General features: G+C 66.1%; 38 protein-coding genes and 3 pseudogenes. 23 read left to right on the top strand and 18 right to left on the bottom strand.

The window, feature by feature from the left end; genetic code table 11:
- Both AAIL68_RS13485 and AAIL68_RS13480 read left to right on the top strand, forming a co-directional pair.
- On the top strand, window positions 1–133 hold a 133-nt coding region (locus AAIL68_RS13485), incomplete at its 5' end, for an ATP-binding protein (RefSeq protein WP_347140305.1).
- 134 nt (window positions 134–267) lie between these two features.
- Window positions 268–1,127: pseudogene (locus AAIL68_RS13480) on the top strand (IS256 family transposase); the annotation flags it as partial.
- Between the two features lie 206 nt (window positions 1,128–1,333).
- Here the strand turns inward: AAIL68_RS13480 and AAIL68_RS13475 are convergent.
- The 3 genes from AAIL68_RS13475 to AAIL68_RS13465 form a co-directional block, all read right to left on the bottom strand.
- Window positions 1,334–1,459, bottom strand: coding sequence for a hypothetical protein (locus tag AAIL68_RS13475; RefSeq protein WP_347140301.1), 126 nt, complete (start codon window positions 1,457–1,459; stop codon window positions 1,334–1,336).
- Window positions 1,460–1,558: 99 nt separating this feature from the next.
- The gene (locus AAIL68_RS13470) at window positions 1,559–1,699 is read right to left on the bottom strand and encodes a hypothetical protein (protein ID WP_347140300.1); all 141 of its coding nucleotides are present in this window, start codon (window positions 1,697–1,699) and stop codon (window positions 1,559–1,561) included.
- A 190-nt stretch (window positions 1,700–1,889) separates the two neighbouring features.
- Window positions 1,890–2,213, bottom strand: coding sequence for a transposase (locus tag AAIL68_RS13465; protein ID WP_347140299.1), 324 nt, complete (start codon window positions 2,211–2,213; stop codon window positions 1,890–1,892).
- Window positions 2,214–2,980: 767 nt separating this feature from the next.
- Between AAIL68_RS13465 and AAIL68_RS13460 the strand changes: the two are divergent.
- Window positions 2,981–4,077 (top strand): annotated as a pseudogene (locus AAIL68_RS13460) (hydantoinase B/oxoprolinase family protein).
- A gap of 51 nt (window positions 4,078–4,128) precedes the next feature.
- Here the strand turns inward: AAIL68_RS13460 and AAIL68_RS13455 are convergent.
- Complete coding sequence (locus tag AAIL68_RS13455; RefSeq protein ID WP_347140298.1) at window positions 4,129–4,497, bottom strand: MarR family transcriptional regulator; 369 nt, start codon at window positions 4,495–4,497, stop codon at window positions 4,129–4,131.
- A gap of 356 nt (window positions 4,498–4,853) precedes the next feature.
- Here AAIL68_RS13455 and AAIL68_RS13450 point away from each other — a divergent pair, with 356 nt between their 5' ends.
- The 6 genes from AAIL68_RS13450 to AAIL68_RS13425 all read left to right on the top strand — a co-directional run bounded on the left by AAIL68_RS13450 (window position 4,854) and on the right by AAIL68_RS13425 (window position 7,278).
- Complete coding sequence (locus AAIL68_RS13450; protein ID WP_347140297.1) at window positions 4,854–5,267, top strand: CoA transferase; 414 nt, start codon at window positions 4,854–4,856, stop codon at window positions 5,265–5,267.
- The gene (locus AAIL68_RS13445) at window positions 5,249–5,536 is read left to right on the top strand and encodes a hypothetical protein (protein WP_347140296.1); all 288 of its coding nucleotides are present in this window, start codon (window positions 5,249–5,251) and stop codon (window positions 5,534–5,536) included. The genes AAIL68_RS13450 and AAIL68_RS13445 overlap by 19 nt, the downstream gene beginning before the upstream one ends.
- Before the next feature lie 48 nt (window positions 5,537–5,584).
- Window positions 5,585–5,911: a hypothetical protein gene (locus tag AAIL68_RS13440; protein ID WP_347140295.1), complete on the top strand. Its 327-nt coding sequence runs from the start codon at window positions 5,585–5,587 to the stop codon at window positions 5,909–5,911.
- Between the two features lie 16 nt (window positions 5,912–5,927).
- Window positions 5,928–6,089: a hypothetical protein gene (locus AAIL68_RS13435; RefSeq protein ID WP_347140294.1), complete on the top strand. Its 162-nt coding sequence runs from the start codon at window positions 5,928–5,930 to the stop codon at window positions 6,087–6,089.
- Between the two features lie 299 nt (window positions 6,090–6,388).
- Window positions 6,389–6,925: an ABC transporter substrate-binding protein gene (locus tag AAIL68_RS13430; protein ID WP_347140304.1), complete on the top strand. Its 537-nt coding sequence runs from the start codon at window positions 6,389–6,391 to the stop codon at window positions 6,923–6,925.
- Window positions 6,835–7,278, top strand: a complete 444-nt coding sequence (locus AAIL68_RS13425; protein ID WP_347140303.1) for an ABC transporter substrate-binding protein — start codon at window positions 6,835–6,837, stop codon at window positions 7,276–7,278. Before AAIL68_RS13430 ends, AAIL68_RS13425 begins: the two co-directional genes overlap by 91 nt.
- A gap of 120 nt (window positions 7,279–7,398) precedes the next feature.
- On the opposite strand, the gene AAIL68_RS13420 is transcribed toward AAIL68_RS13425, so the two are convergent.
- Window positions 7,399–7,845 (bottom strand): hotdog domain-containing protein, encoded by a 447-nt coding sequence (locus AAIL68_RS13420; protein ID WP_347140293.1) that lies wholly within the window; start codon window positions 7,843–7,845, stop codon window positions 7,399–7,401.
- A gap of 7 nt (window positions 7,846–7,852) precedes the next feature.
- Between AAIL68_RS13420 and AAIL68_RS13415 the strand changes: the two genes are divergently transcribed.
- On the top strand, window positions 7,853–8,650 hold the full coding sequence (locus tag AAIL68_RS13415) for a hypothetical protein (protein WP_347140292.1): 798 nt from the start codon (window positions 7,853–7,855) through the stop codon (window positions 8,648–8,650).
- 88 nt (window positions 8,651–8,738) lie between these two features.
- On the opposite strand, the gene dld is transcribed toward AAIL68_RS13415, so the two are convergent.
- The 7 genes from dld to AAIL68_RS13380 form a co-directional block, all read right to left on the bottom strand.
- Window positions 8,739–10,469, bottom strand: a complete 1,731-nt coding sequence (dld, locus tag AAIL68_RS13410; RefSeq protein WP_347140291.1) for a D-lactate dehydrogenase — start codon at window positions 10,467–10,469, stop codon at window positions 8,739–8,741.
- Window positions 10,466–11,647 (bottom strand): FMN-dependent L-lactate dehydrogenase LldD, encoded by a 1,182-nt coding sequence (lldD, locus tag AAIL68_RS13405; RefSeq protein ID WP_347140290.1) that lies wholly within the window; start codon window positions 11,645–11,647, stop codon window positions 10,466–10,468. The genes dld and lldD overlap by 4 nt, the downstream gene beginning before the upstream one ends.
- On the bottom strand, window positions 11,644–12,411 hold the full coding sequence (gene lldR, locus AAIL68_RS13400) for a transcriptional regulator LldR (protein ID WP_347140289.1): 768 nt from the start codon (window positions 12,409–12,411) through the stop codon (window positions 11,644–11,646). The genes lldD and lldR overlap by 4 nt, the downstream gene beginning before the upstream one ends.
- Window positions 12,412–12,555: 144 nt before the next feature.
- Window positions 12,556–14,226 carry an L-lactate permease gene (gene lldP, locus AAIL68_RS13395; RefSeq protein WP_347140288.1) on the bottom strand — a complete coding sequence of 557 codons (1,671 nt, stop codon included), beginning with the start codon at window positions 14,224–14,226 and terminating at the stop codon, window positions 12,556–12,558.
- A gap of 758 nt (window positions 14,227–14,984) precedes the next feature.
- Window positions 14,985–15,695 (bottom strand): sulfite exporter TauE/SafE family protein, encoded by a 711-nt coding sequence (locus AAIL68_RS13390; RefSeq protein ID WP_347140287.1) that lies wholly within the window; start codon window positions 15,693–15,695, stop codon window positions 14,985–14,987.
- Window positions 15,692–17,089, bottom strand: coding sequence for an amidohydrolase family protein (locus AAIL68_RS13385; protein ID WP_347140286.1), 1,398 nt, complete (start codon window positions 17,087–17,089; stop codon window positions 15,692–15,694). The genes AAIL68_RS13390 and AAIL68_RS13385 overlap by 4 nt, the downstream gene beginning before the upstream one ends.
- Window positions 17,086–18,429 (bottom strand): uracil-xanthine permease family protein, encoded by a 1,344-nt coding sequence (locus tag AAIL68_RS13380; protein WP_347140285.1) that lies wholly within the window; start codon window positions 18,427–18,429, stop codon window positions 17,086–17,088. Before AAIL68_RS13380 ends, AAIL68_RS13385 begins: the two co-directional genes overlap by 4 nt.
- A 153-nt stretch (window positions 18,430–18,582) precedes the next feature.
- Between AAIL68_RS13380 and AAIL68_RS13375 the strand changes: the two genes are divergently transcribed.
- Window positions 18,583–19,587 carry a substrate-binding domain-containing protein gene (locus AAIL68_RS13375; protein ID WP_347140284.1) on the top strand — a complete coding sequence of 335 codons (1,005 nt, stop codon included), beginning with the start codon at window positions 18,583–18,585 and terminating at the stop codon, window positions 19,585–19,587.
- A gap of 397 nt (window positions 19,588–19,984) precedes the next feature.
- On the opposite strand, the gene AAIL68_RS13370 is transcribed toward AAIL68_RS13375, so the two are convergent.
- From AAIL68_RS13370 to AAIL68_RS13355, 4 genes are all read right to left on the bottom strand, one after another.
- The gene (locus tag AAIL68_RS13370) at window positions 19,985–20,452 is read right to left on the bottom strand and encodes a DUF2076 family protein (protein WP_347140302.1); all 468 of its coding nucleotides are present in this window, start codon (window positions 20,450–20,452) and stop codon (window positions 19,985–19,987) included.
- Between the two features lie 136 nt (window positions 20,453–20,588).
- Complete coding sequence (locus AAIL68_RS13365; RefSeq protein WP_347140283.1) at window positions 20,589–21,305, bottom strand: Bax inhibitor-1/YccA family protein; 717 nt, start codon at window positions 21,303–21,305, stop codon at window positions 20,589–20,591.
- Between the two features lie 22 nt (window positions 21,306–21,327).
- The gene (locus AAIL68_RS13360; protein WP_347140282.1) at window positions 21,328–22,098 is read right to left on the bottom strand and encodes an anti-sigma factor; all 771 of its coding nucleotides are present in this window, start codon (window positions 22,096–22,098) and stop codon (window positions 21,328–21,330) included.
- On the bottom strand, window positions 22,085–22,612 hold the full coding sequence (locus AAIL68_RS13355) for a sigma-70 family RNA polymerase sigma factor (RefSeq protein ID WP_347140280.1): 528 nt from the start codon (window positions 22,610–22,612) through the stop codon (window positions 22,085–22,087). The genes AAIL68_RS13360 and AAIL68_RS13355 overlap by 14 nt, the downstream gene beginning before the upstream one ends.
- A 769-nt stretch (window positions 22,613–23,381) precedes the next feature.
- On the opposite strand from AAIL68_RS13355, the gene AAIL68_RS13350 reads away from it, so the two are divergent.
- The 6 genes and pseudogenes from AAIL68_RS13350 (at window position 23,382) to AAIL68_RS13325 (ending at window position 32,390) form a co-directional block, all read left to right on the top strand.
- Window positions 23,382–23,471 carry a potassium-transporting ATPase subunit F gene (locus AAIL68_RS13350; protein ID WP_347140278.1) on the top strand — a complete coding sequence of 30 codons (90 nt, stop codon included), beginning with the start codon at window positions 23,382–23,384 and terminating at the stop codon, window positions 23,469–23,471.
- A 19-nt stretch (window positions 23,472–23,490) separates the two neighbouring features.
- The gene (gene kdpA / locus AAIL68_RS13345) at window positions 23,491–25,182 is read left to right on the top strand and encodes a potassium-transporting ATPase subunit KdpA (protein ID WP_347140277.1); all 1,692 of its coding nucleotides are present in this window, start codon (window positions 23,491–23,493) and stop codon (window positions 25,180–25,182) included.
- Between the two features lie 17 nt (window positions 25,183–25,199).
- Window positions 25,200–27,250, top strand: a pseudogene (kdpB, locus tag AAIL68_RS13340) (potassium-transporting ATPase subunit KdpB).
- A gap of 9 nt (window positions 27,251–27,259) precedes the next feature.
- Complete coding sequence (gene kdpC, locus AAIL68_RS13335; protein WP_347140276.1) at window positions 27,260–27,742, top strand: potassium-transporting ATPase subunit KdpC; 483 nt, start codon at window positions 27,260–27,262, stop codon at window positions 27,740–27,742.
- A 336-nt stretch (window positions 27,743–28,078) separates the two neighbouring features.
- Window positions 28,079–31,123 carry a Hint domain-containing protein gene (locus AAIL68_RS13330; RefSeq protein WP_347140275.1) on the top strand — a complete coding sequence of 1,015 codons (3,045 nt, stop codon included), beginning with the start codon at window positions 28,079–28,081 and terminating at the stop codon, window positions 31,121–31,123.
- A 217-nt stretch (window positions 31,124–31,340) separates the two neighbouring features.
- Window positions 31,341–32,390, top strand: coding sequence for a P1 family peptidase (locus AAIL68_RS13325; RefSeq protein ID WP_347140274.1), 1,050 nt, complete (start codon window positions 31,341–31,343; stop codon window positions 32,388–32,390).
- Between the two features lie 135 nt (window positions 32,391–32,525).
- Here AAIL68_RS13325 and AAIL68_RS13320 read toward each other — a convergent pair whose 3' ends face one another.
- Complete coding sequence (locus AAIL68_RS13320) at window positions 32,526–33,323, bottom strand: M55 family metallopeptidase (RefSeq protein ID WP_347140273.1); 798 nt, start codon at window positions 33,321–33,323, stop codon at window positions 32,526–32,528.
- A 134-nt stretch (window positions 33,324–33,457) separates the two neighbouring features.
- Here AAIL68_RS13320 and AAIL68_RS13315 point away from each other — a divergent pair, with 134 nt between their 5' ends.
- The 6 genes from AAIL68_RS13315 to AAIL68_RS13290 all read left to right on the top strand — a co-directional run bounded on the left by AAIL68_RS13315 (window position 33,458) and on the right by AAIL68_RS13290 (window position 40,438).
- On the top strand, window positions 33,458–35,083 hold the full coding sequence (locus AAIL68_RS13315) for an amidohydrolase (protein ID WP_347140272.1): 1,626 nt from the start codon (window positions 33,458–33,460) through the stop codon (window positions 35,081–35,083).
- Between the two features lie 34 nt (window positions 35,084–35,117).
- Window positions 35,118–36,725, top strand: coding sequence for an ABC transporter substrate-binding protein (locus AAIL68_RS13310; RefSeq protein ID WP_347140271.1), 1,608 nt, complete (start codon window positions 35,118–35,120; stop codon window positions 36,723–36,725).
- 67 nt (window positions 36,726–36,792) lie between these two features.
- On the top strand, window positions 36,793–37,728 hold the full coding sequence (locus AAIL68_RS13305) for an ABC transporter permease (RefSeq protein ID WP_347140270.1): 936 nt from the start codon (window positions 36,793–36,795) through the stop codon (window positions 37,726–37,728).
- A gap of 9 nt (window positions 37,729–37,737) precedes the next feature.
- Window positions 37,738–38,562, top strand: coding sequence for an ABC transporter permease (locus AAIL68_RS13300; RefSeq protein ID WP_347140269.1), 825 nt, complete (start codon window positions 37,738–37,740; stop codon window positions 38,560–38,562).
- On the top strand, window positions 38,559–39,461 hold the full coding sequence (locus tag AAIL68_RS13295) for an ABC transporter ATP-binding protein (RefSeq protein ID WP_347140268.1): 903 nt from the start codon (window positions 38,559–38,561) through the stop codon (window positions 39,459–39,461). Before AAIL68_RS13300 ends, AAIL68_RS13295 begins: the two co-directional genes overlap by 4 nt.
- On the top strand, window positions 39,458–40,438 hold the full coding sequence (locus tag AAIL68_RS13290; RefSeq protein WP_347140267.1) for an ATP-binding cassette domain-containing protein: 981 nt from the start codon (window positions 39,458–39,460) through the stop codon (window positions 40,436–40,438). Before AAIL68_RS13295 ends, AAIL68_RS13290 begins: the two co-directional genes overlap by 4 nt.
- Before the next feature lie 24 nt (window positions 40,439–40,462).
- Here AAIL68_RS13290 and AAIL68_RS13285 read toward each other — a convergent pair.
- The coding region (locus tag AAIL68_RS13285) for a hypothetical protein (protein ID WP_347140266.1) at window positions 40,463–40,656 on the bottom strand (194 nt) is incomplete at its 5' end.

The raw sequence follows: 40,656 nt of genomic DNA, 5'->3' as shown, positions 1-40,656 counted from the left end.
GGCCACTGCACTCCTCGACCGGCTCACCCACCAGTGCCATATCCTTGAGACAGGAAACGACAGCTTCCGTTTTAAGGCCAATTCAGCCGCAGTTGCCACGAGAAGGAGGGCAGTGTCCCCGCACATGGTGTAGAAGGCCGCGCGGAGCCCTTGGCGCAGCGCGAGCCGCGCGCCTGTTTTGACGCTGGCGGTCATCGCCGATCTTCGGAGTAGGCTTAGGTTTCGAGACCTCGAACCTGGACGGAGACAACGAGGACCGAGGATAGAATGGCGCTGATCGAGCTGTTGAGAAGCAGGCTGATGGCAACCTCGTGCGCGAGATGCTGGCGTTTGCGGCCGAGCGGATCATGGGATTCGAGCGTGAGGCGATCGATTCAGTGGATTGATCGTAGCGAAGAATGAGGTTGAGACGCGGACAGGGGCTGCCACGGGTGCGCGAACGCCGATGCGGGAGGTTCAGCGAAACGGATATCGCGATCACTATTGGGATACCCCTGCCGGGCGGATCACGCGGGAGATCCCGAAACTCCGGAAGGGAAGCTACTTCCCCAGTTTCTTGGAGCCGCGCCGCACAGCCGAGAAGGCCTTGGTGGCGTTGAACCAAGAAGCGTATGTTTACGGCGTCTCGACCTCGTCAGTGCACGACCTGGTCAAGGTCGGGGGCGTGGGCGGCATGTCCAAGAGCCAGGTCAGCCGCCTATGCGCCGAGATCGATGAGCAGGTGAGCGCCTTCTTATGCCCGCCTTTAGAGGGCATGGCCCAACCTGTGGCTAGACGTGACCTGTCTAAAGGTGCGGGAAGGTAGGCGGATTGTAAACCCCGCCATGATAATTTACCTCGCCGTAAACAAGGATGACAAGCGTGAAGTGCTGGGGGTCGGCACCGGCGCCTCCGAGGCCGAGACATTCTGGACCGAGTTCCTGCGCAGCCTTGCCGATCATGGCCTGCGTGGCGTGAAGCTGGTGATAGCCGACGACCACAAGGGGTTGCGGGCCGCCGCGCGCCGGGTCTTCAACCCGACCCACCAAAGGTGCCGCATTCACTGGATCAGGAACGCCTTGGCGCATGCTCCGGTCAAGAGCCGCACCGCCGTGGCAGTGATGCTGAAGACGATCTTCACCCAAGAGATCATGTCCAGGGACTCGATCTCGGCGAGTTCTTGGTAATGCTTGTCGATAACATCGGCTGCCCGAAACAGCAGCCGCTGGCGATCATAGGGGGGACCATGCGCTCCATGGCCTCTCGAAGGCGCGGCGTGCTGCCGCCACGGCCTCGTCGATGTCGGCCGCGGTCCCGGCGCGAAGGTTTGCCAGAACCTCTCCGGTCGAGGGGTTCAGGCTGGGTGATAGGCCGCATCCGGCGCGTGGCGGATCTTGCGGTCTATCACATGGCCGAAATGCGTTCTGGCCAGGAAATCCCGTGTTTCCACCGAGATGCTGTCTTGCAGGTCTTTAGGCATGGAACTGTTCTTTCAATGGAATATATGCGCGGTCAGAAGACGAAGACGCCCTTGCCCATTTTCTTGCTGAGAAACAGGTCATAGACCGCCCGCGCATCCTCAAGCTTGAACTCGGACCAGATCGGGATCGGCCGCATTCAGCAGGACATCCGCACCGAACCCACTGGCAAGTTCCAGCCGGGCTTGGTCGATGTCGATGGCGATCACCCTGGGGTCCATGGTCGTGTCCGATGATGCCATGCCGGGCAGTTCCGCATTCCAATCATGCCCTGTGGTGGGTTCATGCAGAGCGTCTGCTGCAAACGCTGATGCCGAAAACACCCGAACAGACGCACAAGCTGGACAAGGTCCGAAACCAGATCTGGGGTTTCTACCGCGATCTGAAGCTCTGGACGCAAATGCCGTCCGCGAGGGACGGGCCCGTTCTCGCCTACGCTTTGACGAGCGGCAAATGTCGCCCTAGCCCATCTTCGATGGTGCGGCCCACCTGGTCCTTGCCGCTGCTGGAATGTTGTCGCGGCGTGAGGCAGACCCAGGCAGCAAAGTCCCGGCCTTTGGAGAAGGTCTCAATCGGCGGCGCAAAGGTGGCGATCGCCGCTGCGGTCACAGCGCCCAGGATTGTCGTCAGCCGCCGCATTGTATCGTCAGAGGTCGCGCGCTTGCGACACTCGGCATCAAGACCCGCGATCTTCTCGGCCAGACCGGCGATCTGGTCCAGCAGAAGACGTGCCAGGTCGCGGAGGGCCGCAGGCAACAGGCGCTTATCACCCTCGATGAACGCCTCAAGGCACCGACATGCGCAGCGCCGGTGGGCGCCACGAGACCCTGCTCGGCAAGATGGCCACACAGGGCATTGATCGTCTGTGTGCGTTGTCGAACCAGACGGTCCCAGGTCCGGCAAGCCATCGCGGATGCCTGCTGGGCCTCGCTCTTCACAGCCGTAAACCGCATTGTTGGTCGCGATGCCGCTTCCGCAATCGCCTCGGCATCTTGCCCGGCCCCAGTGATGCGCACTGGCGCAAGCGTCCATGGCCACCATGGACGCTCCCCTCCGTAGCGGCGCTTCAACACCCGCCACCATGGCACATCGAAGCCGCCGGAGGGGCGTCTGCCCATTCGTTACCTCCTGCCATTGCCAGGTTGAAGATGCACGGTCTCCATCGGCCAGGGGACCGCATGGCTTCAGACAGAAGAATGGAATGCAACTGCTGGACAGGAGCGGCAAAGGACCAAAAATTTATTCTATATGAAACAAAAATACGTTTGAAATAAAACAAAATGCATGCGGTATATGGTGCTGCGCGGCACGAAGGATGTGCGCCTGATCCCGTGACGGACGGCTTGGATGGGGATGTCCGCAATGAACAAGATGATCGACCGGCATGATCCCCGCGTTCGGGATACCTGTGCCGCTGGCGATTTCTCGACGGAGGTCGCGGCCCGGAATTTTGCCCTGCATACGGGCGTGACCGGCTGTTCACCCGCTATGGCAAAGACACCATCGAGGCGGCCTGGAACGAGTTGCTGGACTATTCCGAACGCCGGATGCGCAAGGGACTGGCCGATCTTCCGGCGGGAACCTGCGAGGCCGATGATTACATCGACGACGACGGCGTGAACGACCGTCCGATCCGCGTCAAGGTCAAGCTGACGATCAAGCCGGACGAGGCAATCGTCGATCTGACCGAATGCGATCCGCGGGCCGAGGGCAATACAAACTCGACCATCGTCAATACCCATGCCCCGATCTATTATTCGATGAGCGCGGTGGTCGATCCGCACGCGCCGCCAAATTCGGGCTGCTATCGCCCGATCAAGGTCATCACCAAGAAAGGCACCGTGGCCGATCCGCTGCCGCCCGGCGCCGTGGCCTCGCGCACCAATGCCTCGACCAAGATTTGCGAGGCGATGTTCTAGGCCTTGGTGCAGGCGGTGCCAGAACGGGTATGCGCGGGCAGCCAGGGTCAGATCACCACCTGCGGCTTTGCCGGCAAGGATCCGCAGACCGGCGAGACCTTCATCTTCACCGACATTCAGGGCGGCGGCAATGGCGGGCGCCCGCGGGCCGATGGCGCGGACGGCCAGGACAGCCACCTTCCCGCTTCATGAACACGCCGGTCGAAGCCATCGAGAACCGCTTTCCGATCCGCGTCGAATGCTATGAGTTCATCCCGAATACCGGCGGGGCGGGCAAGTTCCGCGGCAGCCTTGCGCTGCGCCGCGATCTGCGCTTCCTGACCGGCCCGATCAGCTTCGCGCGCTATTCCGACCGCCACAAGGTGCCGCCACGCGGTCTTTTCGGCGGCCATGACGGGGCTTGCGGGCAGATCAGCGTCAACCCCGGCATGACCGGCGCCAAGGTGATGAAATCGAAGGGTCTTGATAATCTGGCTTCGGGCGATGTGGCCCGGCTGGAACTGCCCGGCTATGGCCACCCGCGCGAACGTGACCCGGCCCTGATCGAGCGTGACCTGCGTGACGGCAAGATCACGCCGGAAGCCGCGCAGACCGCCTATGAGGTCGTGCTGGATGCCAGCGGGTTGAAGATCGACCGGAAGGCGACCATGGCCCTGCGCGAAGGGGCCGAGGCTCGGGAACCAATGACCGCCGACGCCTGATCCGGCAGAAAGACTGACAGGCCTGCGTCCCTTCGGGCGCGGGCCTTGTCGTCACTCGCCTAGCAGCTGATGCAGATCGCGCAGCAATTCGACCAACCGTTCATACTTGCGATTGCCCAGCTTGGCGCGGGTCATTGCCTCGACATTATCGACCTCGGGCATGAGGCTCTCGCAGGCCCTTTCGCCCTCAGGGGTCAGCGTCAAGCGGTTGGCACGGCGGTCTTCCATATCGCCGGTCCGCTTGATCCAGCCGTTCTGCTCCAGCTTTTTCAAGATCGGCACCAGGGAAGAGCGTTGCAGCCCGACCGCCTTGGCGATCGCGCTCTGTGTGGCCTCGGGGTTGAGGCGGATGATGGCCAGCACCGGGAAATGACCCAGAGGCATGTCGGTGCCGGTCAGGTTCTTGCGCGCATTTTCCATTGCCACCGTGGCCAGCCGCAGATGGAAGCCGACATTGTGGTCGAAGGGGCCCAGGTTGACCCCGCCATTGCGCGATCCGGCTTCGGTTGTATCGGTGTCAGACAGGGTACTTCCTCCAAAAATTGTTTGCTTTCGAACGTTTTTCTAGCATAGTCCGACGCTCTGGTGCAAAGTGCAATCATCAGGCTGCCAGGGAATCGCCTTGTCCGGCAGCCATTTAAGGGCCGGACAGCAGGTTTCCCGTTCCCCCGGAAAAGCTGCCATTATCCGTAATCCCTGCGGAGGTTGAAGTGAAGACAAAGACCGTTCTGTCGATGGAACAGGCATTGTCGCTGCCCTATGCGACGCTTTGATTCGTGCATCTCGGCTCGCGGGTCATCAAGCTGGAAGCCGTCACCGGCAATGCCCAGCCCGGCGACCCGAACCGCTATATCGGCAGGCCTGTCGAGGGGATGGAGCCGCATTCCTATTTCCTGGCGCAGAATATCGGCAAGGAATCCATTGCCATCGACCTCAAGACGGCCGAGGGGCAGGCAACCCTGCACCGGCTGATCCGCGAGCTTGATGTGGATGTCTTTTGCTGCAACACCGTGCCCAGCCGCTATGAACAGCTGCGCAAGGCGAAACCCCATCTGATCTTGGCCATGGGGCCGGATTACCCCGAGGTCGCGGGCTATGATCCGATCATCCAGGCGCAATGCGGCTACATGGAGGTCACCGGCCAGCAGGACGGGCAGCCGATGATGGCCGGGTGCCGCTGGTCGATCTGAAAGCCGGGGATGAACTTTATGCCAATGTCTTGCTGGCCCTGGCCGAAGGCGCGGATCGTGCGGGCGGGAGGCGTATTGATGTTTCCATGATGCAGGCGGCGGCTTCGTGGCTGATTACCCTGCTGCCGTTGATCGACCTTGATTGCGGCCCGGAGGAAATCACCCGTTGGGGAATGCCCATCGCAAATTCATTCCGACAAATTTTTATCCGACATCGGACGGCTATATTTTCATCGCGATCGGCAGCAATGGCCAATGGCAGCGCCTGACCTCGATCCCGCGTTTCGCTCCGCTTGCGGAAATGACGGCATGGAAGCATGCAATCGGGACGTTACGAGGTGCGTCAATATGTCTATCAGGCGGTCGGGGAAATCACCAGATTGGCAAGTCTAAAGGATCTTTCCGCCGAACTTAATGATCTGAAAATACCGAATGCGGCGATCAACGATATCCGGCAGGCCCATGCCCTTCCGGCGATTCGATCGAAAATGACGAAGCTGGATCTGCCGAATGAAAAGACATTGCGAATGCAACCCCGCGCCGTCGATTTGCCGGGAAAACCGCAGGAATTCCAATTGCCCCGACCTTTGGCGCCAACACCGTGCAACTGCTTTCCGAGGTCGGATTCAATTCAGGGGAAATAGATCTCTTGAGAAATGAATGGCATATATTGACAACGCCGCCTGCAGGCTGATCGAATATCTGGACTCCCTGTTGCCGGCGATTGGTCAAATCGCCGGCGTTTTTTTCGTCCAGGATGACAAGGCAAGATTTGGCTTCAAGTTGCGGCATGATGCGCAGGCGACATCAGTGCCATGTTGATCAGGTGGATTTCCCTTTCCAAGTGCATCATGTAAATTCATGCCCTGCATTACAATAATGAATTTATTTAAGTGCCGATTTCATGCTTTGATGGATATTGCTCATCGGGCCTTATGCCTCAATGCAGTGTTTTCATGCCGTCAATGGACACGGCGTTTCGGTCACGCGCCCCATAAGAAACCACGGATCAACCAGGGCCGCAGAAACCAGAAACCAACAGCAGGGTAAGACATGAACCATTCTTCCATTTCCCGACGGGGCTTTATGGCTGCAGGAACCGGGCTTGCTGCAATGGCGCTCTGGTCGGGAGGGGCGGGCGCAGTCCGGGCCGCCGCCGCGCCATTGCGCCTCGGGGTCGGGATCGATCCGGTTTACACGGCTGCTTTTATGTCGCCGCACATGAGGGACTTTTCTCGGCCGAGGGTCTCGACATATCGCTTGAACTCTATACGGATGGCGGAGAGAGCATGAATGCTCTCGTGGCGCAGCAGGTCGATGTCAGCGCCGGCTCCGAGCCCACAAACCTTTTGCGCATGGCGCGCGCCCCTTTGCGGCCCTTGACGGTGATTTATGAAGGGCGGAATTATATCAAGCTTTCGGCGCGTGCGGATCTGGGCTCGGCCAAGGATATCAAGACCTTTGGCGTGATCCCCGGCACGGTGTCTCAATATTGCGCCGGGCTGACGATCCAGCAGCTGGGCCTTGATCCGGCGGCGATCACCATTGTCAATTCCGGTCCGCCCGAATTGCCGGCCTTCTGGCGCGTGGTGATATCGACGGATTTTTTGCATGGGAGCCCTGGCCTACGAAGGCGGTGGCCGAAGGCGCGAAAGTGATGATGAGCAGCGCCGATGTCGGCTATCGCGACACGATATTGGTCACGGCGGCAGACTCGGTGTTGCAATCGCGCCCCGATGATTTGCGGGCAATGCTGCGCGCGATGAGCGAGGCCAGCCGCATCGCGCGCGAGGAGCCGGCTCGGGCGGCGGCGGTCAAGGAAATTGCCAAGATCCCTGAAGAACTCACCCTGAAGATCTTCGAGGATATCACGCTGAGAGTGCGCGATTTCAGCGAGGCTAATTTTGAAAGCTATGACCGGATCGCAAGGTTTCTTGTCGATCAGAAAGTGCTGGAACAGCCGATCGCCTATCGCCCGATGCTGCAGAACGGCTTTTTCAAGGCGAGTTGAGCGGATTGCCAGGGGCGCCGGTGACGGCGTCCCATTCCTCATTCCGCGATGGGCATTTCCGCCATGATGCGCTGGCGCAAATCTTCGGGCCATGGGGTGGACGTTTGTCCTTCGCCCCGATCAGCACCAGGGTCTGCACGAAGCTTGCCCGAAGCTCGTCCCTGCGAATAACTGATAGCCCAATCTGCAACTGCTCTTTCCCAGATGCTGCGGCGTGACCCGCCAGGTCAACTCCTCCCCCAGGCGGCAGGGCTTTTGAAATTCGGCAGAAATGCTCAGCGTCGGGGCCAGAAGGCCGGAACGGGTGGCCATTTCCGACAGCCGCAGCCCCGGAACGGCCAGCAGCCATTCCTCGCAGCAGATGGTCAGCATCTCGAAATAGCGCGGATAGAACACACCGCCCGCCGGGTCGCAGCGGTGGACGCGCACGGTTTGGTCGAACTGGAAGGGCATCGGAACCTCAGGGATCGGTGCGTAGGCATGAATTTTCCAAACACCCGCGAAGAAAAGGAAAAAACACTGGCGCAGGATCAGGCATATTGCGGAATATTGTTTTATGTAGAACAATTATCGAGTGCTGTCCAGACGTTGGACACCTTGGGAAGCAGCCAAGAGGGAAAGGTATGCGCGACACGGATCACTGGACCAAGATCGGGCTGATGGTGTGCCCTCATCGAATTGTTCGGTGGAGATTGATTTTCGGCGTGTGGCCCGGCCGGATTTGTCGCTTCATGCGGCACGGATGTGGTTGAGGGGCAGTGACGCCACCGTGCTGGCGCGGATGAACCACGACATCGAGACAGCAACGGCCCATCTGCATTCGGCGGGGGTGGATCTGCTGGTCTATGCCTGCACCGGCGGCAGCATGATAAACGGGCCGGGCCATGATCTGGCGCTGGCGGCCCGGATCTCGGAACAGGCGGGCGGGATCCCCACGATCACCACCACCACGGCAATTCTGGCAGGCCTGCATCGGTTGGGACTGGAGCGGCTGGTGGTGTTAGCCCCGTACCAACCGGACATGACCGAAATCCTCGGCGCGTTTCTGGCCAGCCCAGGGTTTGAGGTCCGTCATCTGGCGGGCCGCAACCACACCAGCAATCGCGAGATCGGCGCGGACCGGATCGAGGATATTGTGGCATTCGCCGTTGAAAACGACCGGGCAGAAGCCGACGGTTTCTTCATGTCCTGCACCAACTGGCGGGCCATGGCGGCGGCGGCGAAGATCGAATGGCTGACCGGCAAGCCAGTGGTCACGGCCAATCAGGCGACGATCTGGCTTGCCTGGCAGAAGCTTGGTCTGGATGCGACGGTTCCGGGATACGGCCGGCTGCTGGAGAACTGCAATCCTGCCAATTCCGCGCATCTTTGACGTATCATTTACCGTGTCCTGCACTAAGGGTTTCCCACTCTGCCTGCCGTGCCGGAGGGGAGACTCTTCTGCCTTCCGCTGTCCGCAATCAGGGTGCCGAAGGCGGTCCATCGGGCTCTTCACCCCTTTGTCCCCACCGGAACAGCTTCGAGGTATGACCGATGCCGGGGTTGAAGACGTTGCAGGGATCCAGGTCGCGATAGAAGTCCTTCAGGACCGGCTTGGCATGGTACAGGTGGCCGACATTGTGTTCGGCCGGGTATTCCGCGCCCCGCTTGTCCAGCAGGTGCCACATCTCATGCTCGATGGCGATGGGGTCGTGGCCCTTCTTCACGATATAGTCCTGGTGGAAGACGTGGCAGAAGAAATGCCCGTAATACAGCTTTCCCGCCAGCTTGCGCTCGATGCTGTCGGGCAGGGTTTCGAACCAGTCGTCGTCGTTGCGGCGCAGGGCGATGTCCAGGGCGACGATGTCCTGGACCGATCCGCGATGCGTCTCGCGATAGCGGATGGCGGCGCTTGCCACCGCGAAACGGTGCAGGAAGGCGCGGCGCCCCTCGTCCGCGTCGCATTCAAAGAAATCGCCTTCGTTCGTGGCAAAGAACGCCTTCAGAAACGCCCGCGTCTCGTCCACGCTGTCCACGCCCACCCGGACCAGCAGGTGGTGTTCGAAGCGGCGGCGGAAATCCTTGATGCGCGGCGGCAGGTGGCCCGGCAGCAGCGACACCGCCGCCTGCAACAGCCTGTCGGTCAGTCCGCGCAGGCCGATGCTTTCGAAGACCGCGTCGAAGCGGCTCTTGATCGCGAAGGCCCGGGGCACGCGTTCCGTGCCCAGCCGGTCGATCAGCAGGAACACGTCCTTGCCGTATGTCTCGCCGATGTCGAAGGCGTCGCGATGGATGTATTCGCCTGCGATGGGAAGCTGGTCGAAGGCGGTCAGCATGTGGCGGCGCACGGCGGTCAGGCTGGCCGTGTCGTTCGAGCCGATATAGAAGACCTGGCTCTGCTCGGCCGGGAAGGTGTCCAGGCGCACCGCGAACAGGACCAGCTTGCCGGCCGATCCCGACGCCTCGAACAGCCGGCCCGGATCGGCGTTGAAGCGCGCGGGCGTATCGGCATCGACTTGGCGCACATGCGCGCCGTAATTCTGGTCCGAGGCCGCGCGGTCCCCGTCGTGAAGGATGTCGCCGGGCCCATAGGCGCCGCGTTCCAGGCGGTCGAGGATCTCCTCGGGGTCGTTGCCCAGCCGGACGCCCAGATGGTTCACCAGTTGCAACTCGCCGGAGGCGTCCACCTGACCGTAAAGCGCCAGTTGCGTGAAGGCAGGCCCGCGCCGCACCAGGGCACCGCCCGAATTGTTGCACACCCCGCCCAGGACGGATGCGCCGATGCAGGACGATCCGATCACCGAATGGGGTTCGCGTCCCAGCGGTTTCAGCGCCTTTTCCAGCGTGTCCAGCGTGGCGCCGGGAAGGCAGATCACCTGCCGCCCCTCGTCGATCACCTGGATGCCGCGCAGCCGGGTGGTGCTGATGAGCACGATGTCGCGGTCGTAATCGTTGCCGTCGGGGGTGGATCCGCCGGTCAGGCCGGTGTTGGCCGCCTGCATCAGCACGATCTTGCCCGCCGCGACCGCGGCCCGCACGACGCGCCATTGTTCGACCAGGCTGCCCGGCTGGACAACGGCCAGAACCTCGCCCTCGCCAAAGCGATAGCCCTTGCGGAAGCGGCGGGTCTTTCTGGCGTCGGTCAGGACGTGGCGGGCGCCGACAATGCTGCGGAAGCTGTCCAGCAGCGCGGTGTTCGCCTGTCCGGTCATGACGCGATCCCCTCATCCGCCGCCGCAGGGGCGGCATGGACCGGATCGACCACAAGGGACTCGCGCGTCAGTTCGGACAGGGATTTCGCCCCGCACAGCGTCATGGCCACGCGCAGTTCCTTTTCGAACAGGTCCAGCAGGTTCTCGACGCCCGCCTGGCCCCCCGCCGCCAGGGCATAGACGAAGGCACGCCCGATCATCACCGCGTCCGCGCCAAGCGCGATCATCCGCGCCACGTCGAGGCCCGTGCGGACGCCGCCGTCCACCAGCACCTTCATGTCGCCCTTGACCGCATCGGCAATCGCGGGCAGCGCTCGGGCCGAGGACAGCACCCCGTCAAGCTGCCGCCCGCCATGGTTGCTGACGATGATGCCGTCGGCGCCAAAGGCCACCGCGTCGCGCGCGTCCTGCGGGTCCAGGATCCCCTTGATGACGATCGGCCCCTTCCAGAAATCGCGGATCCATTCCAGATCGCTCCACGAGATCGAGGGATCGAAGTTCGCCCCCAGCCAGCCGATGTAATCCTTGAGCCCCGTGGCCTTGCCCAGGTAACGCGACACGTTGCCCAGGTCGTGCGGCTTGCCCATCAGGCCCACGTCCCAGGCCCAGCGGGGATGGGTCATGGCCTGCAGCACGCGGCGGATTTCGGCGTTCGGCCCGCTCATCCCCGAATGGGCGTCGCGATAGCGCGCGCCGGGCACCGGCATGTCCACGGTGAAGACCAGCGTCCGCACCCCCGCCGCCTGCGCCCGTTCCAGTGCGTTGCGCATGAAGCCCCGGTCGCGCAGGACGTAAAGCTGGAACCAGATCGGGCGAGGGGTGGCCGGGGCCACCTCCTCGATCGGGCAGACCGAGACGGTCGAAAGCGTCAGGGGAACGCCCTTGCGCGCCGCCGCGCGGGCGGCCTGCACCTCGCCCCGGCGGGCATACATGCCGGTCAGGCCGACCGGGGCCAGCACCACCGGCAGGTCCAGCTTCTCGCCCCACAGCTCGGTGCCCAGCGACAGGTCGGACATGTTGCGCAGCACCCGCTGGCGCAGCGCGATGTCGGCCAGGTCCGACACGTTGCGCCGCAGCGTGTGTTCGGCATAGGCGCCGCCGTCGATGTAGTGGAACAGGAAGGGCGGCAGCCTGCGGCGGGCCGCCTCGCGATAGTCGGTCGAGGCTGAGATGATCATGGCGTCTGGGCTTTTTCCGATGGCAGACGGAACGCGCGCGCCTTGCGGGCCTCGTCCTCGTCAATGGTTTTCAGGGATGTGTGAACGAAGTCGATATGGACATGGGCGGCCTGCCGGGCGCGTCCGGCATCGCCCGCGACGATGGCATCCAGCAGTTCGCGGTGCTGGGCCGACAGCGGCTCGAAGACCCTGGGCAGGGTATAGAGCTTTTCGAGGTTCTGCGAGATGTTGACCTGCATCAGGTCGAACAGCGCGCGCGTGACCTGCAGCAGCACCAGGTTGTGCGAGGCTTCGGCGATGGCCAGGTGAAAGGCCGCGTCGGCCCGCGCCTCGTCCATCGGATCGTCGCTGCCGTGCATGGCGATCATGTGCTCGAAGCTTTCGCGCAGGCGGTCCTTGTCCTCGGGGCGGGCGCGCATCGCCGCGTGCCAGGCGGCCGCGCCGTCAAGCGCGTGGCGGATTTCCAGCACGTCGAAGCGGTATTCGGGATCGCCCAGCATCAGCGATTCCAGCGGGGCGAAGATCGCGCCGGTGGACCATCCCGGCGAGGGTTCGGCGACAAAGGTGCCGCCCCCCACCCGGCTGACCAGGACGCCCCGGCTTGCCAGCCTCTGGATCCCTTCGCGCAGGGATGATCGCGACACCTGCAATTCCTCGGCCAGCCTGCGTTCGGCGGGCAGGCGGTCGCCCGGCCGCAGCCGGCGTGCCGCGATGATCTGTTCAAGCCTGTCGGCGATCCGGTCGGGAAGTCGTGGGGTTGGCATCAAGGCTGGCTCGCATGGGCCAGGACCGACAGGACTGGCGTGCGGGGCCTGGCGTGGGACAGAGATGACCGACATGGTAGCATGGCTTCCGCAGGAAAGGGAAAGGTCCGGCGGCCCGCAGGCCGCCGGAACCGAAGGTCAGGTTCAGGGGATCATCCAGAACAGCAGATAGGCCTGCAGGGTGGTGATGATGCCGATCATTGTGGTGAAGGCCAAGCTGTGCTTCAGCGTGAAGCGGAACAGGTCGGATTCGCGACCCGCCAGCCCCACTGCCGCGCAGGCGATGGCGATGGACTGGGGCGAGATCATCTTGCCCGTCACGCCCCCCGTGGTGTTGGCCGCGACCAGCAGCACGTCCGACACGCCGATCTGCTGCGCAGTCGTTGCCTGGAGCGCCCCGAACAGCGCGTTGGACGAGGTGTCGGATCCGGTCAGGAACACCCCGAGCCAGCCCAGGAAGGGCGAGAAGAAGGTGAAGGCCCCGCCGGTATGGGACAGCGCCAGCGCCAGCGTCGCCGACAGGCCCGAATAGTTGGCGACAAAGGCGAAGCCCAGCACCATGCCGATGGAATAGATCGGCAGCTTCAGTTCGTTCAGGGTCTCGCCAAAGGTTCTGACGGCCTCGCCCGGACGCATCCGCAGGAACAGCACCGTGATGATCGCCGCGATCAGGATCGCCGTGCCCGTGGCCGAGAACCAGTTGAACTGGTAGACGGCCTCATAGGGCGTGGGTTCCGGCACGATGGGCTGGACCTTCTGGACCAGCTTGTGCAGCAGCGGAACCTCGATCTTGACGACCCAGCTTGCCAGCGGGCCATCGGCGGCGAACAGGCGCTTGAAGGGCGCGATGCTCCAGATCGTGACCATGACCGTCAGGATCAGGAAGGGCGACCAGGCCTTGACGATCTGCCCGGGCGTATAGCTGCGGCGCGTGTCGGCAAGATCGGCGTCGGCGACCTTGGCGGCCTCGTCCGCGTCAAGCGCGAAGCGGAAGATATGCGCGGGTTTCCAGACCCGCAGGAACAGCGTCAGCGCGACAAGGGCCGCGATGGCCGAGGTGATGTCGGGCAGTTCCGGGCCGACGAAGTTCGAGGTCAGGAACTGCGACGTGGCGAAGGCGCCGCCGCCGACCAGGACCGCAGGCCAGGTTTCCCGGACGCCGCGCCAGCCATCCATGATCGCCATGATCCAGAACAGCACGATGATGGTCAGGAAGGGCAGCTGCCGCCCGGCCATCTGGCCGATCTCGAAGGGATCGAGGTTCGTCACCTGGCCCGCCACGATGATCGGGATGCCCATGGCGCCGAAGGCCACCGGCGCGGTATTGGCGATCAGGCACAGCCCCGCCGCGTAGAGCGGCTTGAAGCCAAGGCCCACCAGAAGCGCGGCGGTGATGGCGACCGGCGCGCCGAAGCCCGCGGCACCCTCCAGGAAGGCGCCGAAGGCAAAGCCCACCAGGATCATCTGCAGCCGCTGATCCTCGGTCACCGACAGGATCGAGGACCGGATGATCTCGAACTGGCCGGTCTTGACCGAGACCTTGTAGAGAAACACCGCGCCGACGATGATCCAGGCGATCGGCCACAGCCCGTAGAAGAAGCCGTAAACGCCCGAGGCGAGCGCCATGTCCACGGGCATCCCATAGAACAGGATCGCGACCAGCAGCGCCAGGATGACGGTGATGGTCCCGGCGACATAGCCTTTCAGCCGGAACACGGCGAGCGCTAGGAAGAAAAAGGCGATGGGGATCAGGGCGATCAGGCTGGACAGCCAGATGTTCCCCGCAGGATCGTAATTCTGTGCCCAAACATCCATGTTTGAGAGCCTCCGCTTGGTGAGAGGGTTTCGGACAGGCGCCAAACTCCCACCTGCGCGCAGCCTGGTCGGTTGACGGGTTTCGGATCGTTTCGTTCAAAGGGAAGGGCCGGGGCACGCCGGTGCCCGGATGCCTGACGCGGTCGATGCACCGGCTAATCGGCCTTGCAGAACGGCATCGGGCCGCGCAGTCATGCCGACGGCATCAAGGGCTTTTCAGTCTGATCGTGCCATACCGGTTCAACCTCCCCGTTGTCTCGGAATGAGCAGGCAGTCAAATTGGTCAGACCAGATACCTGCTGCTCTGGCGCGGAAAATGCCAACAAATGCCCTCCAGTCAAGCAAATTTTATCAAATCGGCTCAGCTTCTGGGAAAATTGGTCCTACCACTATAGGCAAGCCACAACACCATTGGCTGTCCCGGTCAGCGTAAACCCCTGAATTGTGGATATTTGCGATGGGCCGATCGCGGAGGGCCGCAGCACCCCGAAAGTTGCGGGAACAACCGCTTCCCAAAGGTTCGTCATGGCGCATCCGGGCAAGGCACCGGCGGGAGTCGCGGTCTTTTTGTTCCCTGCCTGAGCCATCGCGAACAACGATTCCCGTCCAGGGCCGACTGCAATGCACAAGGCACCAAGACGCCGCTGGTCCCGAACCAGCGGCGTCGGAGGTCGCGGCGCTGAAGGTGCCGCCGTTCACCGGATGCGGCTCCGAAGCCCGGCGGAACGCCCGGTCTGCCAGGCAGTTCTGGACCGCGCCTATCCTTTCAAGATCAATGCCGCTCCGCTGACGATCGAGAAGATCAAGACGGCCAGCCGCAGCGCGGGGCCATTGATATGGGCATGGACCACCCGCGACAGGGCGGTTCCGATCAGGACGGCCGGCACCAGGAAAAGGGCCGCTGTCGTCTGGCCTTGGGTGATGCGGCCCGAGACGAGCAGGATGACGAGCGAGATCACCTCGCCCACCAGGAAGCAGGTCGCGACGGTCGAACGCAGGGTCGGCCCCTGCGCGTGCTGGTAAAGAAGCGCAAGGGGCGGGCCGCCGATGCCGGTCGCGGTCTCTGTGACGCCGGTGAACAGGCCCACACCGACCGAGGCCGGCGGGGTGGCGCGGAACGGCGGCGACATCAGCGCGACGCCCGCGGCAAGGATGGTCAGAAGGCCGACCGCGATCTCCAGCTGGCGGACCGACAGCGCGATCAACACCGCCATGCCCAGGAAGGTGCCGAAGAAGCGGCCGGCGGTGATCCATCCTGCCCCCTGCCGGTCGATCGCGTGCCGCTCTCTCCAGGCCACCAGGGCGTTGAGCGGCAGCATCAGGATCAGCAGCGTGACCGGCAGGTAGGTCGCATCGACGAAGCCGAAGACGGGGGCCATGATCAGCGCAAAGCCGATGCCGACGGCGCCCTGGATGAAGGCGGCGCCGCCGACCAGCAGCGACAGGGTCAGGAAGATCGTCAGGGTCACGCGATCCTCGTGGCGCTCAGGCTGTCGGCGGTCGGATGGATGCGCTGGATCGGCGCGGTGGCGATGGCGGGACCGGCCCGGTCCCGGATCTCGGCCAGCAGGGCACGGGCGTCCCAGCCGACGGGCCAGCCCTGCACCATCCGCAACCGGCCATTGGTGAAGACCGCGTCGATCTGGTCGCGGTTGCCATAGCGGACCAGTTCCCAGGTCAGGTCGTGCGAGGGGGTGAATTCGGGCCGGTCGATGTCCACCAGCAGGAAATCGGCGGCAAGGCCCGGCGCGATGCGCCCCGTGAGCGCGGCAAGGCCGCTGGCCTCGGCCGCCATGCCGGTGGCCGCGTCCAGCCACAGCCAGCCCGCGCCGCAGGAACTGTCGCCCGAGGCAAGGCCATAGGCGACACGCTGCAGGCTTTCGGCGGCGTCCACCAGCCGGAAGCCGTCCGCGCGGGTGCCGTCCGTGCCCAGCCCGAAGCGGATGCCAAGCGCCTGCATCTGCAGCGCGGGCGCCACGGCATTGCCCTTCCAGACCGAGGCCACCGGGTTGTAGGCCACCGCCGTGCCGGTATCGCGCAGGATGTTCAGTTCGGACGGCGTGATCAGCGTGGAATGGGCGATCAGCGTCTGGGGCCCAAGCGCGCCGACATGGGCCAGGTGCTCCAGCGGGCGGCGGCCATGGGCGACCAGCGACCGCTCGACCGCGACCAGATGCTCGTTCACATGCGTCTGGAAGATGGCCCCCGCCCCCGCCGCCATGGCCGAGACATCGCGCAGCATCCCGTCGCTGGCGGCTTCCGGGATCGAGATCGCCAGCGACGGATGGATCAGCGGATCGCCGTCGTATCGGGCCAGATGCGCCTCGGCCGTGCGCAGGATCGTGTCGCGGTCGGCAATCCCGGCCGAGCCGCCAAGATCGTTGCAGATCCGGGCGATGACGACCCGCAGGCCGGTTTCGCGCGCCGCATCGCCCAGCCGTCCGACATGCCCGGCCGAGCGGGTACCGGCATCGACCGCGGTGGTGAAGCCGCCGCGCAGGCATTCAAGCGCGGCCAGCTTGGCGGACAGATAGACCATGTCCTCGTCCAGGCTGCCTTCCAGCGGCACCCAGATGCGGCGAAAGATCTCGGACGGCTCGCCGAAGACCAGAGACTTGCCCAGCGACTGCGTCAGGTGGGTATGGGTGTCGATAAAGCCCGGCATCATCAGGTGATCGGGCAGTTCGGCCAGCCGCGCGCCGGGGTGACGGGCGCGCAGCTCCGCCGCCTCGGCGATCTCGGCGAAGCGGCCGGCCTTCAGCAGGACCGCCATTCCGGCGCGGGGGCCCGAGGCCAGCAGAAGCTGGCCCGGCGCCACGATCAGGTTCTCGGTTGACGCGAAGGTCTGGCGAAGGTCTGTCAATGGACGTTCTCCACGGTTTCATGATGCCTGGGGGCGTTGAACTGGAACATGGCGTTGACCAGGGCGGCGGTGATCGTGCCCATCGCCAGGCCGTTGCCCAGGATCATCTGCGACCATTGCGGGAACTGGCTGTAGACCCCCGGCACTAGGATCGGCATCAGCCCCATCGCCAGGCCCGAGGCCAGGGTGAACATCGCGCCGTGGTCCCGCAGATCGACGCGCGACAGCACATGGATGCCGATCACGCCGATGATGGAAAAGACGATGACCGCCGTGCCGCCGACGACCGGGCCGGGCAACACGCTGGCCAGCCGGGACACCGGCGCGATCAGGGCGATGACGACCAGGATCACGCCCGCCATCGCCGTGACGTAACGCGAACGGACGCCGGTGGCGCGCACGATGCCCACATTCTCGCCCGAGGTGATGATGAGCGAGGTGCCGAACATGCTCCCCATGATCGAGGCCACGGCGTCGCCCCGGATGGTGCGCGGCACGATGGCATGGGCATCGCCCTTGCGGTCCACGATCTCGGCCGTGGCGATGGTCTGGCCGGTCGCCTCGGCCATCGAGATGATCGAGAAGATGACCAGCGGCAGGGATGCGATGATGTCGAATTTCGGCATCCCGAAGGGGAAAAGCTGCGGCACGGCGATCAGCGAACCCTGCATCACGCCCGACGCGTCAAGCCGTCCCAGGGCTGCCGCCAGAAGCGTGCCCGCGATCAGCCCCAGCATGACCGAGATGCGTTGCAGCGTCCCCGTGAACACGCGCGAGAAGATCACCGTCAATCCGATGGTCGCAAGCGCCAGCCCGATATTGACCGGATCGGCGAAGGTCTCGCTGCCCGGCTTGCCGGTGATGGTGCCGCCATAGATCTTGACCAGATTGACCGCCACCAGCAGCAGCATCGTTCCCACCACGATCGGCGGGAAGAACCGCAGCAGGCGCCGGAAGACAGGAAGCGCGAGGAAGTAGAAGACCCCCGTCATCAGCACCGCGCCGACGGCTGTCTGAACGTCGGTCTGCGTGGCGATGGCCAGGAAGATCGCGATCGGCGCACCCCCCGGCACCATGATGAAGGGAAGCCGGGCACCGAGGCCTGCGGGTCCGAAGCTTTGCAGGATCGACCCCAGCCCGCAGACCAGGAAGGTCGCGCTGATGATCGAGACCGTCAGCGCGGGATCGAATCCCAGCGTCTGCGCCACCAGGAAGACCGCCGTGATGGGCGAGGCGGCCATGACCAGCACATGCTGGAAACCGTAGAGGACAAGATCCTTGAGCGGCAGCCGCTCGTCCACCGGATCGATTGTGGAGCGATGGTCCAACACCGTCGGCATATGCGTTTCTCCCTGTCAAATGGCGTTCGTCTGCTTTTGCAAATCGTTTTGCTATCCGACTGCCTATCACGCCCGCCGATTCGCGCAAATCGTTTTGTTGCCATGCCGTCGCACGGCCGCTACACAGGACCGGGCAAGGGGCGCGAGGACCGGGTGAGAAAGCCAACCATCTCCGATCTGGCCAAGGCGGCGGGCGTGTCGGTGACCACGGTGTCGCACGCCTTCAGCGGCCGCCGCCATGTCGATCCGCAAACCCGCGAGCGGATCCAGCGGCTGGCCGATCAGTTGGGCTATCACCCCAGCAGCATGGCGCGTGCGCTGCGCAGCGGGCGCAGCGGGGTCATCGCGCTGGCATCCTCGATGCCCTTTGCGGTCGCCGCCGGTCCTTCGCGGCTGGGCTTTCTGATGGAGATCGCGGCCTCGGCGGCAATGTCGGCGCTGACGCGCGATCTGGCGCTGTGTCTGATCCCGCCCCATCCCTCGGCCCAAAGCTATGGCGCGGCCAGCTTCGACGGCGTGATGCTGGTCGAACCGATGCGCGACGATCCGCTGGTCCGGCATTTCGAACAGCGCAAGACGCCCATCGTCTCGATCGGCACAGTGCCGGGCCGGCCCGACATCCCGGCCGTCGATCTCCGGTCGCGCGAAACCGCCGACCTGCTGCTGGATCACCTGGCGGACCAGGGCTGCCGCCAGGTCGCGGCGCTGATCGGCGCCTCTCCACGGACCAGCCAGATCGAGAGCGCCGAGGCCTATGGCGCCTTCGCCGCCCGCCATGCCATGCGCCCTCGCCTGATCCTGCTGGACGAGGAGGATGCCGAGGCCACGGCCTATTCCCAGGTGCTGGACCTGCTGCGGTCCGACGGGGCAATCGAGGGCATCTTCGCCTCGATAGACGCCTTCGCCACTGGCGCGATCCGCGCCGCGCACGAGGCAGGCCGGGCGATCCCCGGCAGCCTGCGCCTTGTCACCCGTTACGACGGCCTGCGCGCCAAGCTGTCCCACCCTCCGCTGACGGCAGTGGATCTGCATCTGCCAGCGGTCGCCGAGAAAGCGGTCGGCCTGCTTCTGGACCAGATCGACGGCTGCAAGCAGGCCGAGAAAGCCGATCTGCCAGAGCTTGTCGTGCGGGCATCATCCCAGGGAACCGAAAAGTAACCTTGCCATAGCCCTCTGCCTTGCCCTCGCAAGCCGTGACAGGGTCTTTCTGAACCCGATGCGGTCATGCCGCCTTGATCCCGAACCGCAGGCAAAACCCTGTCCCGCATCAGCGGGGCCGGTTGCAGGGACTGCGGTAGCCAGGGCAAGTTTCCCGGCATCCCCTGTCCCGGCAGATACGGCATCGGCAGGCCAGCACCGTCGGGGTGCCCGGCAGATCGGGAATGGCGTTCGCGACTGCAAGGATGAGAAAAAGCCCGATCACCCAGGGCCGCCCGCGGTTGCGCGATCGGCAGGTGCGGCTCTGTCCAAGACGCGGGCGCGGTTCGTTCCGGGGCCAGGGACCGCCTGCGGGATCGAAAGGCAGCACCCGCCGGGATGGGGTGCCGCCGCTGCATCATTCCTCGTCGCCGCCGTCGTCATAGCCGCCGTCGTCGAAGGCGGCATCTTCCTCGGGCATGTACTCGTCCACTGCCGCTTCCGCTGCCTCGGCCGGGCCTGCGAACATGCCGCCGATGGCATTGCCCAGCAGGACGCCGCCCGCGACGCCCATGGTGGTCTGCGCGGCCCCCGCCATGAAGCCGCCGCCGGAGGGGCGGCCGCTGTTCCACGGGCTGCCGCCCTGCGGAGCCTGGCCATATCCCTGCGGCGCTTGCCCGTAACCCGCAGGCTGCTGACGATGCGCCATGGGCCGCGCGGGTTGCGGCTGGCCGCCGCCGAACAGCCGCCCGAACAGACCGCCGCCCTGCGGGGGCTGGGGCTGGCGCTGCATGTGCTCGATCTGCTCTTGCGCCGCGTTCAGCGCCTGTTCCTGCATGATCACGGTCTGCGCCAGGTAATAGGCCGCGCCGGGGTTGCGGGCGATCAGGTCGGCGATCAGCGCCTCGGCCTCGGGGTCGCGGTGGGTTGGGCCTGGGCAGCCTGGCCCAGCTTGCCGAACAGCCCCTGGATAGCCTGCCTGTCGTTGTGGTCCATGACGTCTTCTCCTTTTTTCCTTGGCGTCATTCGTCCTGCTGACCGGTCAGGCTCAGCAGAAGCTGGAAGATGTTGACGAAGTTCAGATACAGCGACAGCGCGCCCATCACGGCCAGCTTCTGCCGCGTTTCCGCGTCGTGGTGTTCGCTGTAGGCCCCCTTGATCGACTGGGTGTCCCAGGCGGTCAGGCCCACGAAGACCAGGATGCCGATGATCGACACCGCGAACTGCAGGGCGGACGATCCCAGGAAGATGTTGATGATGCTGGCGATCACCACGCCGATCAGACCCATCATCAGGAAGCTGCCGAACTTCGACAGATCCCGCCGGGTGGTATAGCCGTAAAGGCTCATCCCCGCGAACATGGCCGCCGCGCCGAAGAAGGCCCGCGCGATGGACGCGCCGGTGAAGACCAGGAAGATCGAGGCCAAGGACAGCCCCATCACCGCGCAGAAGGCCCAGAACAGGGCCTGCGCGGTCGCGCCCGAGACGGTCTCGATGCGGAAGGACAGGAACATCACGAAGGCCAGCGGCGCCAGCATCACCACCCATTTCAGCGGCGTGCTGAAGATCGGCACATAGATCGCCGGGACCGAGGCGACCAGGACCGCGACAAGCCCGGTCACGGCAAGGCCCAGGCCCATGTAGTTGTAGATGCGCAGCATATGCGCGCGCAGGCCCGCGTCGAATGCGGCGGCGGGGGCAAAGCCGGCGCTGCGGCCGGCCTGATGGATCGGTTGCATGGCGTTCTCCGATGGGTTGATGTCAGTAGAGCGTGTCCGACAGCGCCTGCGAGGCATCCAGAAGCCGGTCCGCCCGGTCGGCCCCCGCAATCAGGACATGGGCGGTCTCGCCGATCTGGAACCAGGCGATGCCCTGGCCGGGGGTTTCGATCAGCCGTGGCAGCGTCACGTCGAAGCTGCCGGTGCGCACCGCGAAATGGCTGACCTGGCCCAGGTCCGGCGCATCGAACAGGATCTCGACCCCCGGCCCCTGGGGCGAGGGGAAGACCTGGGCGTCGCGCACCCTCCAGGCAGGATCGAAGCCCGGCAGGCGGATGCCGGTGGCGGCGCGCAGCTCGTCCGGGTCCAGTTCCGTGATCCCGGGCTGGGACGACATGGCGGCGCGCAACAGGCTGACCTCATGGGCGGACAGGGCCGCCGTGACCAGGGGCGGCGTCGGGGCCGAGGCCAGGCCCTCTTTCACCGACAGCGGCCCCAGTCCGGCATGGGCAAGCCAGCCCAGACCCACCAGAAGGGCCCCAGGCACCACCCGCAGCATCCGGCGCAGCCGGGCGTCGCGCCGCCGCGCCAGCACCAGCCGGCGGGCCGCGCCCAGCAGCGGACGGGGCATGGGCGGCGGAGCCAGGGCCCGGCGCAGGTCGCGATACAGCGACAGGTCGCGCATCACCCGCGACGCGGCCTCGGGGTGGCGGGACAGATGGGCCTCGACCTCGGACTTCTGGGCATCCGCCAGCTGGCCGTCCACATAGGCGTCCAGATCCAGATCGGTGATCTGCGGATCATCCTTCAGCATCGTGACCTCCCACCAGTTTCAGCGACGGCTTGCGCGGGGCCTCGCCGTCCTCGAAGGCGCGCAGCCGGGCGCGGGCGCGCGAGACACGCGACATCACCGTGCCGGGCGGCACGCCGGTCAGGGCGCCTGCCTCGGCATAGGACAGGCCCTCGACCGCGATCAGTTCCAGGGCCTCGCGTTGGTCGTCCGGCAGATCCAGAAAGGCCTGGCGCAACTGCGCCAGCCGCAACGCGCTGTCCTGCGGGGCATCGACGACGCGCGGCGACAGTTCCGCATAGGCGGCCTCGCGCCGGGCCTCGCTTTGCGCCTGCCGGCGGCGATCCAGGAAACGGTTGCGCAGGATCGCGCGCAACCACGGACCGGGCGCCTTGCCCGTCAGCTGCCGGCGCTGTTCATGGCCGCGCAGCAGGGCGTCCTGCACAAGATCGTCGGCCTCGGCCCGGTCGCGGGTCAGGGCAAAGGCATAGCGCCGCAAGGGCGTCAGCAGGGCAAGGATCGGGTCGCGTCGGGTCATCTTGCATCCCTGGACGGAGCCGGCGGCGGTTTCCTTCCACAAGGCGGAAAATAATCTTCGGGCCCGGGATCAGGAAGCGCTTCGGGAAAAGCAGCCCTGGCGGTCCTGCGGTCCACGGAAGGGCGCCGCTGCGGCCTCATGGCGATTTGCGGCCGTTCCGCCGGGCGGGGCCGCGGCTCCTGTCAGCTCCGCCACCGCCGGCCGATCCGGCCAGATGACGCCCGAACGGCAAACGGCGCTTTTCCGGGCTGAACTCGGCCCGGCAGAAGGGGCAGCGCCCGGCCGCCGCGCGGGGCACGGCGGCACCGCAGTGTCCGCAGTATTCCGGGACGGGCCGACGCATCATCCGCTCCTCCGAAGGGAAGGGCTGCACATGCGCGGCGTTCCGCAGGGGTCGTGTCGTGTCATCTTGCCTGCGTGGACGAAGCCGGTGGCGGTTTTCTTCCATCCCGCGCAAAGGATTCCGGCACATCTGTCGCCTGAACGGCCGAAAGCCGCCTGCCTTGCCACCCGAAAGGAAAAGGCATCCCCGACGCCCGACCGGCGGCACATGGGCCGCTGCTCCTTATAAAATCCTTATATCTTTCCCCATTCCTCCGTCTCGAATCCCTATGCAGATTTCGCCACCTTCGGCCCAGGGCGCCGCCCGTCCGGCGGCCCGGAACCCGAAGGAATGGACATGGAAATCCTCGTTCTTCTCATCACGGCGGCATTTTTCGCGGTGGCGTTCGCCTATCTGCGCGCCTGCCAGAAGCTGTGAGACCCGCCGATGCCGTTCGATTACATCCTGGGCGGCGGGGTGGCCGCCTTCCTGCTTGTCTACCTGACATGGGCGCTTGTGCGCCCGGAACGGTTCTGACGAAAGCGAGACCACAATCATGACCATCAATGGCTGGCTCCAGATCCTGCTTTACTGCGGGATCATCGTCATCCTGACGCGGCCCCTGGGCGGCTACATGTTCCGCGTCTTCTCGGGCGAGCGGACGTTTCTTTCCCCCTTGCTGGCTCCGGCCGAGCGGACGATCCTGACCCTCGCCGGCACCTCGGACCGGGACGAGCAGCACTGGACGCGCTATGCCGCGTCGCTGCTGTTCTTTTCGGTCGCGGGGCTGCTGGCGCTGTATCTGCTGCAACGCATCCAGGGCGCGCTGCCGCTGAACCCGCAGGACATGCCGGGGGTGGCCCCCGACCTGGCCTTCAACACCGCCGTCAGCTTTGTCGCCAACACCAACTGGCAGGCCTATGCGGGCGAGACGACGATGTCCTACCTGACGCAGATGATGGGCATGAACGTGCAGAACTTCCTGTCCGCAGCGGCAGGGATGGCGGTGGCGGTGGCGCTGATCCGGGGCTTTGCGCGGCGTTCGGCCAGCAGCCTGGGGAACTTCTGGGTCGATGTGACCCGCGCCGTTCTTCATGTCCTGCTGCCGGCCTGCATCGTCGGAACGCTGGTGCTGGTCTGGCAGGGGGTGCCGCAGAACCTGGCGCCCTATACCGTCGCCACCACGCTGGAAGGCGGCCAGCAGACCATCGCCCAGGGGCCCGTCGCCTCGCAGATGATGATCAAGCATCTGGGCACCAATGGCGGCGGCTTCTTCAACGCCAACGCGTCCCATCCCTTCGAAAACCCGACCGCGCTGACCAACCTGATCCACATGGTCTCGATCCTCGCGATCGGTGCGGCCTTCACCAACCTGTTCGGGCGCATGGCGGGCGACCAGCGGCAGGGATGGGCGATCCTTGCGGCAATGGGCGTGCTGTTCGTCATCGGCGTCACGGTCGTCTATCGGGCCGAGGCTGCCGGGAACCCGCTGATCGGCGCGGGCGGCAACTGGGAAGGCAAGGAGACACGCTTCGGCATGGTGAGTTCGGCCCTGTTCGCGGTCGTCACGACCGCCGCCTCCTGCGGGGCCGTGAACGCGATGCACGGTTCGCTGACCGCGCTTGGCGGCATGATCCCGATGCTGAACATGATGCTGGGAGAGGTCGTGGTCGGCGGCGTGGGCGCCGGGATGTACGGCATCCTTCTGTTCGTGATCGTGGCGATCTTCATCGCGGGCCTGATGGTGGGCCGCACGCCCGAATACCTTGGCAAGAAGATCGAGGGGCGCGAGGTCAAGATGGCCATGCTGGCGCTTCTGGTCCTGCCCCTGGTGATGCTGGGGCTGACGGCCGTGGCCGTGGTGCTGCCGGAGGCCCTGTCCTCGGTCCTGAACGGGGGGCCGCACGGGTTTTCGGAAATCCTCTACGCCTATGTCTCGGCGGGCGCCAACAACGGCTCGGCCTTCGCCAGCCTGTCGGCCAACACGCCCTGGTACAACCTGACGCTGGGCCTTGCGATGCTGATGGGGCGGTTCCTGATGATCGTGCCGATCCTGGCCCTGGCGGGATCGCTGGGCGCGAAGAAGACCGTTCCCGCCTCGGACGGCACCTTCCCCACCCATGGGCCGCTGTTCGCCGCCCTTCTGATCGGGGTGATCCTGGTCATGGGCGGGCTGGAATTCTTCCCGGCCCTGGCCCTTGGTCCCATCGTCGAACACCTTGCCATCCTGGCCGGGCAGACCTTCTGAACCGCAAGGCAGACATCATGAGTCAATCGCAAACAAGCATGTTCGACGCCCGCATCATGGTTCCCGCGCTTGGCGGAGCCATCGCGAAGCTGGACCCGCGCAAGCTGGTCAGGAACCCGGTCATCTTCGTCGTGGCCGTGGTGACGGTGCTTTGCACCGTGCTGCTGGCCAGGGATCTGGTCACGGGCGGGGAAAACCTTGGCTTCAGCTTCCAGCTGGTGCTGTGGCTGTGGTTCACGGTCCTTTTCGCCAACTTCGCCGAGGCCGTGGCCGAGGGACGCGGCAAGGCGCAGGCCGCGTCGCTCAGGAAGACCCGCACCGACACCCAGGCGACGCTGCAGAACGGGCGCAAGGTTGCCTCGACCAGCCTGAAGGTCGGCGACCTCGTCGTGGTCGCGACGGGCGAGATCATCCCCTCGGACGGCGAGGTGATCGAGGGCGTGGCCTCGGTCAACGAGGCCGCGATCACCGGCGAATCCGCCCCCGCGATCCGCGAATCCGGCGGCGACCGCAGCGCCGTCACCGGCGGCACGCAGGTGCTGTCGGACCGGATCGTCGTGCGCATCACGGCGGCGGCCGGTTCCACCTTCATCGACCGCATGATCGGCCTTGTCGAAGGGGCCGAGCGCCAGAAGACCCCCAACGAGATCGCGCTGAACATCCTGCTGGCCGGCATGACGCTGATCTTCGTCCTTGCCGGGGCGACGATCCCCGGCTTCGCCGCCTATGCGGGCGGAGAGATCCCGGTCATGGTCTTGGTCGCGCTGTTCGTGACGCTGATCCCCACGACCATCGGCGCGCTTCTGTCGGCCATCGGCATCGCGGGGATGGACCGGCTGGTGCGCTTCAACGTGCTGGCCATGTCGGGCCGCGCGGTCGAGGGGCGGGCGACATCGACACGCTTCTGCTGGACAAGACCGGCACGATCACCCTGGGCAACCGCCAGGCGTCCGAGTTCCGCCCCCTGCGCGGCGTCACGCCCGAGGAACTGGCCGATGCGGCGCAGCTTGCCTCGCTTGCCGACGAGACGCCCGAAGGGCGGTCGGTCGTGGTGCTGGCCAAGGAGAAATACGGCATCCGCGCCCGCGACATGTCCAGCCTGCAGGCCGCCTTCGTCCCCTTCACCGCCCAAAGCCGGATGAGCGGCGTGGACGTGGACGGCACGCGGATCCGCAAGGGCGCGGTGGACGCGATCCTGAAGCATGTGGCGGGGGCGGATTCGGCCACGGGGCGGGGCCGCGCCTCGGCCGCCGACATGGACGACATCCGCCGCATCGGCGAGGAGGTGGCCAAGGCCGGTGGAACGCCCCTTGCCGTGGCGCGCGACAACCGGCTGCTTGGGGTCATCTATCTGAAGGACATCGTCAAGGGCGGCATCCGCGAACGCTTTGCCGAACTGCGCCGCATGGGCATCCGCACGGTGATGATCACCGGCGACAACCCCATGACCGCCGCCGCCATCGCGGCCGAGGCCGGGGTGGACGACTTCCTGGCCGAGGCCACGCCCGAGATGAAGCTGGACCTGATCCGCAGCGAACAGGCGCGGGGCAAGCTGGTCGCCATGTGCGGCGACGGCACCAACGACGCGCCCGCCCTGGCCCAGGCCGATGTGGGCGTCGCGATGAACACCGGCACCGTGGCCGCGCGCGAGGCGGGCAACATGGTCGATCTGGACAGCGACCCCACCAAGCTGATCGAGATCGTCGAGATCGGAAAGCAGCTTCTGATGACGCGCGGGGCCTTGACGACCTTCTCGATCGCCAACGACATCGCCAAGTACTTCGCGATCATCCCGGCGATGTTCATCGCCTTCTATCCGCAACTGTCGGCGCTGAACGTGATGGGGCTTGAAAGCCCCGAAAGCGCGATCCTGTCGGCCATCATCTTCAACGCCCTGGTCATCGTGGCGCTGATCCCGCTGTCGCTGAAGGGCGTCAGGTACCGCGCGGTCGGTGCCGGCGCGCTTTTGTCCCGCAACATGCTCGTCTATGGCCTCGGCGGCATCATCGTGCCCTTCGCCGCGATCAAGGCGATCGACGTGGCGATCACCGCCATCGGCCTGGTCTGAGGAACCATCATGCTGAAAGAACTTCGTCCCGCCCTTGCCACGCTTGTGGCCCTGACCATGCTGACCGGGCTTGCCTATCCCCTGGGGATGACCGGGCTTGCGCAGGCGCTCTTTCCCGAACAGGCCGATGGCAGCCTGATAAGGCGGGGTGGCGCCGTCATCGGATCGCGCCTGATCGGGCAGAACTTCACGGGCGCGACCTATTTCCACGGCCGTCCCTCTGCCGTGGGCTACGACGCATCGGCCTCTGGCGGCTCGAACCTCGCGCCTTCAAGCGCCGTGCTGGTGGAGCGTGTCGAGGCGGCCCGCGCCGCCCTGGGCGCAGGGGCGCCGCTGGACATGCTGACCACCTCGGGCAGCGGCCTCGACCCGCATATCACGCCCCAGGCCGCGCGGTTCCAGATCGCCCGCGTCGCCGGGGCGCGCGGCCTGGCGGGCAGCGGCGCGATCGCCGCCCGCCGCCGCAGGAAAGCGGCCCGGCAGCAGGCGTGATGCTGGACGCCTGCCTGGGCCTAGCCCAGGGCAGGCGTTGCCAGCAGGGCGCGCCCGCACGACGGCTTTCCCGGCCTTCCGCGCAGCCACGACGGCACATGCGCGGCGAGGCAGGCCCAATCGCGCCCAAGCGGATAGCTGCGCATCGGCGAGGCGCACAAGTAAAAGTTGTTTCCCCCCGGGAACCTGCTGCAATATGGTTAAATTGTGCATTATGCAGGGGTATGCCTCGGGTTGTTCCGCAAACCCGGCTGCCCCGGTGTTTGTCTTCTTCCGCCAAGGGGCTGTATGATGGCCCCGAAGCGACATAACGAATTCTTTGATACGGAGTCCCTGATGCCTACCGGATATCTCGTCACTGTTGGAACCGACAACTCTCTCTGGTTCGGTGACGGCGTTTCCACGACCGCGACGACCTTCACCACTCAGGCCGAAAGAGGTTCCGGCACGATCAGGGCCACCGGAAGCCAGGGCGCCGAAGCCTTCGCCAACCGCGACCTGGACGGCACCTTCCAGGTCGGGACGGACGGCCAGTTGTACTTTGTCCCCAACTCATCCGGCGTGACGATCACTGGGGCAACCATCGTGATCTCGCCCACCTATAATGTCGGACCGATCACCGGCACGGAGGCCGGAGAAACCATTACCGGAACATCCGCTCCACAGACCATCAATGGCCTGGGAGGCAATGACATCCTCATTGGCGGCGGCGGCAGCAGGACGGATGGAGCGGTCGGAGGCGAGGGCGACACGGATGTTCTCATCGGTGGCGCGGGCAATGACACCCTTTACGGCCAGGGCGGCTGGGACCGTCTGAGAGGGGGGGCGGGCAACGATTCCCTGAACGGCGGCACCGGCACGGACATTGCCGACTTTTCCGACGGAACGGCGGGAATCAACATCACCGTCCAGAACGGAAGTGTCGACCTGACCGCTGCAGGGCTGGGGGTGGATACGTTTGCCGGCATCGACGGGGCGATCGGCACGTCCTTCAACGACACGCTGACCGGCACGGACGGCGACGGCGAGGATCCCGACGGCTCGGTCTATACCAACTATCTGGACGGTGGCGGCGGAGACGACGTCATCGACGGGCGGACGGGCTCGGACTTTCTGTTCGGCGGCACGGGCAATGACACGATCATCGGCGGGTTGTGGGACGGCGACGAGGGCCTGGTCCTGGAAACCGGCGGCCGCAGCCGGCCGGGCGGCACCATCGACGACCGCATCTATGGCGGCACGGGCAACGATGTCATCTATGGTGATGATACCCTTGGCACCAGCACCCAGGGCGGCAACGACTCCATCGACGGCGGGGACGGCAACGACACCATCATCGCCGGGGACGGCAACGATACCGTCTATGCCGGCGCAGGGACGGACTCGCTGCGGGGCGACGCGGGCGCCGACAGCCTCTTCGGCGGCGAGGGCGCGGACACCATCGACGGCGGCGCGGGCAACGACACGATCTCGGGCGGGGCGGATGCCGACACGATCCTGCTGACCGGCGCCTTCGGCACCGACAGCATCGCCGGGGGCGAGGCCATCACGGCAGGCGGCGTGGACAACGACACGCTGGATGCCTCGGCCATCCCGACGGCCGTCACCCTGTCCTTCGGCAACGAGGCGGGCGTGCTGACCAGCGGCGCCAACACCGCAACCTTCTCCGCGATCGAGACGATCACCACCGGCGCAGGCGGCGACACCATCAACGCGTCCGCCAATACGGGTGCTGCGACCTTCAACACGGGGGCTGGCGCCGACACCATCACCGGCGGCACCGGCGCCGAGACCATCAACGCGGGCACCGGCAATGACGTGGTCAATGCCGGCGGCGGCGGCGACAGCGTCAATGCGGGCGACGGCCGCGACACCATTGACGGCGGCGCGGGCAACGACACGATCTCGGGCGGCGCGGATGCCGACACCATCCTGCTGACCGGCGCCTTTGGCAATGACACGATCACCGGCGGCGAGACCATCACGGCGGGCGGGACCGACAACGACACGCTGGATGCCTCGGCCGTCCCCACGGCCGTCACCGTGACCTTCGCCAACGAGGCCGGCACGCTGACCAGCGGCGGCAACACCGCAAGCTTCAGCCAGATGGAGACGATCACCACCGGCGCGGGCGGCGACACCATCAACGCCGCCGCCAATGCCGGCGCTGCGACCTTCAACACCGGCGCGGGCGCCGACACCATCACTGGCGGCACCGGCGCCGAGACGATCAACGCGGGCACCGGGGACGACGTGGTCAATGCCGGCGGCGGCGCCGACATCGTCAATGCGGGCGACGGCAGCGACACGGTTGACGGGGGCGACGGCAACGACACCATCGACGGCGGGACGGGCGCGGATCTGCTTTCGGGCGGGGCAGGCGCGGACAGCCTGACGGGCGGCGAAGGGGCCGACACGCTGGACGGGGGCGCGGGCGCGGACACGCTGACCGGCGGATCGGGACGCGACACCTTCGTTGCGGGCGATGGCGACCTGATCACGGATTTCTATTCCGGCACCGATGCCGACAGCCGCGACTTCATCGACCTGTCCGGCTTCTACAACGAGGCCAACCTCGCCCGCTGGAACGCCGCCAACCCGGACCAGCAGTATTACAACCCGCTGGCCTGGATGCGCGCCGACCAGGCAGATGGCCGGCTGAACCTTCTGAACGGCCAGAACGGCCTGCCGACGCTCGATCTCGTGCTTCGGAACGGCGGCAACGCGGTTGCTGCAGAGACGCTGGACAATACGAGCACCAATGTCGTGTGCTTTGGCGCGGACGCGCTGATCCTGACCGCCCGCGGTCCGGTTCCTGCGGGAAAGCTGGCGGTGGGCGACCAGGTCCAGACCCGCGATGCGGGCCTCCAGCCGATCCGCTGGATCGGGCAGCGTGGCCTTGGCGCGGCCGAGCTTGAGGCCGCACCGAACCTGCGCCCGATCCGCATCAGGGCGGGCGCGCTTGGCCGCAGCACGCCCGATGCCGACCTGATCGTCTCGCCCCAGCACCGGGTTCTGGTCCGATCGAAGATCGCGCAGAAGATGTTTGGCGCAGACGAGGTCCTGGTCGCGGCCAAGCAGCTTCTGCCGGTCGAAGGCATCGACATCGCCGAGGATCTGGACGAGATCACCTATGTCCACTTCCTGTTCGACGACCATCAGGTGGTCTGGTCCAACGGCGCGGAAACCGAGTCGCTTCATCCCGGCAGGCAGGCCCTGACCATGATCGGCAAGGCCGCGCGGGAGGAGATCCTCACCCTTTTCCCCGACCTGCGCAACGCGGACTTCGTGCGCCCCGGCGCGCGGCTTCTGGCCTCGGGGCGCTTGGGCCGAAAGCTTGCGATGCGTCACGCCCAGAACAACAAGCCCCTGGTGGCCTGAGGACAAGGACAATCCCGAAAAGACCGGCACGGGTCCGGTCTTTTCCGGGCCGGAATGTCTTGAATCCGCTGGAAAACTGTCCACAGATCGCGGAACGGCCCGGTGGCCCTGGAAGGAAGGGCCGCTGCCCAAGGCGGCCTCCGGGACGGGCTGTCCTGGGGTATCATCGCCCTCGGGCAGTTGCGGTTGACAGGTTCACGACACACAGGGATCACGGATGAGACGCAACATCGACAGCTTCGGCCTTGCCTGCGGCGACCTGCCGCGGGGCGCGATGAACGCCATCACCGACGTGCCCGGCGTCCTGGTCGGCCATTGCACCCTGCAAAGCGGCGACATCAACACGGGCGTCACGGCGGTCCTGCCGCACGGGGGCAACCTGTTCCGGCGCAAGGTTGCCGCCGCCAGCCATGTGATCAACGGGTTCGGCAAGACCACCGGGCTTGTGCAGATCGACGAACTTGGCACGATCGAGACGCCGATCCTGTTGACCAACACGCTCTCGGTCGCGGCGTGCAGCGCGGCCCTGATCCGCGATGCCCTGGCCCGCAACCCCGATATCGGCCGCACGACCTCGACGATCAACGCCGTGGTCGGCGAATGCAACGACGGCCCCCTCAACGACATCCAGGCCATGGCCGTCACCGAAGACCATGCCCGCCAGGCGCTGGCGGCGGCCGATGGCGGCCCAGTGGAGCAGGGCAGCATCGGCGCGGGCACGGGCATGACCTGCTTCGGGTTCAAGGGCGGGATCGGATCGGCCTCGCGCAGGTTCGGGATCGCGGGGCAGGATTTCCACCTGGGCGTGCTTGTCCTGACGAATTTCGGCAGGGCGGGCGATCTGACCCTGCCCGATGGCCGCCGCCTGTCGCCCCCCGTTGCGGAACCCGCGTCCCAGGGGACCGAGAAAGGCTCGGTCATCGTGGTGCTGGCCACCGACGTGCCGCTGGAGCACCGGCAACTGGCCCGCGTGGCGCGGCGCAGCGGCGCGGGGCTGGCGCGGCTTGGCTCTTTCTGGGGGCATGGCAGCGGCGACATCGCCATTGCATTCTCGACCGCCGACACCATCGACCATGACGAAGGTCCGGAGATCGTCGCCCGGCGCGTCCTGAGCGAGAGCCGGATCGACCTGCTTTTCCAGGCTGCGGCCGAGGCCACCCAGGAAGCCGTCCTGAATTCGATGCTGTCGGCCGGGCGGTTCACCGGGCGGGGCGGAGCCCTGCGCATGTCCCTGGCCGATTGCCTGGCCGAAGCGCCGCTTCCCTGAACCCCGGCACGGTGCTGCATCGGCATCGGACCGCCGGATGCCGGCCGTCAGGGCAGCATCCGGCCAAGGAAGGCCCAGGACGCTGCCGCCATGGATGGACCCCTGCGGCCCTTGCCCTTGCTCAGCCCCGGCTGCCTACCAGAGGAAGCGCAGCGTGCGCAGCACCTCGAACCAGTCGTCGCGGGCGAAGCGGAGCCGACGCGGCTCGGGGTAATCGACGCCGGGGAAGAAGCTGCCGCGATAGGCGTCAACGGGGGTGCTGAACTCCACCTCGAGGTCCCAGCGGGGTGCCAGCGGCGGATGGCTGCGGAGCGGCAGGTCGGACAGGGCCGCCTTCACGCCCTCGCGGATCAGGTCGCGGGCGCGGGCGGGGGTTACCGAGGACGCGGCAGGTCCGAAGCCCTGGCTGACGGGCACCGTCACGATCCCCGGCGCCAGCCCTGCGGCGGCCGCGCAGATGCCGCCGTCGCCCGACAGGAAGGCCGAGGGCACGCCCAGCGACGCCGCGGTCAGCGCGTTCACGGTGAATTCCGAGGCAAGCGCGCCATTGATCGTCAGGCGCATGATCCTGCCGTTGAAGCTGTGCGCCAGCGGATTGCTGTCGGTCCCCGCCGCGTCGTGATAGCCGGTATAGATCGCCGCCGCGCAGTCGCGGTCGATGCCGAACATCATCGAATGGGGATGGCCCGACCAGTCCCGGACGATCCGCGCCTGCGGCGGCAGGCGGTCCACCAGAAGGTTGCGCCCGGTGTGATGGGCGTCCTTGATGACGATCTCGGTCGCGCCCGCCTCCAGCGCGCCTTCGCAGGCGGCCACCACCTCGGCGGTCATCAGGTGCTGGAACTCGGGGTATTCGGGCTTGTCGCGCTCGGTCTCGGGCCAGCAGGCGATGCTTGCGGTGCCCTCCATGTCGGCGCTGATGAAGACTTTCATTCCTGGCATCCCTGGTTTCGGCGAAGCGCGAGGCTGTGCCGGAGACAATGAAAACACAAGCAAAAAATTGAGAGACTTTCCTTGCCATCTCCAAGACAGCGGCTAACCTGCGCGGAACATGCTCGGGAGGATCGATGGGCCCTGTTGCGGATCTGGTGCTGAAAGGCGGCACAATCTGGTGTGGCGCGGGCCTGCCCGTCGCGCAGGCGCTTGCGGCCTGGGAAGGCAGGGTTCTTGCGGTGGGCAGCGATGCCGAGATCGCGGCCCTGACCGGGCCCGATACGCGGGTGGTCGATCTGGACGGCCGCTTCGCCATGCCGGGGCTTTACGACGACCACCTGCACCTGATCTCGACCGGGCTGGTGCTGGGCCATGTCGATGTCTCGCCCCAGGCCGCGCCGACGCTGGAGGCCGTGCTGGCGGCGATCCGGGCCCGCGCCGCCGTCACGCCCAAGGGCGAATGGATCCGCGCCCGCGGATACGAACAGCAGAAGCTGGACATCGGCCGCCATCCGCACCGGACCGAACTGGATGCCGCGGCCCCCGATCACCCGGTCCTGCTGACGCGCACCTGCGGCCATGTCTCGGTCGCCAACAGCCGCGCGCTCCAGATCGCCGGCGTGACCGCCTCGACCCCCGCGCCCGAAGGCGGCGTGGTCGAGGTCGAGAACGGCGTGCTGACCGGGATGCTGGCTGAGAACGCGCAGGATCTGGTCAGCGCCCACATTCCCCGGCCGGACGTGGACGCCCTGATCGACGCCATCGAGGCGGGCGGGCGGCAGTTGCTGGCCCATGGCATCACCAGTTGCATGGATGCCGCCGTCGGCATGATCGCGGGCATGGACGAAATCCGCGCCTATCACCTGGCAAAGCGCGACGGGCGCCTGCCGGTGCGGGTCTCGCTGACGCTGCTGGGCGATCCCGGCAGTTCGATCGTCGAGCCCTGCTTCCAGGCGGGCCTTGTCACCGGAGTCGGCGACGAGATGCTGCGCGTGGGCGCGGTCAAGATCTTCCTCGACGGCTCGCTGGGGGGACGGACAGCCTGGACAAGCCGCGCCTATCGCGACCAGCCGGACAATTTCGGCGTCCAGATGCTGCCGACCCCGCAGCTTGAGAGCCTTGTCGCGGATTACCACGCCAAGGGTTACCAGCTTGCCTGCCATGCCATCGGCGACATGGCCATCGACCAGTTGATCGGCGCCTATGAGAAGGCCTTGGATGCGCAACCGGATCCCGGCCGCCGCCACCGGGTCGAGCATTGCTGCTTTTCCACGCCCGGACAGCACGCCCGCATGAAGGCCGCCGGCATCGAGCCTTCGCCCCAGCAGGCCTTCGTCCATTACTTCGGCGACAGCTATCTGGCGGTCATGGACGAGGCGGTGACGCGCGGCGTCTCCCCGCTGAAGACCTGGCTCGACATGGGGTTCCGCCCCGGCACCGGCAGCGATTCGCCCGTCTGCCGCACGGATCCGCGCCCGAACCTGCACCAGATGCTGACCCGCCGGACCTGGAAGGGGACCGACATGGTGGCGGACGAGGCCGTGGACATCGAGACCGCCCTGACGGTCTTTACCGAGAACGGCGCCTGGCTGGCGCGGGAGGAAGGCTTCAAGGGCCGGCTGCAACCGGGCATGGTGGCCGACATCGCGGTCTTTTCGCGCGACCTTCTGACCGCCACGCCCGAGCAGATCCTGAACGACACGGCCTGCGATCTGACGGTGCTGGGTGGCGCCGTGGTCTTCGACCGCAACGCCGCCTGAAGACACAAGCAACGATAACCGGGGAGGAGTAACGATGACGATCAGAGCCACGATTGGCGCCCTGCTGCTGGCAGGAACCGCGCTTTGCGCGCCCGCGACCTGGGCGCAGGAGGTGCAAAAGGGCGGGACGCTGAACTTCACGGCGCCCTATGGCAGCAGCGTGGGAACGCTGGACATCACCGCCTCGGCCGAGGTCCAGACCGAGATCGTGGCCCATGCGATGCATCGCAGCCTGTACAAGTGGAACCCCGAGACCGGCAAGCCCGAGCCCGACCTGTTCACCGAGGAAACCGTCAGCGACGACGGGCTGGTCCATACCTACAAGCTGCGCACCGACGCGGTGTTCCACAACGGCAAGCCCTTCACGGCCGATGACGTCATCTTCAGCTACAACCGCATCGCAGCCCCCGCGACCGCCTCGCCAAGCGCGGATTTCGTGTCGCGCATCAAGGGCTTCGACGAAGTCCAGGGCGGCAGCGCGACCGAGATGTCGGGCCTGAAGAAGATCGACGACCACACGCTGGAGATCACCTTCACCTCCAGCGCCGATCCCGGCTTCGACCTGATGCAGAACTATGCGCCCATCTATCCCTCGGACGTGGACGGCGACACGCAGGCGACCCAGCCGGTGGGCCTGGGGCCGTTTCGCTTTGTCGAACATGTCCCCGGCTCGCGCGTCAGCTTCGAGCGGTTCGACAAGTTCTTCGGCGGGGACGGGCAACCCTATCTCGACCGGCTGAACATCATGATCATGGGCGAGGCGGCGGCCCGCGACGTGGCCTTCCGCAACAAGGAAATCGACGTCTCGGTCCTGGGCAGCCAGCAGTATCAGGAATACCAGGCCGACCCCGACCTGTCGCAGGGCCTGCTGGAGGTGGCCGAACTGTTCACCCGCGTCGTCGGCTTCGACACCACCAAGCCGCCCTTCGACGACAAGCGCGTCCGCCAGGCGGTCAACCTTGGCATCGACAGGCAGCTCATCATCGACAAGCTGGTCAAGGGCAAGGCCTTCCCGGCGGTGGGCTTCATGCCGACGACCTCGCCCGCCTTCGACCCGAACGCGCAGGGCTATGCCTATGACCCGGAAAAGGCCAAGGCCCTGCTGGCCGAGGCTGGGCACGAGGGCGGCATCGACCTGCCGGTGATCGCCAACCAGAACGAAAGCTGGGGCGCCCCCATCATCGAGGCGATCATCCCGATGCTGGCCAAGTCCAACATCCGCGCCAGCGTCGAGCCGGTCGAGAACGCCGTGCTGGAAGACCGCATCACGGGCGGCGACTTCACCGCCTTCATCTGGTCGCTGCAAAGCGGGCCGAACCCGTTGAACACCCTGCGCTGCTTCTACAGCAAGACCACCCAGTCGGCCTGCAACTATACCAAGTTCAGCAACCCCGAGGTGGACAGGCTCTACGAGGCCGCGCAGCAGGAACGCGACGAGGCCAAGCGCAACGACCTGATCCGCCAGGCCGACGCCATCATCCGCGACGAAGCGCCTTATTGGTTCTTCAACTACAACAAGGCGGTGATGGCCTATCAGCCCTGGGTCCACGGGCTGAAGGGCAACCCGCAGGAACTGGCGATCCAGGATTACGAGACGATCTGGATCGACGACACCGCGCCGGCCGACCGCAAGCCGCAATAAAGGCCGGGATCCCGCGGCGCCTTGCCGCCGCGGGATCATTCCTTCAACAACACCGGGGGACGGAAGAATGGGACGTTATGTCCTGCGGCGGCTGCTGCAGATGATCCCGACATTGCTGGCCGTCGCGGCGCTGATCTTCCTGATCTTCAGCGTCCTGCCCGGCAGCTTTGCCGGCAGCATGACCGGCGGCGGGCGGCGGGCGCTGTCGCCGGAACTGGTGGCCCAGCTCAACGCCCAGTTCGGTCTGGACAAGCCCCTGCCCGTGCGGTTCTGGGACTATCTGGTGCGGCTGGTGCAGTTCGACCTGGGCACATCCTTCCGCACCCGAGAGCCGGTGATCGACCTGATCGCCGCGCGGATCTGGCCCTCGCTTCAACTGGCGCTGTCGGCCATGGCCCTGGCGGTCACGGTCGGCATCCCGCTGGGCTTTCTGGCGGCGATGCGGCCGGGCAGCCTGCTGGACAGCGTCACGATGATCGGCGCGGTGTCCGGCCTGTCGATGCCGCAGTTCTGGCTGGGCCTGCTGCTGATGTATGTCTTTGCCCTCCAACTCGGCTGGCTGCCCAGCTTCGGCTATGGCGACGGGCAGTTGCGCAACCTGATCCTGCCCGCCATCGCGCTGGGGTTCGCGCCGCTGGCGCTTCTGGCGCGCACCACGCGGGCCGGCGTGCTGGAGGTGATGGCCTCGGACCATATCCGCACGGCGATGGCCAAGGGCGCCAGCCCCGCGCAGATGGTACGCTGGCATGTCCTGCGCAATGTCATGGTCCTGATCGTGACCACGCTGGGGCTGCAGATCGGGTCGCTGCTGGGGCAGGCGCTGGTGATCGAGAAGCTGTTTTCCTGGCCCGGCCTTGGATCGCTGATGGTGGACAGCGTGGCGATCCGCGACATCCCCGTGGTGCAGGGCACAATCCTGGTGATCGTGCTGTGGTTCCTGGTCATCAATGTCTTGGTCGATCTGGTCTATGCCGCGATCGACCCCCGCATCAGCCTTCGCTGAGGACGCGCCATGCAGATCCCCTTCCGCCTGAACCTGACGCTGGGACTGGCGCTGGTGTTGCTTGTGATCGGGGGCGCGGTCTTCGCGCCCTTGCTGACCGCGCATGACCCGATCCTCGACGCCGACCTGATGAACTCGGAAATGCCGCCCTCGTGGGACCACTGGTTCGGCACCGACAGCCAGGGACGGGACGTGTTTGCCCGCGTCCTTTACGGCGCGCGGGTGTCGCTGACCATCGGCATCGTGGCGCAGGCCATCAACTCGACCATCGGCATCGCCCTGGGCCTGTCGGCGGGCTACTGGGGCGGCTGGTGGGACGACGTGGTGAACGGGCTGACGAACCTGATGCTGGCCGTCCCGTCGCTGGTCTTCGCGCTGGCCATCATGGCGGTGCTTGGCCCCGGCGTGGTCAGCCTGCTGATCGCCCTTGGCCTGACCAACTGGAGCTGGAGCTGCCGCATCACCCGCAGCGCCGTCATGTCGCTGAAGTCGCAGGGCTATGTCCAGGCGGCGCGCACGCTGGGTTACGGCGACATCCGCATCATGCTGACGCAACTGCTGCCGAACATCGTCGGGCCGGTCCTGGTCATGGCAAGCCTGGGCATCGGAGAGGCGGTTCTGGCCGAGGCCGCGCTGTCCTTCCTGGGCCTGGGCATCCGACCTCCCGCGCCCTCCTGGGGCAACATGCTGACCGACGCGCGCGAGGCGATCCGCAGCGTGCCATGGGCCACGATCTTCCCCGGCCTTGCCGTCTTCGTCACCGTCCTGGGCTTCAACCTGCTGGGGGACGGGGTGCGCGACTGGCTGGACCCCCGGATGCAGGTGCGCGCATGAGCGGCCCGCTGCTGGACATCCGCGGCCTGACCATCGGCATCCCGGAACGGGGCGGCGCGACCCGGACCATCGTCCGCGACCTCAGCTTCGACATCATGCCGGGCGAGGTCTTCGGCCTGGTGGGGGAATCGGGCAGCGGCAAGTCGGCCTCGGCCCTGGCGCTGATGGGCCTGAACCGCCGCCCCCTGGCGACGCTGGGGGGACAGGCGCTCTATGGCGGGCAGGATCTGCTGGCCCTGCCGCGCCGGTCCATGCGCCGGCTGCGCGGCGACCGCATCTCGATGATCTTCCAGGAGCCGATGACGGCCCTGAATCCCCTGGCCCGCATCGGCCGCCAGATCGCCGAGATGTTCGTGCTGCATCGCGGCCTGTCCTGGTCCGAGGCCCGCCCGAAGGCGGTCGAGGCGCTTGCCGCCGTGCAGGTGCCCGACCCCGAAGGTCGCGCCCGCGCCTATCCGCACCAGTTGTCGGGCGGGTTGCGGCAGCGGGTGATGATCGCCATGGCGATGGCCTGCCGCCCCGACCTGCTGATCGCGGACGAGCCGACCACCGCGTTGGATGTCACCGTCCAGGCCGAGGTGCTGCGCCTGATCCGCGAACTGTGCGAGCGCGAGGGCACGGCCGTCCTGCTCATCAGCCACGACCTTGGCGTGATCGCCCAGATGTGCCAGCGGGTGGGCGTCATGGCGAACGGCCGCCTGCTGGAACTGCGCGACGCCAAGGCGCTGTTCACGGACCCGCGCCATCCCTACACGCGCGGCCTTCTGGCCGCCCTGCCCCGCCTTGGCAGCCGCGCGACCGAAGGACGCCACCGCCTGGCCGACCTGGACATGGCCATCGACCGCGACGCGCCCGACTTCGCCGCGACCCATCTTGTTCCCAGGGGGGAAGCCGCATGAGCCCTGCCGCGAACCCCATGCCCGCTGGCGAACCCATCCTTGCGGTCCATGACCTGCATGTGCGGTTTCCCGTCTCGGGTGGGCTGCTGGGGCAAAGCCGGACCATCCATGCGGTCAACGGCGTCGATCTGGCGGTCCAGCCGGGCCAGTGTCTCAGCCTTGTCGGCGAAAGCGGCTGCGGCAAGTCCACCACCGCCCTGTCGATCATGGGCCTGCAGCAGCCCACATCGGGCGCCATCACGGTCGAGGGCCGCCCGGTCTATGGTCCCGGCGCGCCCGACCGGCTGGCGCGCGCGCGGCTGGCGCAGATCGTCTTCCAGGATCCCTTCTCGACCCTGAACCCGCGCGAGACCATCGGCCGCGCCCTGTCCCAGCCGCTGATGCTGCACGGCGTCAGGAACCGCGCCGAGCGGGCCGAGCGCGTGGCCGCCGCCCTGCGCCAGGTGGGCCTGCTGCCCGAACATGCCGCCCGCTATCCGCACGAATTCTCGGGCGGACAGCGCCAGCGCATCGGCATCGCCCGCGCCCTGATCCTCGGCCCCCGGCTGATCGTCCTGGACGAGCCGGTCAGCGCCTTGGACGTTTCGATCCGCGCGCAGATCATCAACCTGCTGATGGACCTGCAGCAGAACCTGGGCCTCAGCTACCTGATGATCTCGCACGACCTGGGCGTGGTGGAACATGTCTCGGACCGGGTGGCGGTGATGTTCGCGGGCCAGATCGTCGAGGAAGGCGGCTGGCGGCAGGTCTTCACCGCGCCCGCCCATCCCTATACCCGGCGGCTGATCGAGACGATCCCGAACCCCACCCGCCTGACCGGCGGCGCCTCCGGGGGCCTGCCGCCAGCCCCCGAACCCCCGCCCGGAAGCAGGTTCTGGCCCCCCATCGACCGGCGTCCCGAAATCGGCCGCCCCCCGGAATTGAGCAGCCTTGTCAGGATCGGCGAGGACCACCGCGTGCGGGTGCGCATCGCGTGATCGACCATAATGCGCGGTAGATCATCAACTCTGTCCGAGGTTTCGGACATTGCGGGATTTCGCGGGTTGCGGAGGCTTGCGGATGTCATCCGCTTGTGGACGGGAACGGCGGATATTGTCGGCCAAACCGGACCGCGTCTCGTGGAACTCAGCCCTTTGCCGCGAATCACACCTTTTTGATGCAACCATCAAGCGATCAATCATAGCATCAACATCTC

The organism is Paracoccus sp. SSK6 (assembly GCF_039770665.1).
In the GTDB taxonomy this organism is placed as follows: domain Bacteria; phylum Pseudomonadota; class Alphaproteobacteria; order Rhodobacterales; family Rhodobacteraceae; genus Paracoccus.
This window is presented reverse-complemented; position numbering and strand designations above follow the sequence as displayed.

What these genes read in the sequence shown, in the direction of transcription:
- AAIL68_RS13305 (WP_347140270.1), top strand. Translation starts at nt 36,793, where the DNA reads ATGGGACGTTATGTCCTGCGGCGGCTGCTGCAGATGATCCCGACATTG.
- AAIL68_RS13355 (WP_347140280.1), bottom strand. Translation starts at nt 22,612, where the DNA reads ATGACCCGACGCGACCCGATCCTTGCCCTGCTGACGCCCTTGCGGCGC.
- kdpA (WP_347140277.1), top strand. Translation starts at nt 23,491, where the DNA reads ATGACCATCAATGGCTGGCTCCAGATCCTGCTTTACTGCGGGATCATC.
- AAIL68_RS13380 (WP_347140285.1), bottom strand. Translation starts at nt 18,429, where the DNA reads ATGCCGACGGTGTTGGACCATCGCTCCACAATCGATCCGGTGGACGAG.
- AAIL68_RS13350 (WP_347140278.1), top strand. Translation starts at nt 23,382, where the DNA reads ATGCCGTTCGATTACATCCTGGGCGGCGGGGTGGCCGCCTTCCTGCTT.
- AAIL68_RS13325 (WP_347140274.1), top strand. Translation starts at nt 31,341, where the DNA reads ATGAGACGCAACATCGACAGCTTCGGCCTTGCCTGCGGCGACCTGCCG.
- AAIL68_RS13295 (WP_347140268.1), top strand. Translation starts at nt 38,559, where the DNA reads ATGAGCGGCCCGCTGCTGGACATCCGCGGCCTGACCATCGGCATCCCG.
- AAIL68_RS13300 (WP_347140269.1), top strand. Translation starts at nt 37,738, where the DNA reads ATGCAGATCCCCTTCCGCCTGAACCTGACGCTGGGACTGGCGCTGGTG.
- AAIL68_RS13475 (WP_347140301.1), bottom strand. Translation starts at nt 1,459, where the DNA reads ATGCCTAAAGACCTGCAAGACAGCATCTCGGTGGAAACACGGGATTTC.
- lldR (WP_347140289.1), bottom strand. Translation starts at nt 12,411, where the DNA reads ATGCCAACCCCACGACTTCCCGACCGGATCGCCGACAGGCTTGAACAG.
- AAIL68_RS13315 (WP_347140272.1), top strand. Translation starts at nt 33,458, where the DNA reads ATGGGCCCTGTTGCGGATCTGGTGCTGAAAGGCGGCACAATCTGGTGT.
- AAIL68_RS13360 (WP_347140282.1), bottom strand. Translation starts at nt 22,098, where the DNA reads ATGCTGAAGGATGATCCGCAGATCACCGATCTGGATCTGGACGCCTAT.
- AAIL68_RS13330 (WP_347140275.1), top strand. Translation starts at nt 28,079, where the DNA reads ATGCCTACCGGATATCTCGTCACTGTTGGAACCGACAACTCTCTCTGG.
- AAIL68_RS13365 (WP_347140283.1), bottom strand. Translation starts at nt 21,305, where the DNA reads ATGCAACCGATCCATCAGGCCGGCCGCAGCGCCGGCTTTGCCCCCGCC.
- AAIL68_RS13455 (WP_347140298.1), bottom strand. Translation starts at nt 4,497, where the DNA reads ATGGAAAATGCGCGCAAGAACCTGACCGGCACCGACATGCCTCTGGGT.
- AAIL68_RS13470 (WP_347140300.1), bottom strand. Translation starts at nt 1,699, where the DNA reads ATGGCATCATCGGACACGACCATGGACCCCAGGGTGATCGCCATCGAC.
- lldP (WP_347140288.1), bottom strand. Translation starts at nt 14,226, where the DNA reads ATGGATGTTTGGGCACAGAATTACGATCCTGCGGGGAACATCTGGCTG.
- AAIL68_RS13440 (WP_347140295.1), top strand. Translation starts at nt 5,585, where the DNA reads ATGCAATCGGGACGTTACGAGGTGCGTCAATATGTCTATCAGGCGGTC.
- kdpC (WP_347140276.1), top strand. Translation starts at nt 27,260, where the DNA reads ATGCTGAAAGAACTTCGTCCCGCCCTTGCCACGCTTGTGGCCCTGACC.
- dld (WP_347140291.1), bottom strand. Translation starts at nt 10,469, where the DNA reads ATGACCGGACAGGCGAACACCGCGCTGCTGGACAGCTTCCGCAGCATT.
- AAIL68_RS13320 (WP_347140273.1), bottom strand. Translation starts at nt 33,323, where the DNA reads ATGAAAGTCTTCATCAGCGCCGACATGGAGGGCACCGCAAGCATCGCC.
- AAIL68_RS13435 (WP_347140294.1), top strand. Translation starts at nt 5,928, where the DNA reads ATGGCATATATTGACAACGCCGCCTGCAGGCTGATCGAATATCTGGAC.
- lldD (WP_347140290.1), bottom strand. Translation starts at nt 11,647, where the DNA reads ATGATCATCTCAGCCTCGACCGACTATCGCGAGGCGGCCCGCCGCAGG.
- AAIL68_RS13310 (WP_347140271.1), top strand. Translation starts at nt 35,118, where the DNA reads ATGACGATCAGAGCCACGATTGGCGCCCTGCTGCTGGCAGGAACCGCG.
- AAIL68_RS13290 (WP_347140267.1), top strand. Translation starts at nt 39,458, where the DNA reads ATGAGCCCTGCCGCGAACCCCATGCCCGCTGGCGAACCCATCCTTGCG.